This window comes from Deferrisoma sp. (assembly GCF_054681715.1).
The window spans coordinates 1-54,526 of record NZ_BAAHFQ010000010.1 but is presented as its reverse complement, the minus strand read 5'-3'; the positions used below and the strand labels follow the sequence as shown (position 1 = coordinate 54,526).

Genomic DNA, 54,526 nt, shown 5'->3' with positions numbered 1-54,526 from the left:
GTTTCGGGCGGCGATCGAAGGGCTGCTTTCGGTGCTGAAGCGGGCCTACGCGCTGCGTCGGTGCCTGTGGTCGGGGTGGGACGGGTTTGTGCGCTACGTGTGGAGCACGGTTGTGGGGTACAACCTGGTCACGCTGGCACGAATCCGCCTGGCCAAGACCTGAGGGAATCGCCTGGGGGGCCACCCGTCCTCTGGTAGGGGAGGAGTGTGCCGCGGGCGCGGGATTTCGTTCACTCGATGAAATAGACAGTCGCATTCGGACTCGTCACCGTCTCATCGGTCCACCGGAGTAAACCCTACCCCTCGGGCCGGTCGGACCTGTACGGCAAAATCTCGAATTTCCGGACGGACACTAGACTACCAACTTCCGAAAAGTGTCAAACCTGCGGGGCCGGTCCCACGCCGAGAACGGTAGGCTATAAATCCGGTTCGCCCCACTTTTCGTATAGGGCGTCGAAGTAGTCCACACACCGTTCCATTATGATCTTCGGATGGGTGCGATTTTCCAGTATGAAGTCCCGTACCTGTTTCATAACCTTGTGTGTCTCTTGGAAACGCTTCCGGTCCCAGGTATTGATTTCTATGTCATGAATGATCTGACGAATGCGCTCGGCGACGGGGTCGTCAACTCCATAGTGCTCCAAGAGGGTCGCATAGGTAGACCGCGTCGCATAGCGCTTGAATTTCGCAGCGGGAACATCAAAAGGAATCCCTCCAGCAAGAGCACCCCCGCGCGGTATGATCCGTATTTCGGCTTCTGGGGCGATGAACCGTTTGATGAGCCACACCGAGGCGCACTTGTCCGCCTCGAAGTTTTCCCAGGTCCAAAAAACACGAGGTTGAGCAAGCACCGAACCCGCCATTCCGCTGAACACGAGACAGCAGAGCGCCGCCAGGACCTTCCGCACCATATCCTACCCGACCCCCCTGCTGAACATCTGGTGGAGTTCGCCCGCGGTGAGCGCCGCGAGTGCCGCACCCCTGCCCTCCCACGCCACCCGACCTCGGTTGAGGATCCAAACCCGGTCCGCAAGGCGCCCCGCTTCCAGGACATCATGGGTCACGTAAACCACCCCGAGCCTTCGCTCCCGGACGAGATCCCGCGTCAAGCGGATCATGTCTTCCCGGAGGACGATGTCCAGCCCCGTGAACGGTTCGTCCATGAGGAGAAAATCGGGGTGACGCGCGATAGCCCGGCCGATGGCCAGTCGCTGGCGCTCCCCCCCGGAAAGCTGCTCCGGATAGGCCCTGGTCCGGTGGTCCATCCGCACGCGTGCCAGAACAGCTTCCACCCGCGCTTTCCTTTCCCTACGGGACAACCCCAGCCCCCCAAGAGCAAATTTGATGTGATCCTCGGCCCTCATGTGGGGCCAGAGGGCCAGATTCTGAAAGACGAACCCCAAGTTCCTGTCGGCAGGGGGAAGCCTGAACTTGGGCGTGCTCACCACACGGTCCCGGAGAACCACCTCGCCGGCATCCGGGAGTTCGAGCCCCGCGATGATGCGAAGCAATGTGGACTTGCCGCTGCCGGACGGTCCAAGGACGGCGGTAATCTCACCTTGCCGCACGCCGATGTCCACTCCGTCCAGCGCCAGCACCTCCCCAAACAGCTTTCTCACCCCGCGGACTCTCAGCACCGACGGGCCTCCCAGCCGGTTCCGAGCCGCTTCCACACAAGGAAAAACGCGCCCACCGCAACCCATTGCACGATCAGTAGCAGTCCGGCGAGGTTCGCAACGTCCTCCATTGAGCCGTAGTGCAAATAATTATAGACCTTGATCAGCAAGGTGCTCGCCCCCGGAGGAACCACGAGCAAGCTCACCCCGAGATCCCCGAACGCGAGAACGAAAGCGACAAAAAACGATGTCAGCAGGCCATGGGCATTCAGTGGGACCACAATGCGCGACAATGTGGTCCAGTACCCCTTTCTGGCCACGATCGCGGCCGCCTCCAGATCCCAGTGCACCTGGTGCAGGGACGAGGTGACCGTCCGAACGCAAAACGGCAGGATACGCGCCAGATATCCCACCACGAGGATCCCCCACCCCTCATAGAGCCAGGCCGTCGCGGGCCGGTTCCACAGCCGGATGACCGCGATCCCCACCAGCAGAGCCGGCACGGCAAACGGCACCTGAGTTAGAGCATCCCAGAGCAGCCTGCCTCGGGAAGGCCCCCGCACCAATCGCAACCCGATCGGCAGTGCCAAGCCGGTGGCCGCGGCCGCGGCCACCAGGGCCAAACCCGCGTTGAACCACAGGGTATGCCAAGACGAACGCAACACCGCCACCAGGCCGCCGGCTCCGGACGCGTTAGCCACGATGAAACCGAGCGGAACGCCGGCTGTTATGAGGAGCACCACTCCCGGCGCTAAAGAGAGCGCCCACCTCCAACCTCCGAGATCCTGGCCCAGCCTCCCCGTTCCACCCGCCGCAAAACCCACATAACGCCGCTCCCGCATCCAGTACGCCTGGATCCACACGAGCACTGCAGCAATTCCGAGGAACGGAACAGATAAAGCGACGGCGGCGCGTTCATTGTACAGACCGCTGAACTGGACAAAAACTTCAACGGGAAAAACGCGCAGCCGAAACAAATCTGGGATGCCGAAATCCATCAGCGAAAAAACGAAAACGAAAACCACGCCCGCCAGGACGTGCGGCGCCGCCAGCGGAAGCGTTACCTTCCAGAAGGTGGGCCCGACGCCCCGGACCACAACCCCCGCTTCCTCGTAACGGCGTTCCACCCCATCCAGTCCCCCGATCGTCAGGAGGGCAAGGAACGGGTAGTATGCCGCAGCCAAGGCAACAGCAGCTCCACAAAAACGCCACCATCCAGAATCTAACGCTGTACCCAAGGAAGGCCCGGCACCCCCTAGCAGTAGGGACTCCCACGCGATTCCTTGCAAGTAGGGAGGGACGAGCAAGGGCGACAGGTAGGCGACCCGAAAGAATCCTTTCCCTGCCAAATTCGTACAAGTGGTCACCACGGCATAGGGGATCGCAAACAATGCAGCCAGCATCGTGGCCAGGGTGGCCAACTGGAAACTCCGGGCCAACAGTCCCCACTGCCGATGGTCGAGCCACATCGCCCGCAAGAACGCGGTCGTTCCGTGTCCTCCCCCCCAAAACACGGCTTCCGCCAAGAGGAGCAAAGGAGGGGCCAACACAACCACGATGAAGGCGCCTCCCGCAACCCTGAAAAGAGACTTGGGAAAATAAGACATAACCTCTTCGGGAAACGTCGTGCCGGGGCGGGCAGCCTTCGCGACCGGGCCTTGGCCCGGCGTTTAGCGCACGAACAAAGCTTGGCAGAACCGCGTCGCCTTCTCGATCTGTTCCGCGACGGCCTCAAACGACACCGGCATGGAGCGGATGGGAGGGGTCTGGCTGGCTTCCTCCGGCCGAACGGGAACTTGCGCGGCGCCGCTACGGATCAAAGCCTGCTCGGTGGCTTCGCTTACGAGGTAGTCGATCAGCATTTTCCCGGTCTCCGGGTGGGGGGCCCCGCGGATCAGCGCCACCGTGTTCGGGATCAGGAGAGTTCCGAACCCCCCTTGGTCGGGGAACACCATCTGAATCGGTTTGCCCGCCTTCACGGCGGCCGTCACGTCGTCGGTATCGGTCAGTCCTATCGGGTATCGCCCCTCCACCACGAGGTCTCTGACCACCGAGTTCCCGTCCACCACGGCCACCCGGTTCTCTTTCAACCTCGTGAGGTACTCCCGGGCCCGGTCGTCCCCCAGGTGAGCAAAGAGGGCCGCCACGTGAGTAGCCGTCGTCCCGAAAAGGGGGTACGCGATAGCGACTCTGCCTCTCCATTTCGGATCGGCTAAATCAAGAATGGACTGGGGGACTTCCTGTTCGGAAAGCAGGTTCGTGTTGTACGCGATAACTCGCGCCCGCGCCGCAAATCCCGTCCAGTAGCCTTCCTCGTCCTTCAGGTGCTTCGGGATCCCCTCCGCGAGGGGCGAGCGGTAAGGGGCTAAGATGCCCTTCTTTTTCAAGATCAGCGTCCGCGCCACCTCCCCGTTCCAAAACACGTCACACTGAGGGTTGTCCTTTTCCGCGATCAGACGGTTCACCAGCCCGGTGGTTTTGCTCGCCTCCACATCAAACGCCGGCTTGACGCGAATCCCGGTCTTCCGCGCAAACTCCTCAAGAACCGGCTCTGAGTACACCTGATCTACCGAGGTGTAGACAACGACCTCTCCCGATTTCTGCGGTGTTCCCTCACAGCCGAGCGACAGGAGCGCCAGACCGGCGAGAAAGAGGGCGTCTCTCACGATTGCCCCTGCTCTTCTCCACCGCGCCCTGCCCGTCTTCTGTGGCCGGGGCCCCGCCGCGGCGCGTTCACAACGCTCCCCCGGTTCGACGGAGCCACACAGGAGTTGAAACCAATCGTGTCTTTGGGCTCCCACCACGCGCATGTTCTCCTCCGTTCTCACTCCCCCCTCCCACAGGACCTGGCAGTCTCCTGGCACCGGGCGTCACCCGTTGCAGGGACAACGTTTCCCCAGACCGGAATATCGATCCGCGGGCGGTCCGGCCGATCGGTGTGCACCGTGACCACCTCCAGAAACTCCCCGCGGGGGGCCTCGTGCCCCACCGAAATCCCGATCAACACTCCGGTCACCTTCCCCCGGCGCCACGGGGAGGCTTCCGCCCGCAGAAACGGAGCGGTTACCTCCACGCGTCTGACAACCAGTGGAGGCCCCGAAAGCCGCAGGACTCGCACCGTGCGTGCCGCAGGATGCCCCTGCCGGACACACCCAAAGTCGATCCCCTCGGGCTCCAACACCACCCCCCTTGCCACTCGCGCCGACAGGCCGAGCTCCGCCCTCCGTACCGCCTCCCCCTCCGCGTACGTAACGATCACCGAGGCACGCTCCCTGCGTTCCACTTCGCCGGCTCGGAACGAAACCAGGATCTCCCCCCGGCCGCCCGGCGGCACCTCCGCACCGACAACGTCGCCCACCGTGCACCAACACGGCGTCTCCGTCGCGAGAATGCGAATGGTTTGCTCTCCCCGGTTCTCAAACGGGAAGCGGTGGGTGACCTCGGCACCCGGACCGACGATCCCGCCATCGGCCTCTGCCTCCGGAAAAAAGAGGCTGCCTGCGGTCCGGGGCCCCGCTGGTCTCGTGGACCCCGTCCCGCACGTCCGATCCGGGAGACCGAGGAGGAAGACCTGTTGCCCCTTTGCGGATCCCTCCGACGCGAGCACCCCCCGCCCTCCTCCACACCCGCACAACACCACCGCGCAAAGGGCAGTCCAAGCTGCATAACCCACTGTGCGCACGCTACTTTCTCACCACAATACGATGACTTTTAACCCCGATTTGATCCGAAAAACTGGACAAATTCACGGTCAACACGTGCTCGCCCTCAGGCACATCATACAGGTCCCAAACCCAGTTAAACGGCGTGTACCCCACCTCGTCCTCAGCGTAAAACCTTCCGTCCAAAAAGAACACGATCTCAAACTGCTGATCCCTGAAAAGTTTGCGGCTCTCTTCATCAAGGTCCACATTAACGATCGTCCTGTCCCTCAAGACGATGGCGCCATCATCGACCCTCCCCTCCATAGGCGAAAACGATAACTTGACCCTTGGCGACCTGTCTGTAATACGGGACATACGGTAATGGGGAGAAACCTCTTCCAACGATCCGCGATCTGGTTTTTTGGGAAGGTCGCCCGCCATTCTCACGTATTCCACGTACCCCATATTTTTGTTTCCGTACAGAATAACGGAGTTCTCGGGCAACTGGTAACAAGTGATGATCATCTTAAACTTCTTCTCGTCCCACAAAGAGATCAGCCCATCCTCGTCTTTGCCGTCCCAATACTCCGTGACCATGCCGGCGGGACGGGGCTGCCAGTCCACCAGAGTCCTCAGAAGGGGCCCCCCTTCCAACCCCAAGCGGATCAGCACACGGGCCGGGAACGGCAGGCGGTATGAGATGGTCCGCTTGACAGAGTCGACCGTTGCCGAGGTGATGTCTCGCTCGTTGCCCCCGGAGAACGACGTGGGATCATAGACCGCGGTCTCCCCGTCTCGGCCCCGCGCCAGGAGGGTGAAAAAATACGCCTCGTCTGGCAGTATTCGGCCCGCATCGTCTTTTCCGTCCCATGAAAACGACCCCGGTCCGGGTTGCTGGCCGGGGCGGGTCATGGTCCGAACCCTGTGCCAGTCCGGATCGTAAACGTTTAGGGTCACGTCCGCCGGGAATCCCAGGCGGTACCCCACCTCCATTGTTTCGCCCCGCGCCGGGTTGAGGGTCTGCTTGGACACGCGGACACCGGAGAGCGCGGAGGCATGCCCGGTTTCCGGGGAACCGGCCTCGCGGCCCGCAGCATCCGGAGGCGCCCCCCCTCCGACCTCCACCACTCGCCCCTGCAGTGCACACCCCGCCCCGCTTAGGAGCACCATCCACGCCGCCAAAATCGACAAAATCCCCCCTGTCGGCCCTGTGGGAGTCTTACCAATCCACATCCATGATCTCCACATCTAAGGAAACGCTGAACCGCTGATCCGCTCCCGAATCCAGGTCCCGGACCCAGATCCGCCTCTCCCCCCCTTCGGTGGCCACAAACGCGATGCGTCTCCCGTCGGGAGACCACGCGGGACTTGTCTCCGCCCCCGGAAACTCGGTGAGTTTTTCCACGGTTCCATCCACGAGGGACAAGATGAAGAGATCGAAACTCCCGTCCCGATTCGAGGAGAAGACGATCCGACTCCCGTCCGGCGACCAATCCGGCCCCCGGCACAGAGCGTTGGACAGGGTCCTCTGGTGCGGTCTCTTGCCCGAACGGTTCACCGTCCACAGGTCTTGGACCACGGTCCCACACTCCAGGGTGCAGGAACAACTCGCATAGGCGATGCGGCCACCTTCTGGGGACCAAACGGGCCACATCTGCGCACCTGGTTGCCGGAGCAGCGTGCGGTGTTCCGACAAACGCAGGTTCAGCACCTGGAGATCCGTGTCTTCTGGATCGGTCCCGGAGGCGCGCACATACACCAGGCGCTCTCCGTCCGGGGCAAGGGCAGGCATCATCGCAGGTCGTCGAGCGTTGGCATCTACCAGCAGCGATACCTCCCCCGTCCCGACGTCCACCGACCGTACCGCCCCATCGCTCGTGGCATACACCACGAAACGGCGGTCGCCACTCCAGCTCGGCTGCCGCTCGTCATACGGGGTCCACGTCAGGCGCCTCACCTCCCCGCCCTCCGGGTCGCCCAGCAGCAACTCCCTGTTCCCCTCCACGACCCCGGAGAAAACCAGCAGCGATTCGCACGCCCCGTTCCGAGGGCAGAGCGCGAGGAGCACGGCAAGGGCAAATATCCACGCCGTCTCTACGCGGATCACGGCCTTCTTGTGCACGGTCTTTCCCTAGTGCCTCGCGGCCTCTCGTCCGGTGCTACCGCGCACCGGGCGGCGCTGTGGCCGTGGTTGCCGTTTTCAACTCCTCCACCCGGGCCAACTTCGCCTCGGCCTCGTCCACCAGGGCCTGGATTTGAGACCGAACATCGGGGTGTTCCGCCAGGTACGCATCGTAAGCCTTGCGGTTCGCAGCCACGTACCTCACGTACTCCCCCAGGGTCATGCCGAATCCCTGCAGGAGCTCGGTCTTCTCCCGATTCAGGGTTTCCCAGTGAGCCTGCTCCCATTCCGCGAGGCTCTCCGGGTCTCCTCCATAGCTTTCGAGGAGCTGAATCAGTTCGCCCAGGGCCTGCACGTCCTGCTGTAGGCTCGCGATAGCCGCCTGGCAGTATACGTCGGCCGGAGGCTCTGCCGCCCCCCCCAAGCTTGCTGAGCTTGCGAGCAAAGCACCGACCACGCCAAGCACCACCGTCCAGTTCCAACCACTCGCCCGTTTCATGCTCCCACGCTCCTTTCCGCCCCTCTGTTCCGCCACCTTCCCCCCTCCATCGCCCTGTCCGAGGTCCGGAGCAAATAGTGGCAAATGGGTTCCGTTCCGGCGAGCCCCATCTCGTGCAGCCGCTGCCGAACAACCTCGTACAGTTGCACCGCCTGTGGAAGCCTCATACCGTGCCTGCACGTGTAGCCTAGGTCTCCCCCGGGGGCCACCGTCGAGGTTCGCCAAGGAGCCAGAGAGACTCCAAACTCTGGCGCCCGCTTGTGGACGGGGGTAAAGTCTCGTAAATGGAACAGAGAAACCCCTGCATGCCCAATGCACCGCCTTTGCTGCTCCACCAGTTCCATCGTTTCAAACACGTCTCGCGGCCGTTCTCCTGGAAATCCCACCATCAACGTCAAATACACCCGCAGCCCGGCCTGGGCCGCGTTTCGGATCACCTGACGACACACCTCCAGCCGGTATCCCTTATGCATGCGGTCCTGCATCCGTTGGCTGCCGCTTTCCAGACCGAACACCACCGCGCGGCATCCCGCATCATGCATCAGGGAGCACAGTTCACGGGTGAAACTCCGGTCAAGCCGCAGCTCGCAGCTCCAGCGGTACGGACTCCCACGGTCCACCAGAAGACGGCTGAACTGACGCAAGAACCGGGGGGGAGACGCCTCATCCCAAATCTCAAAACAGGTTGCCCCGGACCGTCGCTCCAACGTTCGCATATCCTCCAACACCCGTTCAGGAGCCCGACTCCGGTACCTCGTCCCGTTATTGAGATACGAAGTATTGCAGAAAGCGCATCTCCCCCAGTAGCATCCGCGCGTCGGTTTCAGGATCGGAACAAGCCGGGGTGTCAAGTAACGGTCCAACGGCAGTCCGTCGTAACTCGGCGGGGGAAGCGCGTCCAAATTTTCCACGACTTCCATCGGGTTCACCCGGACTCTCGATCCATCCCGATACAGCACGTTTGGAATCCGATCCCGCGGCGTCCTCCCCGAGAGGTGCCCGATCAACCCTTCCAGAGCGGGTTCCCCCTCGTGCACGGCGACAAAATCACAGAAGTCAAACAATCTTCCGTCCTGGCAGATCTTCTCCTTCAAAACCGTGAGGGCCGGCCCCCCCAAAACAAGCGGAGTTCGGCGGGGAGACCTCCTCAGCACCGACGCAAACGCAAGCGCCGGAATTAACTGCTCCTCGAACACTACGGAGATCCCGATCAGATCTGGAGACCGTACGTCCAGCCACGGCCGGACCACCTGCGCGCAGAACCGGGCGTATCTCCGCTCCACGCGGACCTCCTGTAGCAGCTCGTCCCACGTGGGAGGTTCCGGCCCCCGGAGCCCTCCGTTCCGGATGAAACGATCCATCTCCGCGTAGTGATGGAGAAAATTCTGCGCCGCCTGCACGAGGTCGCGTGCCTGGTTGGCTTTTGCCGACGAACGTAGCGTCGCCTCCTCCCGAAGCATTCCCACCGCCTCCTCGATCCCTCGGGAAAAGCGGTGAGAGAGCGCGCCTCGAAGCACCCGATTTGCATGCGCTTTGAGAGCAGAGCGTTCGGCCGCGCCGACGTCCCCCGAGAACTCCCCCCTGATCCATGCTGCAGCCTCCTCTTCTAGCAGGCGCATGGATTCTGGCCGAAGGTTTACCGTCAGGAACTCCAGGTTCGCGTCCAGAAGTTCCGTTTGGCACCCCTTGGCGCGAAGGAACCCAGCCAGCGTGGGAACGCTGGAATATGGTTGATACGCCACCACGAAAGGTGGAAAGATCAGAGCCACCTTCACGTGCTTCCCCCTGCCAGTCTGCGGATCCGATCCAGAACGGCTTCCCGAAGCAAAACCTTGCGCTGTCCGTGAGCCTCCACCTCGACAGGCACTCCCACATAGAAGAACCACTGTCCACCCTGCCACGCCGTGATGTCGTACCGCGGCTCCCCACTATACATACCGGTAATAAACCGGGGCTCCCACAGGCTGTTGCGAAAAGACTTCTTACGCACGTAACTCACGGTACGGGCGTAAAAGTCCCCCCAGAACCTTCTCGCCCCCGTCGGGTCCGGCCAGAAAATCCCCGCCACAAGAGCGGGACGCCTCGCGCCCGGGAACCAAAAGAGCTTCCGTTTGGCCTCTTCCGCCCCTCGCAACGGCAGGCCCGCCCAGTCTCGGATATCTTCGACCGGGGCCGCCTCGGCCCCTTGGACCTCCACGTCCAACACCTCCTGAAGCGAAACGTACCGCGTGGGGACCGTAAGGCCCAGGGATCGAATCCCAAGGTACAACCCACCGAACAACAGACCCAGGAACACGCCCGCACTCCCCGCAACCAGCGCGACGATCCCCATGGTTCTACGCCTGCCCGGTCTGCGCGTCACGGTCGTCCCATTGTCCCGCACCGAACACTTCCCGCACCGCATCGTCCACGGTCCGGACGGGAACCAACGTGAGCCCCCTGGGCCCCGTTTTCCCGGTGATGACCTCCTCGTAGTTGTCCCGGGGCAAAAGCAGGGTTTCCACTCCCAGGCGCTGCGCGGCCAGAGCCTTTTCTCGGATCCCTGCCACCGGCAACACCGCCCCCCGCAGGCAGATTTCCCCCACCGCCGAGACACGGGGGGGCATCGGCGTGCTTCGTGCTGCGGAGAGCAGCGACAGGAACACGCCCAACCCCGCCGACACCCCCGTTTTCTGGGCATTCGCGGGCAAGATGTTCACATGGATCACGTTCTCATCCAGGGCGCTTCGATCTATCCCCCAGTGGTCGGCTCGGCTCCTCAGAACAGACAATGCGACCACCACCGACTCCTGAAACGCCTGGTCCATCATGCCGGTGAAAACCAGACGCGGATGGCTCGAGGGGTAAAGAAGCGACTCGATCTCCGAGACCACCCCCCGACCCTCACTGATCCCGACGAGGGGCACCACGCCTACATGTCCCTCCGGGGAGACGACGCGGTAGTGGAACAACGGGCGGCCCAGCGCCTGCCCCAGCACCCCCGTGTCCACCTGGAAGGCGCTCTGTTCCCTTTGGGGGTCTTGCAACACCAGGTATCGGCAAATCTTCCGAAGGGCCCTTTCCAGATCTCGGAGTCCTAACTCGTTTGTGTACCGCCGGATCAACTCGTACAACACGGCCTCTGGTGCGTGAACGCGCACACCCGTCTTCCTTGCCAGTCGCGGGAGCAGCCATCCCGCCGCGATCTCGACCTTCTCCTCGTCCGTGTACCCCTTCAGAGGAACAAACTCGAACTGAGCAAACGCTTCCTGGGTCATGGAAGCCAGATCGCTAGCCGTCGCGAAAAACAAGGCCCGTCCAAAATCCACAGGCCTCGAAATATGCTTGAGCCGGAGCGCATGCTCGTGAGTCAAGGCCAAGACTTCCCGAAAGGTGTAGCTCAACTTCTCCTGAAAACGAAAAGAAAGTTGTTCAGCCCCTACCAGGACGAACATCAACTCCCGGTCAGGGTTCGCAGCCAGCGAGTGCACGATCCGGCCGGCGATCTCCCCAATGCGCATCTTCCCGTAGGACTGCGCGTCCGCACGCGGGTCCGAAATCCCGATCTTCACGCACAGCGGTTCAATCCCCAATCCCTTGGCCAGCGACATCAGAAGAGTCTTTTTCCCCGTGCCATTGGGGCCCAGCAAACACAACATCCGTTCCGGCATTTGGCCCAATCGCCGACACGTCTCGACGTAGGAAAGCACGGCCTCCTTTTCCTCGTGGAGACCGTAGAGTTCCTTGTCCAAAAACGTGCGAACGTCGCCCACAGCTCCCTTCCGGGCCTTCCGAGAATTGTTCACACGCGGGGAGTCAGCAAGGAGGTTCATTCCTCTCCCTTGCAGAGAAACGGCGGCCACCGACGCGTCTACGATCGCGGGACGTCGGTGGCCGCGGGAAACGGAACCCACGTCGTTGGGGCCGAGGACCGGAGGGAATACCACCCCCCAGCACCGACTCCACTACTGCGCCACCATCCTCAGGCTCTCCACCGCCTGGTTCCGGAGCAGTTTTTCGCGCGTGACCACCTCGATCACAACGTTCCCCCGTTGGAGCACTGCGTCCGGGCCCGAAATCGATTTTATCGTTTGAAACACTCGGGCGGTGTCCTCGTCACTTTCACATTCCAGGTAGTTCACCTTCACGTACGCCGTTCCAGAGCCTTGAGGCACCGCGAAGACTTGGTTGACGATGAAAGCGATCTTCCCACCCAACTTTTCCTCAAAAAAAGAAATCTTTGCGTCAGCAGCCGTCAAAAACTGCGCCAGCATCCATCCCTGCGGCACGTCCTCGGCGTTCAGCGCAACGTCGAAAATAGCACTTCGTACGATAGACGCACACAGAACCTGCTTCATCCATGCGTCCTTCGACAGAATTTCGACGACGAGATTCGCGTCTCTATGCAGAACATTGACGTCCCCGATAAGAGCCAGGAGCTTCAACTCTGCTTTCTCGGCCTCCTCTTCCGAAGCAAACAGCATATAGTTCACCTGTGCCAGCGCGTCGCCTCTTCTCCAAATCTGATTCAGAATTTCCCGTGGGCGGACCCCGTAAATCTTCTCGAAACGAGCCAGTCCGTCCGCACTGGCTCGGAGTTCCTTTTCCAGCACCCATCCCGGCGGCAGAGCGTCCTCGGCAAGCTTGTACATATCCACGTCTCCATAAAGCGGCGCCGCCGCCAACGCCGCACCCGCCCCCAAACCGGGTTCCGCCATCAGGACGCACCCGAGGAAGAGTGCTCCGAATACTCCACAGATCCAACGTTCCGTTTTCCGTTTGCACATCATGAACCCTCGCCTCCGACGTCGTCCCCTGAGTTCTCCGGCCGGTCTTCGTAAGCATACCGAATGAGATCCAACCGCCCGATCTTCAAGACGAACCGAACAACCTCCCTGACCGCCTCAGCTTCATCCATGCCAAACTCCCGGCAAAGTTCCGCCGCGATCTCCCGGGTCGTTCTCTTTCCATCCATCAGTTCCCAGATCCGCCCCCCCTCCCCCGCCAGGTGGTACGCTTCCTTGCGCACCGCATCGTACAGAATCGCCACCGGGACCCCATCGAGGATCTCACGCCGAACCAGCACCTCGGGCATGGTCTTCTTGACGTAGACCATGTGGTGGATCACCGCGTTTCGGTCCCCCATGCTCACACCTCCTGATCCTCCAGCCACTCCTCCAAGGCGGCAAAAGTGTCCTGGAGTCGATCCCCAAACACGATCGCGTGCTCCTGCCCCGTATCAAAGCTGTATGGCACGGAGGAGGAACCAGGAACGGAGATGCCCGGAACGATAGGGATGAGATCAATCGCGCACGCGTCTGCCGCGCACGCATCAACGATCGGACAGTTGATACCGCACGCATCGGCCCCGCAGGCCCCGTTGCCCGCGTTGGCCCCACAGGCCGCCCCTCCGCACGCGGCCGCCCCGCACGCGTTCCCTCCACAGGCGGCCCCTCCGCAGGCGGCCGCCCCGCACACATCGCCTCCGCACGCGGCCCCTCCGCAAGCCGCCCCCCCGCATCCGGCCGCCCCGCATCCGGCCGCCCCGCATCCGGCCGCCCCACACGCAGCCCCTCCGCAGGCAGCCCCCCCGCACGCCGCCCCCCCGCAGGCCGCCCCCCCGCAGGCGTCCCCTCCACAGGCGGCCGCCCCGCAGGGTGCACACGGGCAACCCAAGAAATCGATCCGCTCGACCTCGGGGCGCTGAAATCGCAGTTCACTCATGCCAGTGCTCCTTCTTCCCATCCAAGGGAGACATTCCACGTCGAACCCTGCGTCTTCCCACCTTCCAGTCCTGTCACGCTCCGCTGCACACGGGTCTCTGCTCGTTCGGTTCGAAGGTGCAACCGATATCCGGACTGCCAAAAGACCCCGACCCCACATAGGACATGATCCGGCAACCGGTCTTGCACGCATGGAGATACCCGCACTGGGCGCATTTCCCTTCCGGAACCAGCGGTTCCCGAAACGCCGCCCACCGGGCCTCGTCTTCCCAAAGTTCTTTGAGCGACATCTCTCTCAGCGAACCCACTATGAACTCCGGGTAGTCGTAAAAATACGAGCAAGGGACCACGCTCCCGGAAGGGGAGACCGCCAATTTCGTGGTTCCCGCTGCACAAGAGTAACTCGCCGGTTCCTCTCCCGGCCTGTATTCTATTTGCGCCCTCAACGCTCCAACACTCATCGGAAACACGCACGCATTATCTGATGCGATCCCGATAACCCCAAGCAATTCTTCTCTTTTCCTTTCCAAAAAGCGGAAAACGATCTCCCCTTCTTCAGCGCTCAAAGCCAACTGGTCGTATCTATCACTCAATTGCCCCCTCCCAATCTTGTGCAACTTCAGACAGCGATACGTCATAGCGCCGTATTCAATGGCCAGATTCAATAGATTTGGCACATCCCTCCAGTTCAACCTCGTCAACACGGTGTTAATGATGGGGCGGATTTTGCCCGTCGCCGTAAGGTTCCGAATGCCCTGCGTTGTGAGCTCGAAGGCACCTCGGTGCCCCCGTTGACGGTCGTGAATCTCAGGGCAGGAACCATCCAAACTGATCTGGATGCGGTCGAACCTGGGATCGTAGAGTTTGGCATACTCGCGTGCCACCTCCGGTGTGATCAACGAACCGTTCGAAATAATGTACGTCCAAAGCCCGCGAGACTTCGTGTGGGACAGGATATCCAAGAAATCTTCACGAAGAAACGGTTCTCCTCCCCCATACAACACTAACCCGCCCCCCAATTCTGCAAACTGGTCAATGATGTCAAGCACGTCTTGGGTCGGCATTTCATCATCAGCTGGCAGTGTGCAGTCTTTTGCAGACGCGTAGCAAAAAATGCAACGGTGATTACAGCGAAACGTGATGTCGATGTTAATCTCAAACGGAGACACCAACCGCTTGCATCGGCCGCGAAAGACAAATCCCTCAAAAACGGATTTCGCATCCACCTGCGACAGCATCCGCCTGCGAATCCCTTCCCGAATGACTTGGTCCAAACGTACGCTGGTCAACGTTTCCTGGCCTGAGCACAGAAGATCCTCTACCTCCACCCCATACCGGCAGCGAATCTTCTGCGCCGCAACCCGGGTCTCGTCCTCGGACGCTAGGCGGCCATCCGGGTCCCCCCCGAGCAATACGTCCACCACGAACTGCTCAATGGTCGTTGTGCGCACGTTTCGCCATCCTTCCCCCCCGGGCCATTTCCGAATCGGTCCGCACGGTCATGTGAACCTTCGCCGTGCCCCGGTCCAGCACGAGAGCGATCTGGTCCCCGGGAGTCTTCGCCAACAGGGCTGTCGCCAGAACCCACGAGCCACCCTTGGGAACCGCCATTCCGTCCACCTCCAGTATCCGGTCCCCGGCGCGGAGTCCCTCCCGCATCGCGGGGCTTTCGGGCCACACCCTCACCACGCGGACACCTTTCAACGAGTCCTCCGCAACGTCCACACCCAGCCAGGCGAACTCTTCCGGCCCTCGCCGGGCGTCCCAGGCATCCGCCAGAAGCGTCCGATACCGAATCCACCCCATCTCGCGTTCCGCAGGCTCTATGCCCCGAAGGCGCTCCAGCCACCGGCCCTCTAAAACAGCTAACTGCTGTCCGTAGACCTCGAGGAAGTCCGGGTGGGAGTAGAGGCGCTTAAACGCTTCCAGCCCAAACCGTTCAATGAGGAAACGAACGAACGATCCCGCCAGTTCATAAGCCACCACGGGGTTCGCCCGCCGGAACGCCTGCGAATCCGCCAGGGTTGTCACCGCGACCCGCCGGCCCAGGAGGTCGACTCCCCGACTCCACACATCCACATCAATCCCCCACGGGGCCCCGACGACGTATTCGGCAAGCCCCTCCACGAGGAGGGCGGGCGGGGGGCCGTTCCCTCCAAACGTTGCCAGACTTCGGGTCAGCACGTGCGTCATTTCATGAAGGATGGGACCGTGATCCGACGGGCTGTCAAAATAGACGTGGACCTCGTCCGGCCTAAGCCGCCCCAAAAGGGGCAGCGCATTCCACAGAAGGGGTTCCATCCGCTTTGGGTATAGGAAGACCGACACGGAACTTTCGGACGACAGGTCCAGTCGGGCGCAGATCTTCCGATACGCGGATTCGCACCGGGTCAGCACCCATTCCCGGTCTTCCGGACCAACCTCACGAGGATCGTACCAGACTGTCGTCCGCGGCCCCTCCAACTTCCCAAGCAGCCGTTTCTCCGCGTACGCCAGGACCTGTCTATACGCCTGCCCCGTGTGCGCGCGGAGCAACTCGGGGACACCCCTCGATCTGTCCCCCAACGCCCGCAGGCGGCGGGCCCTCTCCCCACGAGTCCGTGCCACCGGTTCCTGGGCATGGCCGACCTCAGGTGCCAGGCTTCCCGCCCCGGCGAGGAGCAAAACCGCGCACCAAAAAATCGACCGAGCTCGCGACCTAGAAAACTTCATCCCGAACCACATCCCACAGGCTCTCTCCCCGGTAGGAAAGGGAGATCGGCCCCAGGCGATGGAGCCCTTCTCCACGGGAGCTCTCCGGGGCTTCCATGGCGACGGCTACCCGTTCCAGCCCCGTTCCCGTTGCGTCCGGTTCCACGGCCGCGATAACCCCTTCCATCCGGTCACAGACTCCGTCCCCTTCGCCCCCATCGCACCGCTCGATCCGGATCCAAGCGCCGGGCCGTAAAACCTCCCCCAGCTCCGTTCCTCCTGACCGGACGAGGATGACAGCGACCTGCCCCTCTTCAGCCCGCAGGATCAGGGACCCAACCACCTGCCTGGTTTTCAACACCCTTGTCCCCGACAACAGGCTGTACACCATGCCCGCGCTTACACCCACGACCCCTGCCAAAGTCAGCGCCGCCAGCAAACTGCTTCGCCCGAGTCGGGACATCCGTCGGTCCCATCTCTGGCTCAAACTCATCGTTCTCCTCCGACCGCCTGAGCCAGCGATGTGCCCGGCCCCAAAGCCCCTTCCCCTCCCATCACTTCACTCATCTTTCCCCCTGCCAACACGTACACGCGCTGCGCGAAACGGGCGATCCCCGGGCGGCAGGAAAGCAGCAGCACCGCGCACTCCGGGAACCGGCGGCGGATTTCCGAAAGGATCCTAGCTTCTTCCCCCTCTTCCAACTGATTCGTCCCCTCGTCGACGATAAGAAGCCGAGGCCGGCGAGCCAGGGCCCGCGCGATTCCGATCCTCTGACGCTCCCCGAGCGACAAAAGGGCCCCGCCTTCCCCAACTCCTTGACCTTCCGCACGGCCACGGCCGTCCGGCCCACGGCCGATTCTCCTTACTCCAGCCACGTCCATGGCCTCCTCCACGACCTCCGCGGGCACGGAGGGAGCACCAAAACGAACATTGCACTCGACGGTTCCGTTCAGCACCAGCGGGTCCTGAAGCACGATACCGACGTGCCTACGAAACACGGACGGGTCCAAGCGCTCCGCCGGCACGCCCCAAATCATGACCTCCCCCCGACCCGGTGTCTCCAACCCGAGCAACATCTTTACCAATGTGCTCTTCCCCTGGCCGCTCTCCCCCACGATGGCCACCCACTCTCCGGGCCCCACCCGGAACGTGGCGCCCCGCAGAACAGCTCGGCTCCGTGCGTACGCGTAATGAACGTCTCTCACCTCCAGGGGCGGTGCACCGGGCTTGGGCAGGAACCGTGCGTCCGCCGGCACGGTATCGCCCTCCCCCGCGGCGGTTGACACAACCTCAAAAAAGCGCTCCACGTATGCGAACTGGGACGCTACCCCTTCATAGGCCGAACCAAGGGACTGGAGAACCTTGGACAGGTGCAGCAAGTAGGCGGACAGGGCGGCGAAGCTCCCCAGGCTCAGATCCCCGTGCATCACCCGCCCCCCCAGATACGACGCAATCCCCAGCGCCAGGCCGTACTTGCCCGCCTGCCGTGTCGTGGAGCTCAAAAGACCAAGGCGGAAGCTCTCCACCAACACCCGGATCTGGCGCACGGCCTCCCCACAATACGCGCGTAGGCTTGCAGACTCCGTACGGGAGTATTTGTGGAGCCTCACGTTGGAAAGGTGATCCTGCACCGTGGCGGATAGGCGCTGGGAGGCCCGGGCCACCCGATCCCCCATCCGGTACTGCAGCTTTCCGAACCAAGCGTTGAGCAGGTAGAACGCGGGAACCACCCCCACCACCACGGCGGTGGCCCGCCACTCCCACCGGAAGCAGATGACGAGGAGGAACCCCACCTGGAGAAGCGTCAGCACCAACCCCTGGATCCCCCCCGACGCCAACCCAACCACCGAAGAGGGATCCGCGTTCAGCCGGAACAGCAACTCCCCCGTGCTCTTGCCGTCGAAAAAACCCAGGGGCTTCCGAACCAGCGTCCCGAAATAGTGGGACCGAACGTCGTAGCCGATCCGCACGCTGGTATAGAAGGACAGGTAACTTTGAAGCCCTCCCAGCAACATGGAGGCGAGGAACACGATGAGCCCGACCCAGAGGAGCCGGAAGAACACCACCGCATCGCCCTTGACGATCGCTTGGTCAATAACGAGCTTCGACAGATAAGGCGCAGCCACCTGGAGGAAAAGGAGACAAACAGAGCACACAAACACAATCAGATGTTTATCCCAATACGGAACAAGCCATCTGTACGTCTTGAGGAGTAGCCGCAGCCTTTCCGAAGCGTTCATGCGACCGTCGTCCTGTTATTGGATCGCCAATGTGGCATTCACCGTTCGGGCTACGGGATGGATCGACACCTTCCCTCCATACCCCACCTGGAACAGGATCCCCTCCTGGGTCACGGTCTCCACCACCCTGACCACCCTTCCGGTGTTCACGTCGAAATAGATGTTGCCGGTCACCGTGACGTCCAGGCGAGCCAGAGTGTGGGTCCTGGCGGACGGGATGTCGACCTGGGGGGTCATTGTGAACGCCGAGGACATCTCGATCACGGCCACGGTAGTGTACGTGCCGATCGTGGTGTTCAGCTGGGTGATGCGGTACGTGAAGGTCGCGGTGGCCCCGTCCTTTTCCGCGTCCTTGGTCCAGGTGCTGCCCACCGCCAAATCCCCAGCCGGAAAGCTCGAGACCCCGAGCGACGCAAACACGTCTCTGCGCAGATCCACGCCAAGGCCGGAAGCGGTCCCGGCGAAATTCCCCAGAGCTTCCACAGAAGTCAACGTTCCATGCCGATCCATTACGGTGCGGGCCACGTCGTCCAACCCGCTCGACACCACGGTCACAATGCCACCCCGGTCCACCCGTACGTTGCCCATGGCGGTGACCACCGTCACTGTGTCGGCGTCCGCTGCCGTCACCGTCCTGCGCAGGTCCGCCGTTGTCACCTGGATACCGTCATCCAGGGTGAGCTCGTACCCCAGAACCAGTCCGGCCGTGTGCCCATACGTCAACTCCACCGCCTGGGCGGCCCCGGCGCCCAGGAACCCCAAGGCGGCCCACACCGCCAGAACGGCTGTTGCGTATCTCACTTTCCACATGGCTTCCGGCCTCCACATTGATTGTTCCGGTTACCAGCCAAAACCGATCCGCTCGTACACCTTCAAGAAGTCCATGAGCGAACTGGACTGCGGCACCGAGAAGCTACTGGGCCACGGCAGTTCGTAAGGGGAAAAGCCCGTCAAGAGCTTCTCGTCCACCCCCCCTTGGAGCCTGAGAAACTGCAGGTCGAAGCTGACGTTACGTACGAGCCCGTCCGGCACGTAAGGGGCCACGTATGACAGCAGCCGGACCATCTGCCCGCTGTTGTGCAGCCCGATGACATCGTTCAACGTGATGCTGCTGGGAAGCGTTTGCACCGGCGGGGTCAACGTGCGGTTCGAGCCATCGGGGAGCAGCACCGAGGCAAGGCGGCCGACCGAGTCGTATGAATACCGCGTCTGGTTGCCCGCCCCATCCTGGGCAAGGTCCCGCTGGCCCGCGGCGTCGTATCCGAAGCTCCACGAGATCCCCGGTCCGGAGATCCCCGTGAGCCGCCCCGCCGCGTCGTAGGTCAGAGCATAGGATCCCGCCTTGCTATCTCTGACACCGGTGACGTTGCCCACCGGGTCGTAGCTGTACCCCACGGACCTCCCCCCGCCCAGTGCGACCGAGGTCAGACGCAGATCGTCGTCGTACGAGTAGGAACGGGAGGTCCCGTCCGGCAGGGTCTGGGACTGGAGACGCCCGAACGGATAAAAGGTGTACTGGAACGCACGGCCGTCCGGCAGCGTGATTCGGTTCAACCGGTTACTCTGGCTGTCGTAGCCGTAACCCAGCGTGCCACCTCCGGGGAACATCACGCTCGAGATCCTGCCCGCGCTGTCGTACGCAACCGTGGTACGGGTGCCGTCCGGCCAGGTGACGGCGGAGATCTGATTCCTGCCGTTGTACTCATACTCCGTGCGCATGCCCTGCTGGGTGATGGCGAGGACATTGCCCACCGTGTCGTACTCCAGGTCCACGGACTCCCCGGAGAGGGACTCCAGCCGGGTGAGGTTGCACGCCGAGTCGTGGGAGAAGTCCACCCACTGTCCTTCGCGGGAAATCCGCTGCACATAACCGTCGGCGGAGTAACTCACCTCCAGCAACGCCCCGTCCGGCCGGGTCGCCCTCACCAGTTGTGCGCCGGCGTACCCGAACATGGCCGCCCGCCCGTCCGGCGACGTGATCTGGACCACGTTTCCCTGACCGTCGTATGCCAGCTCATGCCGCTCGCCCAGCGCGTTGGTCACCGAGGTCAGGTTGCGGGCCCCGTCGTACCCAAAGCCGAGGCTGGTGTACTCAAACCCGCCGGACAACACGGCGAAACTCGCGTAGTTGTACGCAGCGTCGTACCCGTGCTCGAGCACGGTGCCGAGCGGTGTGGTCACACGCGTGATCAACCCGTTGTCCATGTACTCGAACACCCAGGTGCGACCCGCGCTGTCCGTCTTTTCCGTGCGGTTTCCGGTGACGTACCGGATCGTGTAGGTCTCCCCCGCCTCCCGGTACTGGGTCACCCGGTAGGGTTCGACGGATTCGTACGAGACCTGCAAAATCGTCTCCCCCTCGCCGTTCACGATCGAGGTGAGGTTGTGGTGTCCATCGTAGGTGTACGTGGTGATGCCGCCCTCCGGGTCCGTCACGCTCACCAGGTTGCCGTCGGTATCGTACTCGTAGGCCACCGTATTTCCGTTGGGATCCGTGATGCTCTGGATCTTGCCGTTTGGACCGTAGACGAACCGGAACGCCCGCCCCGTGCGGTCCTCGATCCGCTCGATGCACCCCGCAAAATTGCGATAGAAAAAGGAGACCTCGTTGCCGCTGCGGTCGGCCATCTTCGTCAGGTACCCCTCCGTGTCGAACGTATAGGTGAGTCGGATGTTGTCGTCCATGGCGTAGCCGGTGGCCGTTTTCCACAAGGTGAAAATGGTGCCCGGCGGACTGGTGTAGGTGCCGTCGCCGTTGGGCGTGAAGCGGTACCTCTGGCCGTTGGGCATGAGCACCAGGGCATGGGTGCTTCCGTCCGGGCTCTGCACGTCCAGGACCCGCATGGAGTAGGTGAGGGTCCACCCAAACCCGAGCAGACCGTCGCGTTTGTCGAAGCTGTTGTAAACGCGGGTGATCTTCATCGGCATGCCACACGCCTGCATGCTCAGGTCGATGAACCGTTTGATGAAGTTCCCCGACCGCACAAACAGGGGCGATCCCGTGCCCCCATGGGGGTTGTTGGGCGGGTCCGGAGGGTTCGGGGGATCGTCCGGATCCTCGGGATTCGTGCTGTCGTGCCCCTGGTCCCACGGCTTGTTGTAGGCCTGCGCCGCCCCCGGACCTGCGAGCGGGGCCAGCAGAAGCGCCCACACCAACAACCTGGCGATACGCCTGAAAAGCTCTTCGCGTTCCATCGGACGCCACCTCTGTGTTGCGGGTCAGTTGTACACACGAATGAGGTTCACGTACTTCAGCATCGATTCGTTGCCCTCTGCGTCGCGCGCGGTCACCAGTACCTGGTAGTCGCCGGCATCCACGTACTTCCCCTGGTTGTTCTTGCCGTCCCAGGCGATCACGTGGTCCCCGGCGTCCACGGCGCCCTGCACCACCGTGCGGACAAGGCTCTTCGTTGCGAGGTCGATGACTTGAAGGGTCACTTGAACCACCGGCTCCGACACGGTGTAGGCCACTTTCACCGCATCCCCGTGCTGGACACAGCTCTTACTTAAGGGGTTGTAGTAGTTGGGATCGCTGGAGAGGGCGAGGATCTGCGGTCTCCCACCCGTCATGTACATGGCGTTGTCGGGCAGCGTGTACCGCCACATTCCCAGAATCAGGCTGTCCCCCGGCGGCGGGTGGGCGATGTTGTTCTGGTCGTCGAGTCCGTCCCAGTACACCGTGTGCTCGCCCTTGGGGAAAGGCATGCGGTTGACGATGGTCCGGATCCGGGCCGCTGATCCCCCGCTCCACAGGGGCCCGACGAACACGGTGACCTCGCTGGCCTCGCAGAGGCGAAACGTGATGGGCAGGAGTTGGTCGTCGTAAGGGGAGAACGACCGCGCGATCGTGTCCCTGCGGTTACACCCGCCTCCGGTGGGGAAACTGGACCGCTGGCCCCCGGTGGTGTGGGTCAGATCGAGCTCCCGGGGTTGGCCGTCCACCACGTACCGGAGAATCGCGTAATACAGGCCGTCGTTCACGGGAACGCCCCCGTCGCCCCGGGTGTCCCAGTAGTCGCGGTAGGTCCCCTTTTGGCGAAACTCGTTGTCCACCAGGGTGCGGACCACGTTGCCCGCCGCATCCCGAATCAACACCGTCACGGTTGTGTCGGCGCTGATCGTGGTCACAATATCGGTGCCCACGGGCTCGTTCTCCTGGCCCGGCATGGGGCTGTTCTCCACCGAGATCTCCGTGATGGAGAGCCAGACAGATGCGTGGGCGATCGAGGTGAGCCGGATGCGTCTCACGTTCTGGACGGCGGGCAGAACCACCTGGTGGGTTTGCTGGTATGGGAACGTCACCTCCTCCTCGTAGAGCAGGTTCCCGTCCGGATCGAACAGCTCCAGGGTCGCCTGGGACATACGGTAGTTCGCTGAATTCCACTCGACCGTGTACGCGGTCACGACCCTCGGCACGGAAAGGGCGACCTCGATCCAGGTCCCGGTGGGGGGGTTATATGGAGCCCACCAGGCAGTGGAACTGTTCCCGTCCACGGCCTGCGAGGGGCCGTAGTAACTGCTGTAACTGCTGCTCGCGGTGGCGGTGAGGGCCACCTCGTCGAAAAAACCCACGGTGTTCTCCGCCACGGACAGGCTCGTCTGGATGTCCACCGTGATCAGCACCTGGTCGATCCCCGTGAGCCCTGTGGAGTCCGTGACCCGCAGGGTCGCCACGTGGGTTCCTGCCGCGGTGTAGGTGAACGTGGTGGACCCGGCCGACGACGATGACCAATCGTAGGTGCCGTCGCCATCGAAATCCCATTCGTAAAGGGTCACGTCCCCGTCCGGGTCGGTGGCAGAGGCGGTGAACGTCACGGTCAGGGGGGCGGTGCCCCGGGTGGGGCTGGCCGAGGCGGTGGCCGTGGGCGACCCGGGCGGCCCGGCGCGCACCACCGTGGCCGCGGCCACGGCGGTGGCGCTCTGGCCCGAGTTGTCCGTGACCCGGAACACGGCCTGGTACTCCCCCGGCGTGTCGTAGGTGTGAGACGTGTTGCCGCTGGTGGTGGACGAGTAGTCGAAGGTGCCGTCCCCCTCGTAGTCCCACTCGTACAGGACGATACTGCCGTCCGGGTCGCTCCCCGATCCGAGGAGCTGCACGGTCAGCGGCACCGCGCCGTTGGACGGCACCACGTCCGCCGTGGCCGTGGGCGGGTTGTTCTCCACCGTGATCGTCACCGTGGCCGTGGCGGTGTCTCCGGTGCTGCTCTCAACGCGCAGAACGGCCTGGTACGTCCCCGGCGTGCGGTACGTGTAGGTGACGTCCGCGGCCACCGTGTCGCTGCGATCGTACCGCCCGTCTCCGTCGAAGTCCCACCGGTACCACACGATCGTCCCGAAGGGGTCCTCCCCCCGGGACGTAAACCGCACCTGCAACGGAGCGGGCCCGGACGTGGGGTTGGCTGAAGGCAGGGCCCGTAGCACCCCGATCTGGAAGTTCGCGGTGGCCGTGGCCGTGTTCCCGGCGTGGTCCGACACGCTCACCGACAGTTCGTGGGCCCCAACGGCGAGATCCGAGGTCGGCTGGTACGACGCCCCCGTGGCGGTGACCGTGAACGCGGCGGTGATATCCGAGCCATCCAAGGTGATCTTGAGGCTCGACGGATCGATCCCGGAGTCCGCGTCCTGGAACTGCACGGAGAGCAAAGGCTTCGTCGTGGTAAGAAACGCCCCGTCCAGGGGCGACTGGATCGCGACGGTCGGGTCCACCGCGTCCACTGGCCAGGTGCCAGGAGCCGTCACGCTCACCAGGTAGGCGTGTCCTGGCTTCACCTGGAAGTTATTGAACGGGGTGCCCTTCGGGTGGCCCGAGAAGCCCTGGGTGGTCGCGTCCCATTTCCAGACCGCCTCGCAGTTGGGGATGTCGTTGCAAAGGGCCTCGGCATCGGTCAGGTGCAGCCTGCGGTTCACGGGCATGCCCACCGCGTTCACATCGGTACCGGCGGTCACCTCCAGCGCAAACGGCACATAGGCAGGCGCAGTGCCCGATACCGTCCACGAGGTGTCCTGGCTCACCTCCACGAAATACGGGTAGCCCGCCATCACGGGAAAGTTGTTGGAGCCCGATCCCCGGGCGTGACGCACAAACCCCTGGGCGGGCCCGTCCCACCGCCAGACGCTCACGCAGTCCGGGACGGCCTGGCAGAGCCCTTCCGCATCCGCGATGCCCGTGCCCTCGTACGGCAACGTGATCCCGTTCAGGCCGCGGACGAGGGGGAAGGTCATGTCCGCGGCCGAGGAAACGCCGGCTGCGAGCGCCAACAACCCCACCACCGCCAACCCGGCGGCCCTGCACAAGGTCTGGACGAGTTCGAGCACCTTTTTCCCGGACATCCCCTCATCTCCACGCCAAAAACGAGTCAATCCCGGCCGCCTACTCGGTGGCGCACTTCGGGCGAGAACACAGGCGCATCAAGATCCGCGCGTCGTACACCGTGATGAGCCCGTCCCCGTCGAGGTCCCGTTCGTCGTCCGGGCCCGTGGCGGGCTGGTTGCGCGCCAGCATGATGAAACGGAGGTCGTAACGATCCACGTCGCCGTCGTGGTCGATGTCTCCCTGGGCCCAGCCACCTCCCGCCGTGACCGTGACCACCACGGCATGAACGGTGCCCCAGTTGCCGGCCGCGTCCCGGCCGCGCACGTACACGGTGTGGTCTCCCGCGGCCCACGTCCCGCTGGCGACCGTGGCCACCACATCCTCCTGCACGGCGTCGAACGCGCCGTCCTTCGGGCCCATGGAAGTACCCAGCCCTTCACCCGGATCCGGGCCCACAAAATACTCGGCCCCCTGCAGGGGGCTTCCCCCCGCGATCGCGTCGGACACCGTAGCGGTCAACGTGAACGAGGCCGTCCCCTCGGTGAAGGTTCCGGGGGAGGCCCCGTCGGCCAGCACGTTGTACACCACGGGGCCCGCGTGGTCTCCCGGAGCCAGCGTCAGGGCGGCGAACTGCTGCGCCCCCCGTGTGTCCAGCGTCACGTCCACCGACGCGGCTCCGGGAAGGCTCGGGTCCACAACGACGATGCGAAGCCCATCGCCCGGGCTCCAGGGCGTCGGGTAGTTCCCGGCCTCCACCCAGAGCCACCCCTGTCCTCCCAGCACGTCATACCCGCTTCCCGGAGACGTGTGGTCCAGGAGCTCGGTGGGCAGGCCGGGCCGGTATCCGTACACCTCCAAAGCCCCCGGGGCCGGGCTGCCTCCGCCGCCGTAGGAAACCGTGCCGTAGACCAGATGGGGGACGCCCGCCCAGACCGGCGCCGCGCCCACGCACAGCCACAGGCCGAGGGCCCACCGCGCCAACCGAGGGATCGTCCGCTGCCGAAAACAGGAACCGTCCGGCTTCATGACCCTGCCTCCAGACCAAACGTGGTGTGTTTTTCCTCGGGGATCCGGAGCCGTGTTCGCACCAGAAACCGAGTGGGGAACCGGGGTGGGGGTTCAAGGAGAGAGGGGAATCGTGGGAACGGAGCGGGGCAAAACCAACGCGCCCCGGGCGGGGCCCCCCCTCGTGGGGGGGGACCGGTATGGGGGCTCTTTCGAAAAAGAGAATAGAGCGACGAGGAGGCGCGGTCGCGGCGGGTCACGGCCCGTCCTTTCCACGGGACCCGAGCGCCTCCGTGTGCTCGCCACGTGGTGGTCTTGGGTATGGTGGGCTTCGTTGTAGAGGACTGAACTTCGCGCCCCCCGGTCCACCCGCCCCCTCCCGTTCCAAACGACAAACGGTTCGCGGAAACGACACCTCGCTTTCGGTGGGCGGGGAAACCGGACTTTTTCTAAACTAGTCCTTAAGCAAAACCTATGCCGCCCCTCGACAGGGCATCTCTCAACCCGCTGGTATTATTGAACCAACGCGCGGTGCAACTCCTGCGACAGCCCGCCTGCCGGGGCCGTTCGGGGAAACGTGTGACATTTTCTATCCAAGAACGGAAACAAAATTCCCACTCGAGGTTCCCACCCGGGAGGTTCCGACCGCAGTGGGGGGCCGGCCTCCGTGTCTCCTGGCCCAACGAGAACTGGGGCGCCCCACGTGCGCCCCAGTTCTCAAGTTCGGACCGTCTCGTGCTCGGCGGCCGGGTTACCCCCGCGCCCTGCGCCGCCTCCACCCGGCGAGACCGGCCAGGCCGCTTCCCACCAGGAGCAGGGTGCCCGGCTCGGGCACCACCTGGAGACTGCTGGAGAAGTAGAGCGTCGTATTCGCAACTGGATCGTCCTGGACGAGATAGAACCCGCCCGCGGGCGGGGTATCGCTCACGTCGAACCGCACGATGGCTTACTGGTCCAACCCCAGGCCGAAGTCCCACGCCAGGGCCAGGGACACGTCGTCCACGATCGGATCCTCGTAATCGGACAGGGATTCCCCGGAGAACCCGTCGTAGAACGCCGAGTTGTCCAATGTTGCGGCGTAAATATTGAAATAATAGATGTCCCCAACGTACGATCCCATCCCCCCGTCCGAGCCGAACCCCGGCTCGTCGATCTCCCAGGACTGTCCCGCATCCGGGGTTCCGACCGCGGTTCCCGTCTCGTCGGAAAAATCAGTATCGATGTCATGGTCGAGATGGAGCCCCACGTGATGGGGGCCGGTTCCCGACACCGTGACCACCAGCGTCCCGAAACCCGTGGAGAAATCGAACGCGCCGGCATCCACCCCCGGGGGAAGCGGATCTCCAAACGCCCCTTCCGCCGTGGTTCCATCCACGTTCAGCACCCAGTTGTACAAGATGGTCGCCGCACCTGCCGATCCCGCCCCCAACCCCCAAAACGCCACCGCCACCGCGCCGATGATCCGAAGGCTCCTCCTCAGCATCCCCGTCCTCCTTGCCCCCTTCTGTTGTGGACCTCCGCCGTCTCGCACCCGGCCCCCCGCTGCCCCTGGGCCTCAGGCCATGCAAGTATGGTGCCACATTTCGAGCCCCGGCCTGCGGCCCCCAGCCTTTCGCCGACACAGGCCCCGCCGCCGCGAACCATGCCTGGCGCGTGCCCGGAGGCTCCTCCCCGGCGCGGAAGAAGTTTTCTGCCCCGTTGCGGAACTCCATGCCACACCCCGGGGCCGCCCGCTCCCTTACGCTCCCCCTTCCCCCAGCAGCGGCGCGATCTTCACCGGGGCCTTGCGGCCCCGCACCCGCACCCACCGGGGCTCGCCCCATCGGAACCCGTCGCCGGCGGCCCGGGCCGCGGGCCGGGTGACCAGGATCTCCCCGGGGCCGGCCATCTCCTGCACCCGGTGGGCCACGTTCACCGTGTCGCCCACCAGGGTGTACTCCATCCGCAGGTCCCCGCCCACGGTGCCGGCCACGGCCGGGCCCCAGTGCACCGCGTAGCCGAGCCCCAGGGTGGGGAGCCCCTTGGGGCCCCGCTCCCGGGTCACGGCCGCCACCCGGTCCCGCAGATCCAGGGCCGCCCGGAGGGCCTCGGCCACCTCGTCCCCCGCGCCCGCCTCCAGGCCGAACACGGCCATGAACCCGTCGCCCACGAACTTGTCGATCATGCCCCGCCGGGCGGCCACCACCTCCACCATGGGCCCCAGGTAGGCGTTCAGGGTGTCGAAGAGCTCCTGGGGGGTGAGGCCCTCGGCCGCGCCCGTGAACCCCCGCATGTCGGCCACCAGCACGGCCGCGTCCACCTCCCGGCCCTCGATGGGGCCTTCCCGGCCCCGGCCGAGCACCAGGTCCACGACCTCCCGGGAGAGGTACCGGGTGAGGGACCACCGCAGGAACTCCCGCTCGGTCACGTCCTGGACGCTCACGATCACGGCCGGCTCGCCGCCGGCGCCCCCCTCGAGCACGTCGCCCCGCAGGTGCCGGTACACCACCTCGCCCCCCGGCCGCTCCAGCCGCACCGCCCGGGCCTCAAACCCGCCGGTGGCCCGGATCTCGGCGTCCAGGGCCTCGAAATCGAGCCCCTTGAGGTGGCCGAACACCTCGGCCACGGGCCGTCCCACCGCCTCGGCCCGGGGGATGCCGGAGAGCTCCTCCATCCGGCGGTTGAAGGCGTGGATCACCCGGCTCCAACGGCCCACCACCAGAACGCCCCACCCCAGGCTGTCGAGGATGCGCTGTTCCGCCCCGGGTTCCGGCCCCATACCCGCCTCCCCGCGCCCCCCGGAGGCGAAGGGCAACCTACCCCCGCGATCGGGGTCCGTCAACGGGACCGGTCAAACCAGGTGAGATCCCAGCGGTCGGCCTCGAGGTCGAGGCGCAGGATGTAGGTGGCCCCGTCGTCGCCGCGCACCTTGAAGTACCGGTGATCCTCCCCGAGCCAGCGGTCGAGGATCTCGGTTACCTCGACACAACGGCGGCCGATCCGAAACCGGACCGGCCGCTCGTCCGCGCGGGTTCCCGCGTAGCACTCCACCTCGAGCCGCACCCCGCTACCCCTTGCGCGCCGCCCCCTCGGACTCCATCCGCTCCATCCGGAGCCGGTTTCGCTCCTCCACGCCCCGCACCAGCCAGCTCACGGCCTGGTTGTACGGCGTGGGGATCCCCAGCCGCTCCCCCTCCCGCACGATCACCTCGTTCAGGTTCCCGATCTCGGTGGGCCGGCCGGCCTCCACGTCCTGGAGCATGGAGACCTTGTTGTCCTTGGTGCTCTCGAAGGCCTTCAGGGCGAAGTCCCCGGGGTTTTCGAGCTCCGGGAAGTCGATGCCCTTGGCCCGGGCGACCTGGGCGAGCTCGTCGGCCAGGGCCCGGATCATCCGCACCGTGGGCTCGTGCTTCACCGCCTCGGCCCCCCGGAGCCCCGTGAGGGCGGCCACGCAGTTGGTGGCCACGTTGGCGATGAGCTTTTTCCAGATCACCGGGTTGATATCGTCGACGTCGTGGACGTCGAGCCCGGCCCGCTTGAGCTCGGCCACGAGGCGCTCGAACCCGGGCCGCCGCACCCCGTCGAAGGGCCCGATGACCAGAAGGGGCCCGAGCCCCCCCACGTAGCGCACCTCGTTCATGCCGACGGGCATGCCCGAATGGGCCGTGATGCCCCCGATCACCCGCTCGGGTCCCACGGCCTCGGCCAGGACCTCCAGGTTCCCCAGGCCGTTCTGGACGGAAAGGACCAGGGTGTCGGGGCCCACCATGGGCATGGCCCCCCGGATGGCCGAGGCGGTGTGATAGCCCTTCACGCACACCATCACGACGTCCTGCACCCCGGCCTCGGCCGGGTTCGAGGTGATCCGCACCCGGGTGTGGACCCGGCTGCCGTCGGGCATCTGGATCCACAGGCCCTCCTTCTGGATCAGGCGCACCCGTTCCTCGAGCACCTCGACCAGGGTGACGTCGAACCCCTTCTGGCTCAGGAGGCTCCCGAAAATCGACCCGAGAACCCCCGCGCCGACGATCCCGATCTTCATGCGACCTCTACCTCCCTCCAACGAAACCGAACGCGCACCTACTCCCGGGGCAAAAGCCCCAGGAACAGCTGGCCCACCACCTCGTCCGCCAACTGGCCGATCGTGAGCGGCCCGCCGGGCTTGTACCAGTGGTAGAGCCAGTTGATCTGACCCAGGATCCCGAACGCCGCCGTGGTGATGTGGACCGGCCGCACCTTTCCGGCCCGCACACACCGCTCCAGCACCTCCTTGTAGAGCCTCAGGATCTCGGCCTCGGTGCGGCGCACGTGTTTGTACAGGTCGGGCCGGAGGCTCTTTTTCTCCTCCACCAGGACCTTGATCTCCTCGACGTGGTTTTCCATATGCCCGATCTGAAACCGGATCATCCGTTCCAGGACCTCCAGCGGGGGCCCCCCTTCCTGGAAGGCCTCGCGCACGCCTTCGAGGAGCTCCCCCCCCACCCGGTCCACGATGTGGTAGAGGATGTCCTCTTTGCTCTCGAAGTAGTGGTACACGGTGGCCTTGTTGATGCCCACGCGGTCGGCGAGGTCGCGCAGGCTGGCCGCCTCGTACCCCTGCTCGTAGAAGATCCGGACCGCCGCCTCGAGGATCTGCTGCCGCCGGAGATCCGGCTTGAGCCGCCTGCGTCCCGCCATGGTGACCCCTTTCTCTACCGACCGGCCGTTCGACCGAACGCTATCGGACCACAAACAGCGTGTCAAGAAGAACTTGACCCTCGCGGCCTTGCCGGATCCCCACGGCGCGTTACACTCGCGTGAAACTTCCACACCGACGGGAGGGAAGCCGAAATGGCCGTGCTGATCCTGGCGGAAAACGGGTTTGAGGACTTGGAGCTCCTGGTTCCCCTGTACCGGCTCCGGGAGGAGGGCTACGCGCCGGTCGTGGCCTCGGGCCGGCCCGGCCGGATCCGGGGGAAGATGGGCTACGAGGTGGAGGCCGAGCGGGCCTACGGGGGCTGCCGCAGCGAGGAGTTCCGGGGGCTCGTGATCCCCGGCGGCAAGAGCCCCGAACGGGTCCGGCTGGCCGAGGAGGCGCTGGAGCTCGTGCGGGCCTTCGTGCGGGAGGGGAAACCCGTGGCCGCCATCTGCCACGGGCCCCAGGTTCTCCTGTCGGCCGGGGTGGTCAAGGGCCGGCGGATGACCTGCTACGTGGGGATCCGCGACGACCTCAAGGCCGCCGGCGCCCTCTACGAAGACGCCCCCTGCGTGGTGGACCGGCCGTTCGTGACCTCCCGGGTCCCGGACGACCTGCCGCGGTTCTGCGAGGCCCTCATGCGGGAGCTTCGCCGGACCCGCTGACCGGCGCCGGGTCGTCCCAACCCGGCACCCGGTCCTCGAACACCGGGATCCGGGAGCGGGCCTCCCCGTTCCGGCGGGGGTCCACCTCCACCACCGCCACGCCCTCGTCGCCCCCGAGGTGAACTGCCACCTCGCCCCAGGGATCCACCGCCTGGCTCGCGCCCTCGAACACGACCCCCCGGCCCGGGCCCACCCGGTTCACGCCCAGCACCCACCAGGCGTTCTCCACGGCCCGGGCCCGCAGCAGGAGCTCCCAGTGGGGGGTGCGGGGGTGGGGCCACTCGGCCGGCACCACCAGGGCCTGGGCCCCGGCCAGGGCGAGCCGCCGGCAGAACACGGGGAACCGCAGGTCGTAGCACACCGCCACCGCGATGCGGCCCAGGGAGGTGTCCCACACCCGGGGCCCGCTCCCGGCCGCAAGGTGGCGGTGCTCGTCCATCAACCGGAACCGGTGGACCTTGGGGTAGAGGGCGTGGATTTGGCCGTCGGGCTCCACGAAGAAGGCGGCGTTCGCCACCCCGCCCTGCCAGGGATGAAGGAGGCTCCCGGCCCACCCCACGCCGCGCCCCCGGGCGGCCCGGGCCAGGGCCTCGAGGGTCCTGGGCCCGGCGGCGGCCAACTCCCGGGCCCGCTCCAGGGCGTACCCGGTGGAGAAGAGCTCCGGCAGCACGAAAAGCTCGGCCTCGGCCCCGGCGGTCAGGTCCAGGGCCCTCTGGAGGTTCCGGTCCGGTTCGGCCTCGGCGATCGCCATCTGCACGAGGCCCGCCCGCCATCCCGCGCGACCTGAAAGCACCGCGGCGGTCTCCCTCACTCCAGCATCGCCCGGATCCCCGAAAAGAAGTTCCGGGCCATCTCCTTTTCTTCGGCCTCGTCGGGCGGGGGGCCCCGGTCCTCGGTGAGCACCGCCGGGATCTCGGCCAGGAACCGGCTGGGCCGGCTCGGCCGGAGCACCCCCTGGCGCCGCCGGGCTCGGGCGTGGCACAGGTAGAGCTCCTCCCGGGCCCGGGTCATGCCCACGTAGCACAACCGCCGCTCCTCGTCGAGCTCGGCGAGCGGCGCCTCGGGGTCCCGCCGGTGGGGCAGGAGCCCCTCCTCCATCCCGGCCAGGAACACCACCGGGAACTCGAGCCCCTTGGCGCCGTGGAGCGTCATGAGGGTCACCTCGTCGCCCCCCTCGTCCTCGTCCGAGGGGGGGTCGAGGCTGAGCCGCTCGATGAACGCCAGCGGGTCCACCCGGCCCCCGGTCTTGGGGGCGTCCTCCACCGAGGCTGCGAGTTCGTCCAGGATCTCCATGCGCCGGGCCACCACTTTGGGCGACCGGTACGTGGCCTCCACCTCGGCCCGGAGCCCGGCCTCGTCGATCAGGTCCCGGAGCCCGGACGCCGTGAGGCCCTCCTCCCGGAACCGCCGGCCGAACCGGTCGAGGATCTCGGTGAGGGCCCGGGCCCCGGCTCGGGCGTGCCCGGTGAGCCCCTCGCCCTCCCGGAGCACCTGGCGAAGGGTGCGGCCCGTCTGGCGCGCCCGCTCCTGAAGAAGGAGGAGGGTGCGGGGCCCCAGGCCCCGTTTGGGCACGTTGGCGATCCGGACCAGGCTCGCCTCGTCCCGGGGGTTCACCACGGCCTTGAGGTAGGCGAGGAGGTCCCGGACCTCCTTGCGGTCGTAGAACCGGGTGCCCCCCACCACCCGGTGGGGGATGCCGTGGGACCGGAACACCTCCTCGAAGGGCCGGGACTGGGCGTTGGTGCGGTAGAGCACGGCGAAGTCCGACCACGGCCGGCGCCGGCGGAACCGCTCGGCCAGGATGACCGAGGCCACCTGCTCGGCCTCGTCGGCGCCGTCGGCCGCCTCGATCCAGCCCAGGGGCCGGCCCGGCCCGGCGCGGGTCCAGAGCTTCTTGGGCCGGCGGCCGGGGATCCGGGCCACCACGGCGTGGGCCGCGTCGAGCACGGTGGCGGTGCTGCGGTAGTTCTCCTCCAGGAGCACCACCCGGGCCCCCGGGAAATGCTCCTCGAACCGCAGGATGAGCTCCACCTTGGCCCCCCGCCAGCCGTAGATCGCCTGGTCGTCGTCCCCCACCACCGTGAGGTTCGGCCGGCGGGCCGCCAGCACCCGCAGGAGCTCGAACTGCACCGGGTTCGTGTCCTGGTACTCGTCCACCAGGATGTAGTGGAACCGCTCCTGCCAGTAGAGCCGCGCGTCGTCGTGGCCGCGGAAGATCTCGAGCGGCAGGAGCAGAAGGTCGTCGAAGTCCACGGCCCGCTGGGCCCGCAGGAGGTCCTGGTACGTCCGGTAGGCCCGCCGCAGGGCCTGGCTCTCGGCCCCGCCCACCGGCACCCCGTCGGGGCCGATCCCCTGGTTCTTCCAGTAGCTGATGAAGGCCTGCACCTCTCCGGGATCGATCTTGAGCCCCTGGTCCCGCACCACCTGGCGCACGAGGGCCCGCTGGTCCGACTCGGTGTGGAGGCTCAGGGTCCCGCCCCACCCGAGCCGTTTCACCTCGGCCCGCAGGATCTGGAGCCCCAGGGCGTGGAAGGTGCTCACCGTGAGCCCCTCGGCGCGGGTCCGGCCCACGAGCCCCCGCACCCGCTCGGCCACCTCCCGCGCGGCCTTATTGGTGAACGAAAGGGCGAGAATCCGCTCGGGAGCCACCCCGCGCTCGATGAGGTGGCCGATCCGGTAGGTGATGACCCGGGTCTTGCCCGACCCGGCCCCGGCCAGCACGAGGAGCGGCCCCTCCCCGTGGAGCACCGCCTCGCGCTGGCGGTCGTTGAGGCCCGAAAGGTCCATGCCCTACCCCCGGTCCGGGAACACCGGCCCGGCGGTCGCCTCCTCGGGCAACCGGCCCTGGACCACCCAGCCCAGGTCGAAGGAGGCCCCGCAGCTCGGGCAGATGAGCCCAACGCGCATCGAGCCCTCCCCCTCGGGTCGCAGGTACACGTGAAACCCGCGGCCGTAGCCGCAGGACGGGCAGACGCGAAACTCGGTCATGTTCGTCTCCATGGAATCTCCGCTGGGACGCTGGGAGGCGCGGACGCTGGGACGCGAAAATCTTTGGGGATCCTGGCGCCGGCGCCCGTATCGGGAATCAGGATTCGGCGGACAGGTGTCAGAAACCCCCTGTCCTCTGTCCTCTGATCCCTGGCACCTGGCACGGGCGCCCACGCCCGAACCCCGAAGGTTCTTGGCCGCCCAGCCGCCCAGCCGACCTAATACCCCACCTGTGTTTCCAGGAACTCCTCGATCCAGGCCGGGTCCAGGGCCAGGGGCGTGGCGGCGGCCGGCAGGCCCCACGGGGAGAACCCGTAGGGGGTGGGCGGCGTCGCCCCCCCGCCGGTCCGGTAGGTCACGAGCCGGGCCCGTTCCAGCCCCGCCCGGGCCAGGGCCGCCTGGAAGGCGTCCTCCAGGTATCCCACCCGGTCCACAAGCCGGAGCTCCAGGGCCTTCGACGCGGTAAACGGCGCGGCCGAGGCCACCCGGTCCCAGTCCTCTTCGGCCACCTGGGGCCGGGCGGTGCGGAGCACCTCGTGGAACCGGCCGGAGAGGTCCGCCACGATCTCGTCCAGCGTCTTCCGCTCCGCGGGCGTCAGCGGCCGGAGCGGGCTCAGGATGTCCTTCTGGGCCCCCGATTTCCGAAGCTCGCTTCGCACCCCGAGCTTCCCCAGGAGCCCCGAGGCGTCGAACTTGGCCACGAACACCCCCACGCTCCCCACCAGCGCCGTCGGGAAGGCCACGATCTCGTCGGCGGCGAGCGCCGCGTAGTACCCCCCCGAGAGCCCCTTCTCCACGATCGCGGCCACCACCGGAACCCGGCGCTCCTCCCGAAACGCCCGGATCTCGTGGTGGATCACGTCGCTCGCGGTCACCGTGCCGCCGGGGGAGTCGATCCGCACCACCACGGCCCGGATCGCCGGATCCCTACGGGCGCGGTCGAGGTCCGCCCTCACCCGGGCCGGCAGCGCCGGGGGCCGGGGAAACCCCGGCGGGGCCCAGGGCCGGCGAAACGACAGAACCCCGGACACGTCCAGGAGGAGAACCTTGTCGGCCCCTTCCCCCATCACGGTGACCTCCTCCACCCGGGGTTCGGGCGCCACCGGCACCCGGATCACGGCGCAGCCGGCCGTGAGAAAGAAGAGCGCCGCAACCCACCCGCTCCGGAACCCGGCCATGGTCCTCTCCTACTTGGCGGTGCTGTGCTGGAAAGCCGAGAACTCCCGTAGGCCGCGCGCGGGGCGGCCTGTTCGCAAAAACAATACCTTCCGCCTCGGCCGCACAGTGAGCCGCCGCCGTCTGGACCACGGGACGGAAGACCGCGAGACCGGCGACCACGGACCGAAGTTCCTCGGAAAGCGAGACGGCCAAGCCCCGTTAGGAATCCCGGATTCGTATGCCCCCGGCCGAATCGGGGTTGGGGGCCCGGGGCCTCCCCGGCCGCCCGCCCACGGGCGGCATGATAGCCCGGCCGGCCGGCGTGCGGAAGGGCGGGCCCCGAAACGACAAAAGGGACCCCGGCCGTTGGGGTCCCTTTTGGGGGTGGGCTGCGAAGCGGACTTATCGCTTGGAGTACTGCGGGCTCTTCCGCGCCTTGTGGTGGCCGTACTTCTTGCGCTCCACGATCCGGGCGTCCCGGGTCAGCAACCCCGCTCGCTTCAGCAGCGGCCGCAGGTCCGGATCCTCCTCCACCAGGGCCCGCGCGATGCCGTGGCGCACCGCCTCGGCCTGGCCCGTGGGCCCGCCGCCCCGCACGGTCACCTTCACGTTGTACTTGCCCAGGCGCTCGGTGAGCGCCAACGGGGCCAACACGGCCCGCCGGTGGGCCTCCCGGGGGAAGTAGTCCTCCAGGGTGCGCTTGCGGTTGATGATCACCTGCCCCTCCCCGGGAGTCAGGTACACCCGGGCGATGGCCGTTTTCCGCTTTCCGGTGGCGTGGGTCATCTGCTGTGCCATGGGTTGTCTCCTAAAGCTCCAACGGCCTGGGCTGCTGCGCCTGGTGGGGGTGCTCCGGGCCGGCGTAGATCTTGAGCTTGCGAAGCATGTCCCGCCCTAGGATGTTTTTGGGAAGCATCCCCTTCACCGCGTGCCGGAGCACCTCCTCCGGCTTGCGCTCCAACATCTGGCGGGCCGTGCGGCCCTTGATCCCGCCCGGGTACCCCGAGTGGCGCCAGTACATCTTCTGGTCGAGCTTGTTGCCCGTAAGGCGCACCTTCTCGGCGTTCACCACGATCACGAAATCCCCCGTGTCCACGTGGGGCGTGTAGGTGGGCTTGTGCTTGCCCCGCAGCACGGTGGCGATGCGGCTCGCGAGCCGCCCCAGGGTCTGGCCCTCGGCGTCCACCACGAACCACTCGCGCTCGGCGGTCTGGGGGGTTGCCATGTAGCTCTTCATTGGGATGGCCTCCCGAAAACGATTCCTGCTCCGGACGAAAGCCGGAAGACTATGCGAACGTGGGTCTTGTGTCAAGAGCCTTCCCCGCCCCGGGGCCTAGGGTCCGGGGCGAGCGGGGCCCGGTCTTATACCCGAGGCGTTGACCCGACGCAAGGGAAAAGCGTATAGGGGGCGGCGCTCGCCCCCCAACGCCGGAGGCCACGACCCCCCACCCGGGTCCGCGGCGCCCGATTCGAGGCCGCCCCGCTGCCCGGCCGGAGCCACCATGACCGATCGACTTCGCCCGATCCTGTTCCCCCTCGTCATCGCCCTGCTGACCCTGGTCCTCGGGTCGGCGGCCGTGGTGGCGGGGTACACCGACCGCAGGCGGCGGTGGTGCCGCCACCTCGCCCCCCTGTGGTGCCGGCTCCTGCTTCGCGTCGCCGGCGTGGAGGTCCGGGTGATCCACCCCGAGCGGCTCCCCCCGGCCGGGGCGGTGTTCGTGGCCAACCACCAGTCGAACCTCGACATCCTGGCCCTGGGGGACGTGCTCCCCCACAACGTGCTCTGGCTCGCCAAGCGGGAGCTCTTCCGGATCCCGGTGTTCGGCCGGGCCATGGCGGCCCTGGGGTACATCCCGGTGGACCGGGGCGATTCCGAGAAGGCCCGGGCCAGCGTGGACGAGGCGGCCCGCCGCGTCCGGGAAGGGGAGCCCGTGATCCTGTTCCCCGAGGGTACCCGGAGCCGCGATGGGCGGCTCCTGCCCTTCAAGCTGGGGTTCGTGCACCTGGCAGCCGCGAGCGGGGCCCCGGTGGTGCCCCTGGTGCTTCGGAACACGGCCGATCTGTGCCCGAAGGGTTCGTGGACGGTCCGGCCGGGCACCGTGGAGATCGAGGTCCTGGAACCTTACCGGATCGGGCGGATCGACACCCCCGAGGCGCGCCGGGCCGAGGCCGGCCGGCTGCGGGAGGCCATGGCCGCCCGGCTGGAGGCCGCGTGACCGCCGTGCGGCTCGTGCCCCTCGGGGGCCTCGGGGAGATCGGGCTCAACTGCCTGGTGGTGGAGGCGGGAGGGGAACGGCTCCTCGTGGACTGCGGCCTCCTGTTCGCCCAGGACCACCATCCCGGGGTGGACTACCTGGTTCCGGACCTCTCCTACCTCGACACCCCGGGGCGGCTCCGGGCCGTGGTGGTGACCCACGGTCACGAGGACCACATCGGCGGGCTGCCCCACCTCCTGGCCCGGCACCGGGTGCCGGTGTACGGCACGGCCATGACCCTGGGGCTCCTGCGGGAGCGCCTGGCCGAGCGCACCCCCACGGCCACGAGCCTTCTACAGTCGGTGGCCCCCGGCGCCGTGGTGGAGGCCGGGCCGTTTCGGGTGGAGTTCATCCGGATCACCCACTCCACGGCCGGGGCCTGCGCCCTGGGCATCGAGGTGGCGGGCCGGCGCATCGTGCACACCGGGGATTTCAAGTTCGACCCCACCCCGGTGGACGGCCTGCCCACCGACGAAGCCGCCCTCGCCCGCTGGGGCGAGGCCGGGGTGGACCTTCTGTGTTGCGACAGCACCAACGCCCACCGCCCCGGCCCGACCCCCTCCGAGCGACTCGTGGGCCAGGCGTTCCGGGACCTCCTTCCGCGCGTCGAGGGAAGGGCCTGGGTGGCCACGTTCGCCAGCAACGTCCACCGGGTGCAGCAGGTGATCGAGGCGAGCCGGGCCGCCGGGCGGCGGGTCACCCTCCTCGGCCGGGCCATGGTCCGCACGGCCCGCATCGCCCGGAGCCTCGGCCACCTCAAGCCCGCCCCGGGGGACCTGGTGCCCGAGCCCCGGGCCCGGGGGTTCCCCCGGGACGCCCTGACCGTGATCCTCACCGGGAGCCAGGCCGAGCCCGGAAGCGCCCTGTGGCGGGTGACCCGGGGGCTCGAACCCCACCACCGGATCGTGCCCGGGGACCACGTGTTCCTGTCGTCGCGCCTGATCCCGGGGAACGAGCGCGAGATCTACCGCCTGATCGACCGGTGCATCCGGCTCGGGGCCCGGGTGCACTACGAGGAGGTCTCCGAGATCCACGTGTCGGGCCACGCCTCGGCGGCCGACGCCCGGCGCATGGTGGAGCTCACCCGGCCCCGGTGCGTGCTGCCGGTCCACGGCGAACTGCGGCACCTCCAGGCGCTGACCGACGTGATGCGCGAGATGGGCTACGGCCCCGACCGGGCCTTCCGCGCCGAGAACGGGCAGGTGATCGTGCTGGACGACGGGGGGATCCGGCCCGAGGGCACGGTGCCCACGGGCCGGTGCTACGTGGAGGCCGGGGCCGAGGCCGGGGAGGGCGACGCAGCCCTCGCCGACCGCCGGCGCCTGGGCCGCGCCGGCCTCGCCCTCGTGGTGGCCGCGGTGGACCCGGCCGGCGCCATCGTGTGGGGCCCCCTGGTGGAACTCCGGGGCGTGGTGCCCCAGGAACGCTCCGGCGAAGAGGCCCGGGAGGCCGAGGCCGCCCTCGAGGCCCTGGTGCGAACGGAAGCCCCCAACGCCCCCTCGGCCTCCGACTGGGAGGCCCTCTTCACCCTGGCCCTCCGGCGCCACTTCCGCCGCCGGGGCAACCGCCGCCCCGTGGTCGTGGCCACCGTGGCCGAGGTCTGAGGCCTCGCCGCCCCCGTTCCGTTAGGGCCCCCCGTCCTGCCGGCCCTGCCACAGCACCCGGTACAGGTCTTTTCGCCGGCTCTCGAGGTTTCGCACGCTCCCCATGCGCCGCAGTTCCTTGAGGAGGTCGAGGTCCAGGTCGGCCACCAGGGTCATCTCAGTGTTCGGCGTGGCCTCGGCCGCCACGGCGTCGTGGGGAAAGGCGAAATCCGAAGGCGTGAAGATCGCGGCCTGGGAGTACTGGATGTCCATGTTCTCCACCTTCGGGATGTTGCCCACGCTGCCCGAGATGGCCACGTAGCACTCGTTCTCGATCGCCCGGGCCTGGGCGCACCGGCGCACCCTGAGGTAGGCGTTCTTGGTGTCCGTCCAGAACGGCACGAGGAGGATCTGCATCCCCTGGTCCACCAGGTGCCGGGAGAGTTCCGGGAACTCGACGTCGTAGCAGATCAGGATTCCCACCTTGCCCACGTCCGTGTCGAACACCTTGAGCCGGTTCCCCCCCTTGAGGCCCCAGTAGTGGGATTCGTCCGGGGTGATATGGAGCTTGTACTGGGCGTCCCAGGTGCCGTCCCGCCGGCAAAGGAACGACACGTTGTAGAGGTTGCTGCCGTCGTACTCGGGGAGGCTCCCCGTCACGATGTTGATGTTGTAGGAGACCGCCATCGAGAGGAGCTCGTTTCGGATCCGCTCCGTGTAGCCCGCGAGCGATCTCATGGCGGCCGCGGTGTCCTCCTGGTTGAACCGGGCCATGAGGGGCGCGTTGAAAAACTCCGGGAACAGGACGAGGTCGGCGTTGTAGCCCGACACCGTGTCCACGAAGAACTCGGCCTGCTGCATGAAGTCCTCGAACGACCCGAAGACCCGCATCTGCCACTGCACCACCCCGAGCCGCACATAGGATTTGCGGCCCCAGTCGATCTTCCTCCGGGGCTGGTAGTAGATGTTGCTCCACTCCAGGAGCACCGCGTAGCTGCGGGACGCGCTGTCCTCCGGGATGTAGTTGGACATCGCCCGCTTCGGGTAGAAGTCGTTGGCGAGCTGGAACGTGAGCACCGGGTCCGCGATCTCCTTCCCCTTCACCTTCTCGATGTACTGCTTCGGGGTGAGCTCGTGGGCGTACTTCGCGTACCCGGGGATCCTACCGCCGACGAGAATCCCCTTCAGATTGAGCGTCTCGCACAGCTCCTTTCGGGCGTCGTAGAGCCGGCGGCCCAGCCGAAGGCCCCGGTAGTCCGGGTCGACGAAGAGATCGATCCCGTAGAGGTAGTCCCCCTCGGGATCGTGGGCGGGGAACTTCCCGCCGCCCACCACGTCGTCGTACGAATGCTGCTCCCCCAGGCTCCGGAAATCGACGATCAAGGTCAGGGCGGCGGCCACCACCCTCCCCTTGTCCTCCACGCAGATCTGCCCCTCGGGAAAGAGCCCGAGGAGTCGCTCGAACTGCTCCGGCCTCCAGGCCCCTCCCATGCCGGCGTACACGCGGTCCATGATCCGCCGCACGTCGTCGTAGTCGTCGGGGCGGAGGTTTCGGATTTCCAGTTTGTGCTTCGTGTGTCCCATTCAGGTTCTCCATCTCCTGGCGGTTCGGCGGCGCCCCGGGGAAGCCGGGGGCAGGCTCCCCCTAGTCCCCTCCCCCCATCGCGGAGGGGCCCGAGGCTGGCGCCGCGACCCCGGCGCCGGACTCGGGCCGAAGACGAGCGGGCGAGCGTTCGACGACTGGGGTGCGCCCGGGGCGGGCCTGAGGGCGATCCGTTCGGGGGGACGGGGCGGGAGGGCTCCTCTACGCGTCGAGTGTAGGGGCAAACGGCGCCCGCCGCAAACCCGGGCCCCTGCCGGAGCTCCCAGACGGCCCGGGCGCCCGCCTCTCCCCCGCATTGACCCGACCGAGCGCCCTCCCCTAGAGTTAGGTATTTCCGTTTGCGCTCCGGGGCGGGAGGCCCCGGTGGGAGGCCAGATGACGATTTGGGACGGCCTGGTCCTGGGGCTCGTGCAGGGGCTGACCGAGTTTCTGCCCGTGAGCTCCTCGGGCCACCTGGTGATCGTGCAAAGCCTCGTGCCCGGGTTCGCCCAGCCGGGCATCCTGTTCGACGTGCTCCTGCACGCCGCGACCCTGGGCGCGGTGCTCCTCTATTTCTGGAGGGACGTGGCCGGCATGGCGGCCTCGCTCCTCCCCGGGGGCGACCCGGTCCACCGCCGGCTCGTGGGCTGGATCGTGGCCGGCACGGTGCCCACGGGGGTCATCGGGGTCGCGTTCAAGGACCCGCTCGAGGCCCTGTTCCACGCCCCCCGGGCCGCGGCCGCGATGCTCCTGGTGACGGGGGCGCTCCTCTGGGTTTCGGAGGTCCTGGCCCGGGGCCGCGACCCCATGGACCGGATCGGGGTGGGTCGGGCCCTGGCGGTGGGCACCGTGCAGGGGCTCGCCATCGTGCCGGGGATCAGCCGGTCGGGCTCCACCATCGCGGCCGGCTCGCTCCTGGGCATCCGGCCGGCCGACGCCGCGCGGTTTAGCTTCCTGCTGTCGATCCCGGCCATCGTCGGGGCCGTGGTGCTCGAGGTCCGGCACCTGGCCCACCCCGACATCGCGTGGGGCCCGTATCTCGCCGGGGTCGTGGCCGCCTTCGCCTCGGGGCTCGCCGCGATCCACTGGCTCCTCGGGGTGATCCGGCGGGGCCGGTTCCGGTGGTTCGCCGTGTACTGCTGGCTCGTGGGCGCCGGCTACCTCCTCCTCGGGCCCTAAACGAGATCCCATGGCGCGTTCCCGCAAGGACCCCGATCCCCCCCGGCTCGGCGAGGCGCTCAACGGGTGGCGCGACCACCTGGGGCCCCGGGTGCGGGCCGAGCTCGTCGGCCTCGGGGTGGGGCTCGTGTGCGTGTTTCTCGCGATCTCGCTGGCCTCGTACCGCACGGCCGACCCCTCGTTCAACACGGCCGGCGGCGGCCCGCCCCACAACCTGGGGGGGCTCGTGGGCTCCCACGTGGCCGACCTCCTCATCCAGACCCTGGGCTACGCCGCCTGGCTCGTGCCCCTGGCCCTGGGGGTCTGCGCGGGCCGGTACATCCTCCTGCGGCCCTTTGCCCACCCCGGCTGGGTGGCCGTGGGGTACACGGCCCTCACCGTGACGACCGCCGGGCTCCTGAGCCTGGGGCTCGGCACGGTGCGGTTCGACCAGCTCGACCTCTCGGCCGGCGGGGCCCTGGGCCAGCTTCTGTCCCGGGGGCTCGTCCACTACCTGAACGGCCCGGGAACGGCGCTCGTGTTGGGGGTGGGGTGGATCTCGTCCCTCATGTTCACCGTGAACCTGAGCCTCTACGGGTTCTGGGAGGGGCTGCGGCTGCGGCTCGTGGCGGCGGCCCAGCGGGTGAGGGAGGGGTGGATCCTGCGGCGGGAGCAGCGGGCCCGCCGCAAGGAGCGCAAGCAGGCGGCCAAGCCCCGCGAGGCCCCGCGGCCCGGGCCGGCCCAGGCCCGCAAACCCGAACGCCCCGCCGAGGAGAAGGGCCCCAAGCTCGAGATCCCGGCCCCGGCCCGGACTCCGGTGCAGGAGGCGTTCCCCTTCGCCCGGGAGATCGACGGGTATCGGCTCCCGTCCCTCGACCTCCTCGACCCCGGCACGCCGCCCGGGTCGGGCCCGGACGAGGAGGCCCTTCGCATGGCCTCCAAGGTGCTGGAGAAGAAGCTCCAGGACTTCGGGGTCGAGGGCGAGGTGGAACGGGTGCGGCCCGGCCCGGTCATCACGCTCTACGAGTTCAAACCGGCCCCCGGGGTCAAGATCAACCGCATCGTGAACCTCTCCGACGACTTGGCCCTGGCCATGCAGGCGCTCTCGGTCCGGATCATCGCGCCGATCCCCGGGAAGGCCGCCGTGGGGATCGAGATCCCCAACCACCAGCGGGAGATCGTGTACCTCAGGGACATCCTGGCCTCGTCCGCCTACCAGGAATCGAAATCCAAGCTCACCCTGGCGCTCGGCAAGGACACGGCCGGGAACCCCTACGTGGCGGATCTGGCGAAGATGCCCCACCTCCTGGTGGCCGGAGCCACCGGGTCGGGGAAGAGCGTGGCCGTGCACGCCATGCTGGCGAGCCTCCTGTTCCGGGCCACCCCCAAGGACGTGCGGCTCCTCATCGTGGACCCCAAGATGCTGGAGCTCTCGGTCTACAACGACATCCCCCACCTCCTGTTGCCCGTGGTCACCGAGGCCAAGAAGGCGGCCCTGGCCCTGCGGTGGGCCGTGCAGGAGATGGAGCGGCGCTACCGGCTCATGGCCGAGGAGCAGGTGCGAAACATCGTCACCTACAACAAGAAGATCGAAAAGCGCCTGAAGGACCTCGGGAGCCGCCGGCCGGAAGAGGATCTCAACACCGAGATCCTCCCCTACATCGTGGTGGTGATCGACGAACTCGCGGACCTCATGATGGTGGCCTCGAAGGACGTGGAGGAGTCGATCGCCCGGCTCGCCCAGATGGCCCGGGCCGCCGGGATCCACCTGATCGTGGCCACCCAGCGCCCGTCGGTGGACGTTCTCACCGGCATGATCAAGGCGAACTTCCCGGCCCGGATCGCGTTCCAGGTGGCCTCCCGGGTGGACTCGCGCACCATCCTCGACACCCAGGGCGCCGAGACCCTGCTCGGGGGCGGCGACATGCTGTTCCTGCCGCCGGGCACCGCCCGGCTCGAGCGGGTGCACGGGTCGTTCGTGTCGGAGGAGGAGATCGCCCGGCTCACGGCGTTCTTGCGGGAGCAGGGCGAGCCCGAGTACCAGGAGGAGATCCTCCACGAGCCCGACCCCCTGCCGGGGCTGGACGACCCCGAGTTCGACGAGCTCTACGACAAAGCCGTGGCCCTGGTGGCCGAGACCCGGCAGGCCTCGATCTCGATGATCCAGCGGCGGCTCCAGATCGGCTACAACCGGGCCGCCCGGATGATCGAGCGCATGGAGCAGGAGGGGGTGGTGGGCCCGTCGCGCGGCGCGAAACCCCGCGAGGTGTTGATCAACAAGCTGTAGACGGCTGGACGGCGAGGCGGCCCGGCCGCCCAGCCGCCCAGCTGCCTAGCCGCCCAGCCTTTCGGAGACCCCATATGCGCTTGATCCGATTTCTGTTTCTCGCCCTCCTCTCGGCCCCGTGGGCCGCGACGGCCGGCGCCGCCGACGTGGACGCCCTCGTCGGGGAGGTGCTCCGCACCGTCGAGGCCACCCGGGCCCTGGAGGGCCGGTTCGTGCAGACGGCCCGCATGGCGGCCACCGGGTTCGACCAGGTGGCCGGGGGCCGGGTGTGGTTCGCCAAGGGCGGCCGCATGCGCTGGGAGTACGAGGGCGACGACCCCCAGGTGCTCGTGAGCGACGGCGAAACCCTGTGGATCCACCAGGTGCGCGACCGCACCGTGCTCCGCCAGCGCCTGACGGACCTGCCGCCCACCGGGCGCCTCGCCCTCGACCTCCTGAACGGGCTCGGCCGGGCCCGGGACCACTTCCACATCGAGGCCTGCGGCGACCGGTGCCTCGTGTTGCGGCCCAAGGAGCCCCAGCCCGACCTCGACCGGGTCGAGATCCGGCTCCTGCCGGACCGGGGCCTACCCGCGTCGGTGACCACCTACGACCCCCTGGGGAACCGCACCGTGGTGGAGTTCTCGGGGCTCCGGGAGGTGGCCGACACGCCGGCGGACCTCTTCCGGTTCCAGGTGCCCGAGGGGGTCCAGGTGGTGGGGGCCGGGGAGGCCGGCCGGTGAAAACCGTGGGGCTCGTGAGCCTGGGCTGCGCCAAGAACCGGGTGGACGCCGAGCACCTCCTGGGGGGGCTGGCGGCCCGGGGGTTTACGATCGTCGAGGACCCGGCCCAGGCCGAGATCGTCATCGTGAACACCTGCGGGTTCATCCGGGAGGCCGTGGAGGAGAGCATCGAGGAGATCCTGGAGGCCGCCCGGCTCAAGGAAACCGGGAACTGCCGGGAGCTCGTGGTGGCCGGATGCCTCGTGAAGCGCTACCCGGGGCTGCCCGGGGAACTCCCCGAGGTGGACCGGTTCTTCACCCCGGAGGACATCCCCCGGATCCCGGCCCTTCTGGCCGGCGCCGACCCGGCCGAGCCCCTGGGCGGCCCCCTGCCCCGCATGCTCACCCAACTGCCCCACTCCACCTACCTCAAGATCGCCGAGGGCTGCTCGAACCGGTGCACCTATTGCACCATCCCCTCGATCCGGGGCCCGTTCCGGAGCCTGCCCGAGGAGGAGCTCCTGGACGAGGCCCGCCGGCTCGTCGCCGCCGGGGTGCGGGAGCTCAACCTGGTGGCCCAGGACGTGACCTCCTACGGTCTCGACCGGGACGACCCGGGGGCCCTGGCCCGGCTCCTGGACCGGCTCTCCGACCTCGAGGGCCTGCGGTGGATCCGGCTCCTCTACGCCTACCCCCGGCCGTTCCCCCCCGGGGTGGTGGAGCGGCTCGGGGCCGGCGGCAAGGTGGTCCCGTACCTCGACATGCCGATCCAGCACATCCACCCCCGGATCCTCCGGGCCATGGGCCGCCGGGCCACGGCCGACGAGGTGCGGGCCGTGATCGACGATCTGCGGGCCCGGGTGCCGGGGCTCGTGCTGCGCACCACCGCGATCGTGGGGTTCCCGGGGGAGACCGACGAGGAGTTCGATTCCCTGGTGCGGTTCGTCGAGGACGTGGGGTTCCACCACCTGGGGGCCTTCGCCTACTCCCCGGAGGAGGGCACCCCGGCCGAGCGGTTCCGGCCCCGGGTGAAACGGGCCGTGGTGGAGGCCCGGCTGGAGCGGCTCCTCGAGGTCCAGGCGGGCGTGAGCCGGGCCCGGAACCGGGAGTTCCTGGGCCGGGAGCTCGAGGTGCTCGTGGAGGGGTTCGACGAGGAGGGCCGGGTGGTGGGCCGAACCTACGGCCAGGCCCCGGAGGTGGACGGGTTCACGGTGCTCGAGGGCTACCCCGACGAGGTCGTGGAGATCGGGGGGTTCGTGCGGGCCCGGATCACCTCGGCAGGGGACTACGACCTCGCGGCCCGGGTGGTGGAAGCGTGAGGCGGATCCTCGCCTGGTGCCTGCCGGTCTTGGCCGTGGGCCTCGTGATGGCCTACGCCTACGGCCGCAAGCCCGCCGCCCAACCCACGGCCGAGACCCGGTTCCTCATGGACACCCTGGTCACCATCACGGTGGCCGGGCTGCCCGAACCCGAGGCCCGGGAGGCTGTGGGGGCGGCATTCGACCGGCTCGAGGCCGTGGACCACGAGATGGCCCGGGTCGAAGGCACCCCCCTGTGGGAGCTCAACCGGGCCGGGGGGGGCGAGGTGTCGCCGGCCCTGGCCGCGGTGCTCGCCGAGTCCCTCCGCTGGGCCCGGCGCACGGCCGGCGCCTTCGACCCCACGGTGGCGCCGCTCCTCGACCTCTGGGACGTGCTCCAGGGGCCCCACCCGCCCCCGGAACCCCTGGCCGTCGAGGCCGCCCGGTCCCGGGTGGGGTGGGAGCGGCTCGCCCTCGACCCCGAGGCCCGCACCGTGGACCTGGGGCGCACCGAAGTGGACTTCGGGGGCATCGCCAAGGGCTGGGCCATCGACCGGGCCGCCGAGGCCCTCCGGGCGGCCGGGGCCAAGGGCTTCATCGTGAACGCCGGGGGCGACCTCTACGTGGCCGGCACCCGGGGCGACCGGCCCTGGCGGGTGGGCATCCAGCACCCCCGGGACCCGGGGCGGTTCCTGCGGGTGGTGGCCCCGGCCGAGGGGGCGCTCGTGACCTCCGGGGACTACGAGCGGTTCTACGAGTGGGAGGGCCGGCGGATCCACCACATCCTCGACCCCCGCACGGGCTACCCGGCCCCGGGCTGCCAGAGCGTCACGGTGTGGGCGCCCACGGCCACCGACGCCGACGCCCTGAGCACCGCGGTGTTCGTGCTGGGGCCCGAGGAGGGGCTCGCCCTCCTGGAGCGGGAACCCGGGGTCGAGGGGCTCGTGGTGGCGGCCGACGGGTCGGTGCGGGAGACCCCGGGGTTCGGCCGCGTGGCGCCCGCGGTGGAGCCGTGAGGCGCCGTACCTTCGCCCCGCTCGACGCCCTGGTGCTCGCGGGGCTCCTGTCGCTGAACCTCGTGGCCTGGCTGCCCCGGGCCGGGGGCCGGCCCGCCCGGTTCCGGATCACGTCGCCGGCCGGGGCCCGGGTGGTCGACCCCGGGGCCGGGCGGATCGAGGTGGAGGGGCCCCTGGGGGTCACGGTGATCGACGTGGGAGCACGCGCCGCCCGGGTGGTGGAGAGCCCCTGCCCGCTCAAACTCTGCATCCGGGCCGGGGCCGTGGACCGGCCGGGCCGGGTGGCCGCGTGTCTGCCCAACCGGGTGGCCGTGGAGGCCGTGGGCCCCGGAGGCGACGTGGATGCGGTGGGACGTTGAGCCCGAGGCCCGCTCGGCCCTGCTCGGGCTCCTCGTGGCCCTGGCCGGGGCGCTCCAGACCCTGGAGTTCCTCCTGCCCTCCCCCGTGCCCTGGGCCCGCCTCGGCCTCGCCAACGCCCCGGTGCTCGCGGCGCTGGCCCTCTGGGGCCCGGGCCCAGGCCTGTGGGTGGGGGTGGGCAAGGTGCTCGTGGGCGCCCTCTTCGCCGGCCGGCTCCTCACCCCGGGGTTTTTCCTGTCGGCCGGGGGCACCCTCGCCGCCGTGACCGTCATGGCCTTGGCGCTCCGCGTCCCGGGCCTCGGGCTCGTGGGCGTGAGCGCCCTGGGGGCCGAGGCCCACATGGCCGTCCAACTCGCCCTCGCCTCCCTGCTTTTACGAACGCCGGCCGTCTGGGCCCTTCTCCCCCTCGCCGGGACCCTCGCCGTGGCGTCGGGCGCCGCGGTGGGCTGGGTGGCCGCGGGCATCGCCCGGGTGGTAGACGAGGAACTCGGGGCGGGCGGGTAGGCCGGGCCGAACGGCTAACGGGGGCCTCCCAGAACCGGAACCGCAAAGCGGGGGGAGCAAGGTTTCCTTAACTTACCAATACCTTCAAAAGTATTGCCTGAGGCGGGTGGGGGACTGGTTCCGGCCGGGTGCGAGTGCGGCACCCAATCGCCCTGCCCTCGCATGCCGTTGCAAGGTCGGCAGGTCGGAGCGTCGGCAACGGAAGTTCCGGAACTTCCAAAGCGATCCAAGCCTGGTGAGGCGCGGCGAGGTTAGGGGCCGCACCCGGCTCTCCACCAGCCCCCCACCCGCGGGTTTCCGTAGCAACGACGGGGACCTGACAATACTTCCGTTGGGGTTAGTATTCACTTTGTAGCGTTATCTCCCCAGTCCTCGGCATCGCCGCCCCCTCTCCCCCAGCGTCCCAAACTCGCAGGCAAGCCCACCAAAACCAAGTAACCTGTCAACGACTCGACCTCGCGACCTGTCACTTTACAACCTGTCAACTTCCTCCTCCGCCCCTTGCTCCCCGGGGAGTGGGCGGACGGGACGGGGCTTTCAGAAGTACTTCTCGAGTCCCAGGTGTTCGTGGAGTTGGAGAAAAGCGCGTTTCCCTAGGGTGCAGTACAAGCGCAGGTAGTGCCAACCTTCAAAGGGCAGGGCGTAGCGTTCCAGGCCGGGTTCGGTGCAGGTGGGGCAGGGGGGGGAACCGGCCGACTTTCTTGCGAAACGCCCTCGCCGGCGCAGACCGCATGAGCGCCCCGAACGGCGTGCGGTGCAGGTTGCCCAGGCAAACCGGGATCAGCGGGCATGGAAGTACATCCCCGGTGCTGCGGATGAAGTAGTAGTTCAACCCGGCGGAACACGGCTTTTCCATCCGCCCCGTGTTCAGAAACCGGACCAGTTCGTCTCGGTAGGCACGCCACGGCAACGGAGTATTTTCGTAGAACCGCCGAAGCACGGCACGGTCCCCGGGGGACAGGGCAAGATCTTCGGCCCGGTCGAGGTTGTCGTAGCGGGCGGGGGTGAGAAGAAAGGGGGAGATGATCGTGAAAAGGCCGTGTTCTCTGGCGTAGGCGACGACCTGATCGAGTTCACCCACATTGAAGCGGGTGACGGTGGTCTTGATGCCGAGAACCAGCAGAGGATGGCGAACCCTGAGTTTGGCAACCCCTTCAAGGGTTTCGTGGAGCCTAGACCAACCGTGTGGGTAGTTGCGAATTCGATCGTGCAGTTCGCCGACGGCATCCATCCCGAAAACCAGGACCAACTCCAGTCCGGCCCGTTCGAACGACCCAAGCACCCGGCCGACTCCGTCCAGTACCGATCGGGTCAAAAATCCGTTGGTCGTGACCGCCACGGAGCGAAGGTGGGGAAGGTGGGTTTCCCTGAGGGCGCAGATCCCCTCGAGTAGCCGGGGGAGATCACCCCGGAGAAACGGCTCCCCCCCGGTCACATCGAGTTCCTTCAGTCGTCGAAACTCCGGCGAGGCAAGAAGGGCGAGCCACTCCTCGGCGGCGAGTTCCGGTGCGTCCCGCGGGCTTTTCCACAGATTGCACATGACGCACCGCGCCACGCACCGGCGCGTCACCTCGAGGCTCACCGCCTCCGGGGGCCCCCCCTTGCCCGTGAGTCGAAACCAGTGGTACCGGAACCCCCGGGCGGCCAGGGAAAGCAGCAGCTTTCCGACAGGCCTGTGGCGTGGCCGGTGGTGAGTCTCCCTCGTATCGGCCATGGATCTCCTCCGGGCTTTGGGCCACCACGAGCCTCAAGGATGCCTCGCCCCGCCCTCACCACGCCTGGATCGCTTTGGAAGTTCCGGAACGCCCGCTACCGCCGTCCCGGCCTGTCGACCCGATAACGGCATGGAAAGGCGCGGCGATCGGGTGCCGCACTCGCGCCCGGCCGGAACCAGTCCCCCCCCACCCGCCCCCGGCAATACTTTTGTAAGGTACCAGTAAGTTTATAGGTTGTCGTCCGCGGACCGGCACGTCGGGCCCCGTCCTTGTGCCAAGCGGCAGGCTGTGGCCTGTCCGACCGGGGGGCGGCTCTGCCGGCGCCGGGTGGGGTTGCTCGTGGGCCCGACGACGAAACCCGCGCCGGGCGCGCACCACCCCGCCCGGCAGGTGCAGGCAGAGGATCGCCTTCGGGTGAAACCAGTGCGCTTTGGTGCAGGGGGAAACACGCAAAACGGCCCCGGGCGCCTCGGCGGGCGCTGGGGCCGTGGGTCATTGCGGTAGGGTGTCGGAACATCGCCTTCCCCGGCCGATTTTCCCGAGGTTGCGGAACTGGCTTCGTGTCTCCGCGCCTGCCCGGGTGTGTCAAAGCGCACGGGGCTGGGGCTTCGCGCTCGCGGGGAGGGCTGTCAGGACAGAAGGGCGGCCGCCTGCTCGGCCGCGGTGCCCTCGCCGCCGGCTATGATCGCCCCGGCGTGGCCCATGCGCTGCCCTAGGGCGCAGTCTGGCCCGCTCTAGGGGTTGGGTCCCAATCCCGTGGGCGAGCGACCCCGTCACCGGCAGTGCGGGAAGGGCACGCCGAAATCTCTTGGAACCTATCGCCCCGGTCCCCCGAGACAGGCAGGTCGCGCGGGTTTCCCCGGCAAAGTGCGCTACGGCTCTGTCGAGCCCGCGCGGACCGCCTCGCGAAGCTCCCGGATGATGCCTAGGCTCACCTCGAGCGGGAACCCGTCCTCGGTGTGGTCGGGCCTGCACGTGACGCCGTCGACGCACCCGTTGGCGAAGAGGTGGCTTGCGATCTCCATCGGATCCACGAGGCCGAGCAGGTCGCGCCCCAACGCCCGGCCGAGGAGCGCCAGGACCCCGTAGACGCCCCAGTTCGACACGCTCGCGATCACGAGCACGTCGCAGCGCGTCACCGACGGCGTGATGTCGAGTTCGGCGAGCGCCGGGGCGACATTCCCCATGCCGATCTCGTTGCCCCCGTCCCCGAAGGCGAGGGTCGGCACCTTCCCCTCGGTGAAGAAGAGGTCGAATTTCGCCGTGTGGTCGGTGATGTCGACCCCGCGCATGTTGTAGTACCGGCCGTCCCCTGCGAGCCCCGGCCGTTCCACGGACACGAGGAGCGAAGGGGAGAGTTCATCGAGCGCTCGCGCCACGGCGCGGCGGCTCTCGTCCCAACCCGCGATCGGGATTTCGTACGTCTCGAACTCGGGCGCCAGGACCCGGGAGAGCGGCGGGGCACAGGCGAACACCGGACGACGCCCGAGGCGCTCCAGCACCCGGTAGAGCGCGATGGCACCGATCGGCCCGTCGCTCTCGAAACTCCCCGCGACCGGGAACCCCGTACCGATCACGACGGTGCCGGACGCGTGCGCGAGGAGTTCCGCCGCTCTCGCGCAATAGCCGGGCCGCAGATGTCTCCGGAGCCGCGCCATCCCCCGGCGGTCGTGGCTCAGGATGATCTCCTCGACTCGTTCGGTCGGCTCGGGCATCGTTTCACCGTCACGCGGCGGGCTGTGGCCGGTCCGACCGGGGGGCGGCTCTGCCGGCGCCGGGTGGGGTTGCTCGTGGGCCCGACGACAAGGCCCGCGCCTGCCGCCCGCCACCCCGCCTGGCCGGCACAGGCGAAGGATCGCCGTCGGCTGAAACGGGTGTGATCTGGCGCGGAGGGAGATACGCAAAACGGCCCCAGGCGCCTCGGCGGGCGCTGGGGCCGCGGGTCGTTGCGGTAGGATGTCGGAACATCGCCTTCCCCGGCCGATTCTCCCCGAGATCGCGGAAGTGGCTTCGGATATCCGCGCTTATCCGGGCGTGTCAACGCGCACGGGGAAGCGGCTTCGCCCTCACACGGAGGGCCGTCAGGATAGAAGGTCGGCCATGGTCTTGCCGATGTCGGCCGGGCTCTGGACCACGTGGACGCCGCAGGCCTTCAAGGCGGCCATCTTCTCGGCCGCGGTGCCCTTGCCGCCGGCGATGATGGCGCCGGCGTGGCCCATGCGCTTGCCCTTGGGGGCGGTCTGGCCCGCGATGAAGCTCACCACCGGCACCCGGATGTTCTCCCGGATGTACTCGGCGGCCTCCTCCTCGGCCGTGCCGCCGATCTCGCCGATGAGCACGATGCCCTTCGTTTCGGGGTCGTCTTTGAAGAGCTTCAGGGCGTCGATGAAGGTGGTGCCGATGATCGGGTCGCCGCCGATCCCGATGCAGGTGGTCTGGCCGATGCCGAGCTTGGTGAGCTGGTCCACGGCCTCGTAGGTCAGGGTGCCGGACCGGCTGATCACCCCCACCGGGCCCTTTTTGTGGATGTGGCCCGGCATGATCCCGATCTTGCACTCCTCGGGGGTGATGATGCCCGGGCAGTTGGGGCCGATGAGCCGGGTGTTGGAGCCCTCGAGGGCCCGCTTCACCTTGAGCATGTCCATGACCGGGATGCCCTCGGTGATGCACACCACCACCTCGATGCCGGCGTCGGCCGCCTCGAGGATGGCGTCGGCCGCGAACGGCGCCGGCACGAAGATCATGGAGGCGTTGGCGCCGGTTTCGGCCACGGCCTGGGCCACGGTGTCGAACACCGGCACGCCCAGGACCTCCTGGCCGCCCTTGCCGGGGGTCACCCCGCCGACCAGTTTGGTACCGTACTTGAGGCACTGCTCCGAGTGAAACTTGCCGTTGGAACCCGTGATGCCCTGGCAGATGACCCGGGTTTCCTTGTTGACGAGAATGCTCATGGGCTACTCCCTTCGGGAGGCTGGAAAGCTGGGAGGCTGGGAAGCGAAAAGCCCAACCCCGTGGCCTCTTTTCTTTTCCTGCCCTGCCGGTGCGTCCAGCCTGTTCGTTCGTGGATCGAGTCCCCTTCGTCCCGCGGGCGGCGGTGAGGCCGACCGGTCACTCGTCACGCGTCACCGGTCACCGGCTTCTGGCCGCTTCCACCACCTTCTCGGCGGCCTCGCTCATGGTTTCGGCCGTGATGATGGGAAGGCCGCTCTCGGCGAGCATCTTCCGGCCCAGGTCCACGTTGGTGCCCTGGAGCCGCACCACCAAGGGCACCTTGAGGTCCACGGTCTTGGCGGCCGTGAGGATGCCCTCGGCGATGGTGTCGCAGCGCATGATGCCGCCGAAGATGTTCACCAGCACCGCCTCGACCTTGGGGTCGGACAGGATGAGCTGGAACGCCCGGGTGACCTGCTCGGCGCTCGCGCCGCCGCCCACGTCGAGGAAGTTCGCCGGCTCGGCGCCGTAGTGCTTGATGATGTCCATGGTGGCCATGGCGAGCCCGGCGCCGTTCACCATGCACCCGATGTTGCCGTCGAGGCTGATGTAGGACAGGCCGTACTTCGACGCCTCGAGCTCCCGGGGGTCCTCCTCGGTCTCGTCCCGCAGGGCCTCGATGTCCTTGTGCCGATAGAGGGCGTTGTTGTCGAAGTTCATCTTGGCGTCGAGCGCCAGCACCTGGCCGTCGCCCGTGACCACCAGGGGGTTGATCTCGGCGAGGCTCGCGTCGGTCTCGACGAAGGCCCGGTACAGCCCGGCGATGAACTTCTGGGCGTTCTTCGCCGCCTCGCCCTCGAGGCCCAGGCCGTAGGCGAGCTTCCGGCCGTGGAACGGGAAGAACCCGGTGGCCGGGTCCACGGTCTGCTTGAGGATCTTCTCGGGGGTCTTGGCCGCCACCTCCTCGATCTCCGTGCCGCCCTCGGTGGAGGCCATGATGGTGACCCGGCTGGTGGCCCGGTCGATCACCACCCCGAGGTAGAGCTCCCGGGCGATGTCGCACCCCTCCTCCACGTAGACCTTGAGGACCTCCTTGCCCTGGGGTCCGGTCTGGTGGGTGACGAGCTTGGAGCCGAGCATCTTCTCGGCCGCGGCCCGGGCCTCGACCGGGCCCTTGCACACCTTGACCCCGCCGGCCTTGCCCCGGCCGCCGGCGTGGATCTGGGCCTTGACCACCACCACGGGGGTGCCGAGTTCCCGGGCCGCAGCCTCGGCCTCGTCGGGCGTGGTGGCCACGATGCCCCGGGGCACGGCCACCCCGTAGCGCTTCAGGATCTCCTTGGCTTGGTACTCGTGGATGTTCATGGATCCTCCGGATCGGCTTGGCGGCCGGGCAGCGAGGCGGCCCGGCGGCCGAAATCATTTCGGATGCAACCGAAACCCCGTACCAGGACTCAGGCGTCGGAAGACGGAAAACAGAAGACAGAAGTCCCGCATCCGCCGTTTTCCGCCTGTCGAGGCCTCACACGGGCGCCGCGCCGACACGCGGCCGGTTTGCTGCTTGCTCCGGGAGCTTCGCGAGAGCTTCCCAACCTCCCCGCTTCCCCGCCTCTTACCGGATGGTCCCGTGATAGTGGGCCGTGAGCTGGCGCATCTTGACGTCGGGCGTCGTGTAGTCGGGCAGGAGCATCGGGGAGATCCGGCTCCGATCGACCCCGGCCTCCTCGAGCTCCCGCACGAACTCGCGCACGTGGTCGAGCGTGGGCTCCCCGGGCTCCCCGGCGAGGCTTTTCACGTACTCGGCCGCGTTGCGACCGGCCCGCCGGCCGAACACGGTGATG

At 67.2% G+C, this 54,526-nt stretch carries 47 protein-coding genes and 2 pseudogenes; 10 read left to right on the top strand and 39 right to left on the bottom strand.

Annotated elements, in window-relative coordinates; translation table 11 throughout:
* Positions 1–416: 416 nt before the first annotated feature.
* From ACY0I8_RS03080 to ACY0I8_RS02955, 26 genes are all read right to left on the bottom strand, one after another.
* Positions 417–908: a chromate resistance protein ChrB domain-containing protein gene (locus ACY0I8_RS03080; RefSeq protein ID WP_461393535.1), complete on the bottom strand. Its 492-nt coding sequence runs from the start codon at positions 906–908 to the stop codon at positions 417–419.
* Positions 909–914: 6 nt separating this feature from the next.
* Positions 915–1,637 carry an ABC transporter ATP-binding protein gene (locus tag ACY0I8_RS03075; RefSeq protein WP_461393534.1) on the bottom strand — a complete coding sequence of 241 codons (723 nt, stop codon included), beginning with the start codon at positions 1,635–1,637 and terminating at the stop codon, positions 915–917.
* The gene (locus tag ACY0I8_RS03070) at positions 1,631–3,037 is read right to left on the bottom strand and encodes an ABC transporter permease (protein ID WP_461393533.1); all 1,407 of its coding nucleotides are present in this window, start codon (positions 3,035–3,037) and stop codon (positions 1,631–1,633) included. The genes ACY0I8_RS03075 and ACY0I8_RS03070 overlap by 7 nt, the downstream gene beginning before the upstream one ends.
* A 249-nt stretch (positions 3,038–3,286) precedes the next feature.
* The gene (locus tag ACY0I8_RS03065) at positions 3,287–4,282 is read right to left on the bottom strand and encodes an extracellular solute-binding protein (RefSeq protein WP_461393532.1); all 996 of its coding nucleotides are present in this window, start codon (positions 4,280–4,282) and stop codon (positions 3,287–3,289) included.
* Positions 4,283–4,440: 158 nt separating this feature from the next.
* Positions 4,441–5,223 carry a DUF1573 domain-containing protein gene (locus ACY0I8_RS03060; protein ID WP_461393531.1) on the bottom strand — a complete coding sequence of 261 codons (783 nt, stop codon included), beginning with the start codon at positions 5,221–5,223 and terminating at the stop codon, positions 4,441–4,443.
* A gap of 76 nt (positions 5,224–5,299) precedes the next feature.
* Complete coding sequence (locus ACY0I8_RS03055) at positions 5,300–6,292, bottom strand: FlgD immunoglobulin-like domain containing protein (protein ID WP_461393530.1); 993 nt, start codon at positions 6,290–6,292, stop codon at positions 5,300–5,302.
* Between the two features lie 187 nt (positions 6,293–6,479).
* Positions 6,480–7,382: a hypothetical protein gene (locus tag ACY0I8_RS03050; RefSeq protein ID WP_461393529.1), complete on the bottom strand. Its 903-nt coding sequence runs from the start codon at positions 7,380–7,382 to the stop codon at positions 6,480–6,482.
* 37 nt (positions 7,383–7,419) lie between these two features.
* Positions 7,420–7,881 carry a hypothetical protein gene (locus tag ACY0I8_RS03045; RefSeq protein WP_461393528.1) on the bottom strand — a complete coding sequence of 154 codons (462 nt, stop codon included), beginning with the start codon at positions 7,879–7,881 and terminating at the stop codon, positions 7,420–7,422.
* Positions 7,878–9,656 (bottom strand): B12-binding domain-containing radical SAM protein, encoded by a 1,779-nt coding sequence (locus ACY0I8_RS03040; protein ID WP_461393527.1) that lies wholly within the window; start codon positions 9,654–9,656, stop codon positions 7,878–7,880. The genes ACY0I8_RS03045 and ACY0I8_RS03040 overlap by 4 nt, the downstream gene beginning before the upstream one ends.
* Complete coding sequence (locus tag ACY0I8_RS03035) at positions 9,653–10,213, bottom strand: hypothetical protein (protein ID WP_461393526.1); 561 nt, start codon at positions 10,211–10,213, stop codon at positions 9,653–9,655. Before ACY0I8_RS03035 ends, ACY0I8_RS03040 begins: the two co-directional genes overlap by 4 nt.
* A 4-nt stretch (positions 10,214–10,217) precedes the next feature.
* Positions 10,218–11,693, bottom strand: a complete 1,476-nt coding sequence (locus ACY0I8_RS03030) for a S16 family serine protease (RefSeq protein ID WP_461393525.1) — start codon at positions 11,691–11,693, stop codon at positions 10,218–10,220.
* 132 nt (positions 11,694–11,825) lie between these two features.
* Positions 11,826–12,578, bottom strand: a complete 753-nt coding sequence (locus tag ACY0I8_RS03025; RefSeq protein WP_461393524.1) for a hypothetical protein — start codon at positions 12,576–12,578, stop codon at positions 11,826–11,828.
* 68 nt (positions 12,579–12,646) lie between these two features.
* Entirely contained in the window at positions 12,647–13,006 is a 360-nt protein-coding gene (locus ACY0I8_RS03020; protein WP_461393523.1) for a PqqD family protein, read from the bottom strand.
* 651 nt (positions 13,007–13,657) lie between these two features.
* A complete protein-coding gene (locus tag ACY0I8_RS03015) occupies positions 13,658–15,034 on the bottom strand; it encodes a radical SAM protein (RefSeq protein ID WP_461393522.1) in 1,377 nt (458 codons plus the stop codon).
* A complete protein-coding gene (locus tag ACY0I8_RS03010; protein ID WP_461393521.1) occupies positions 15,015–16,118 on the bottom strand; it encodes a PDZ domain-containing protein in 1,104 nt (367 codons plus the stop codon). The genes ACY0I8_RS03015 and ACY0I8_RS03010 overlap by 20 nt, the downstream gene beginning before the upstream one ends.
* Before the next feature lie 645 nt (positions 16,119–16,763).
* Entirely contained in the window at positions 16,764–18,515 is a 1,752-nt protein-coding gene (locus ACY0I8_RS03005) for an ABC transporter ATP-binding protein (RefSeq protein WP_461393520.1), read from the bottom strand.
* A 15-nt stretch (positions 18,516–18,530) separates the two neighbouring features.
* Positions 18,531–19,316, bottom strand: a complete 786-nt coding sequence (locus ACY0I8_RS03000; RefSeq protein WP_461393519.1) for a hypothetical protein — start codon at positions 19,314–19,316, stop codon at positions 18,531–18,533.
* A 39-nt stretch (positions 19,317–19,355) separates the two neighbouring features.
* Entirely contained in the window at positions 19,356–21,710 is a 2,355-nt protein-coding gene (locus ACY0I8_RS02995; protein ID WP_461393518.1) for a DUF6531 domain-containing protein, read from the bottom strand.
* A 24-nt stretch (positions 21,711–21,734) separates the two neighbouring features.
* Complete coding sequence (locus tag ACY0I8_RS02990) at positions 21,735–24,845, bottom strand: PKD domain-containing protein (protein WP_461393517.1); 3,111 nt, start codon at positions 24,843–24,845, stop codon at positions 21,735–21,737.
* 40 nt (positions 24,846–24,885) lie between these two features.
* Complete coding sequence (locus ACY0I8_RS02985) at positions 24,886–25,809, bottom strand: hypothetical protein (RefSeq protein ID WP_461393516.1); 924 nt, start codon at positions 25,807–25,809, stop codon at positions 24,886–24,888.
* Positions 25,810–26,584: 775 nt separating this feature from the next.
* Positions 26,585–26,773, bottom strand: coding sequence for a PEP-CTERM sorting domain-containing protein (locus ACY0I8_RS02980; protein ID WP_461393515.1), 189 nt, complete (start codon positions 26,771–26,773; stop codon positions 26,585–26,587).
* A 6-nt stretch (positions 26,774–26,779) separates the two neighbouring features.
* The gene (locus tag ACY0I8_RS02975; protein WP_461393514.1) at positions 26,780–27,316 is read right to left on the bottom strand and encodes a hypothetical protein; all 537 of its coding nucleotides are present in this window, start codon (positions 27,314–27,316) and stop codon (positions 26,780–26,782) included.
* A gap of 255 nt (positions 27,317–27,571) precedes the next feature.
* Positions 27,572–28,591, bottom strand: a complete 1,020-nt coding sequence (locus ACY0I8_RS02970) for an adenylate/guanylate cyclase domain-containing protein (protein ID WP_461393513.1) — start codon at positions 28,589–28,591, stop codon at positions 27,572–27,574.
* 59 nt (positions 28,592–28,650) lie between these two features.
* Positions 28,651–28,875 (bottom strand): hypothetical protein, encoded by a 225-nt coding sequence (locus tag ACY0I8_RS02965; RefSeq protein WP_461393512.1) that lies wholly within the window; start codon positions 28,873–28,875, stop codon positions 28,651–28,653.
* A gap of 4 nt (positions 28,876–28,879) precedes the next feature.
* Positions 28,880–29,854, bottom strand: coding sequence for a ketopantoate reductase family protein (locus ACY0I8_RS02960; protein WP_459941106.1), 975 nt, complete (start codon positions 29,852–29,854; stop codon positions 28,880–28,882).
* A 38-nt stretch (positions 29,855–29,892) separates the two neighbouring features.
* Complete coding sequence (locus tag ACY0I8_RS02955; protein ID WP_459941105.1) at positions 29,893–30,489, bottom strand: TetR/AcrR family transcriptional regulator; 597 nt, start codon at positions 30,487–30,489, stop codon at positions 29,893–29,895.
* Positions 30,490–30,642: 153 nt separating this feature from the next.
* Here ACY0I8_RS02955 and ACY0I8_RS02950 point away from each other — a divergent pair, with 153 nt between their 5' ends.
* Complete coding sequence (locus ACY0I8_RS02950) at positions 30,643–31,152, top strand: type 1 glutamine amidotransferase domain-containing protein (RefSeq protein WP_461393511.1); 510 nt, start codon at positions 30,643–30,645, stop codon at positions 31,150–31,152.
* Here the strand turns inward: ACY0I8_RS02950 and ACY0I8_RS02945 are convergent.
* The 6 genes from ACY0I8_RS02945 to rplM form a co-directional block, all read right to left on the bottom strand.
* Entirely contained in the window at positions 31,124–31,945 is an 822-nt protein-coding gene (locus ACY0I8_RS02945; protein ID WP_461393510.1) for a nitrilase-related carbon-nitrogen hydrolase, read from the bottom strand. The genes ACY0I8_RS02950 and ACY0I8_RS02945 overlap by 29 nt on opposite strands.
* 14 nt (positions 31,946–31,959) lie before the next feature.
* Positions 31,960–33,939, bottom strand: a complete 1,980-nt coding sequence (locus ACY0I8_RS02940) for an ATP-dependent helicase (RefSeq protein WP_461393509.1) — start codon at positions 33,937–33,939, stop codon at positions 31,960–31,962.
* Positions 33,940–33,942: 3 nt separating this feature from the next.
* Positions 33,943–34,140, bottom strand: a complete 198-nt coding sequence (locus ACY0I8_RS02935; RefSeq protein ID WP_459941101.1) for a hypothetical protein — start codon at positions 34,138–34,140, stop codon at positions 33,943–33,945.
* A 218-nt stretch (positions 34,141–34,358) separates the two neighbouring features.
* Positions 34,359–35,318, bottom strand: coding sequence for a signal peptide peptidase SppA (sppA, locus tag ACY0I8_RS02930; RefSeq protein ID WP_461393508.1), 960 nt, complete (start codon positions 35,316–35,318; stop codon positions 34,359–34,361).
* Positions 35,319–35,700: 382 nt separating this feature from the next.
* Positions 35,701–36,096, bottom strand: a complete 396-nt coding sequence (gene rpsI, locus ACY0I8_RS02925) for a 30S ribosomal protein S9 (protein WP_461393507.1) — start codon at positions 36,094–36,096, stop codon at positions 35,701–35,703.
* Positions 36,097–36,106: 10 nt separating this feature from the next.
* Positions 36,107–36,535, bottom strand: a complete 429-nt coding sequence (gene rplM / locus ACY0I8_RS02920; protein ID WP_461393506.1) for a 50S ribosomal protein L13 — start codon at positions 36,533–36,535, stop codon at positions 36,107–36,109.
* Positions 36,536–36,800: 265 nt separating this feature from the next.
* Between rplM and ACY0I8_RS02915 the strand changes: the two genes are divergently transcribed.
* Positions 36,801–37,514, top strand: a complete 714-nt coding sequence (locus tag ACY0I8_RS02915) for a lysophospholipid acyltransferase family protein (RefSeq protein ID WP_461393505.1) — start codon at positions 36,801–36,803, stop codon at positions 37,512–37,514.
* Positions 37,511–39,157 (top strand): ribonuclease J, encoded by a 1,647-nt coding sequence (locus ACY0I8_RS02910; RefSeq protein ID WP_461393504.1) that lies wholly within the window; start codon positions 37,511–37,513, stop codon positions 39,155–39,157. Before ACY0I8_RS02915 ends, ACY0I8_RS02910 begins: the two co-directional genes overlap by 4 nt.
* A 21-nt stretch (positions 39,158–39,178) precedes the next feature.
* Here the strand turns inward: ACY0I8_RS02910 and ACY0I8_RS02905 are convergent, their stop codons facing one another.
* A complete protein-coding gene (locus ACY0I8_RS02905) occupies positions 39,179–40,720 on the bottom strand; it encodes a GNAT family N-acetyltransferase (RefSeq protein ID WP_459941095.1) in 1,542 nt (513 codons plus the stop codon).
* A gap of 394 nt (positions 40,721–41,114) precedes the next feature.
* Here ACY0I8_RS02905 and ACY0I8_RS02900 point away from each other — a divergent pair, with 394 nt between their 5' ends.
* The 7 genes from ACY0I8_RS02900 to ACY0I8_RS02870 all read left to right on the top strand — a co-directional run bounded on the left by ACY0I8_RS02900 (position 41,115) and on the right by ACY0I8_RS02870 (position 48,039).
* Positions 41,115–41,897 carry an undecaprenyl-diphosphate phosphatase gene (locus tag ACY0I8_RS02900; RefSeq protein ID WP_461393503.1) on the top strand — a complete coding sequence of 261 codons (783 nt, stop codon included), beginning with the start codon at positions 41,115–41,117 and terminating at the stop codon, positions 41,895–41,897.
* Positions 41,898–41,907: 10 nt separating this feature from the next.
* Positions 41,908–44,163 (top strand): DNA translocase FtsK, encoded by a 2,256-nt coding sequence (locus tag ACY0I8_RS02895; protein ID WP_461393502.1) that lies wholly within the window; start codon positions 41,908–41,910, stop codon positions 44,161–44,163.
* Positions 44,164–44,237: 74 nt separating this feature from the next.
* Entirely contained in the window at positions 44,238–44,885 is a 648-nt protein-coding gene (locus ACY0I8_RS02890) for a LolA family protein (protein ID WP_461393501.1), read from the top strand.
* Positions 44,882–46,183 (top strand): 30S ribosomal protein S12 methylthiotransferase RimO, encoded by a 1,302-nt coding sequence (gene rimO / locus ACY0I8_RS02885; protein ID WP_461393500.1) that lies wholly within the window; start codon positions 44,882–44,884, stop codon positions 46,181–46,183. The genes ACY0I8_RS02890 and rimO overlap by 4 nt, the downstream gene beginning before the upstream one ends.
* On the top strand, positions 46,180–47,178 hold the full coding sequence (locus ACY0I8_RS02880) for an FAD:protein FMN transferase (RefSeq protein ID WP_461393499.1): 999 nt from the start codon (positions 46,180–46,182) through the stop codon (positions 47,176–47,178). The genes rimO and ACY0I8_RS02880 overlap by 4 nt, the downstream gene beginning before the upstream one ends.
* On the top strand, positions 47,175–47,537 hold the full coding sequence (locus tag ACY0I8_RS02875) for a NusG domain II-containing protein (RefSeq protein WP_459941088.1): 363 nt from the start codon (positions 47,175–47,177) through the stop codon (positions 47,535–47,537). The genes ACY0I8_RS02880 and ACY0I8_RS02875 overlap by 4 nt, the downstream gene beginning before the upstream one ends.
* Positions 47,521–48,039, top strand: a complete 519-nt coding sequence (locus tag ACY0I8_RS02870; protein ID WP_461393498.1) for a Gx transporter family protein — start codon at positions 47,521–47,523, stop codon at positions 48,037–48,039. Before ACY0I8_RS02875 ends, ACY0I8_RS02870 begins: the two co-directional genes overlap by 17 nt.
* A 628-nt stretch (positions 48,040–48,667) precedes the next feature.
* Here the strand turns inward: ACY0I8_RS02870 and ACY0I8_RS02865 are convergent.
* The 6 genes and pseudogenes from ACY0I8_RS02865 to ACY0I8_RS02840 all read right to left on the bottom strand — a co-directional run.
* Positions 48,668–49,753 carry a radical SAM protein gene (locus ACY0I8_RS02865; protein WP_461393497.1) on the bottom strand — a complete coding sequence of 362 codons (1,086 nt, stop codon included), beginning with the start codon at positions 49,751–49,753 and terminating at the stop codon, positions 48,668–48,670.
* Positions 49,754–50,392: 639 nt separating this feature from the next.
* Positions 50,393–50,487: pseudogene (locus tag ACY0I8_RS02860) on the bottom strand (succinate--CoA ligase subunit alpha); the annotation flags it as partial.
* Positions 50,488–50,626: 139 nt separating this feature from the next.
* Positions 50,627–51,469 (bottom strand): DUF4392 domain-containing protein, encoded by an 843-nt coding sequence (locus ACY0I8_RS02855; RefSeq protein ID WP_461393496.1) that lies wholly within the window; start codon positions 51,467–51,469, stop codon positions 50,627–50,629.
* A gap of 366 nt (positions 51,470–51,835) precedes the next feature.
* On the bottom strand, positions 51,836–52,705 hold the full coding sequence (sucD, locus tag ACY0I8_RS02850; protein WP_459940864.1) for a succinate--CoA ligase subunit alpha: 870 nt from the start codon (positions 52,703–52,705) through the stop codon (positions 51,836–51,838).
* A 178-nt stretch (positions 52,706–52,883) separates the two neighbouring features.
* Positions 52,884–54,050, bottom strand: a complete 1,167-nt coding sequence (gene sucC, locus ACY0I8_RS02845) for an ADP-forming succinate--CoA ligase subunit beta (protein WP_461393495.1) — start codon at positions 54,048–54,050, stop codon at positions 52,884–52,886.
* A gap of 247 nt (positions 54,051–54,297) precedes the next feature.
* Positions 54,298–54,526: pseudogene (locus ACY0I8_RS02840) on the bottom strand (succinate dehydrogenase/fumarate reductase flavoprotein subunit); the annotation flags it as partial.

Bases quoted from the DNA above. Each gene is read 5' to 3' on its own strand.
- rplM (WP_461393506.1), bottom strand. From the start codon at position 36,535: ATGAAGAGCTACATGGCAACCCCCCAGACCGCCGAGCGCGAGTGGTTC.
- ACY0I8_RS03035 (WP_461393526.1), bottom strand. From the start codon at position 10,213: ATGGGGATCGTCGCGCTGGTTGCGGGGAGTGCGGGCGTGTTCCTGGGT.
- ACY0I8_RS02915 (WP_461393505.1), top strand. From the start codon at position 36,801: ATGACCGATCGACTTCGCCCGATCCTGTTCCCCCTCGTCATCGCCCTG.
- ACY0I8_RS03030 (WP_461393525.1), bottom strand. From the start codon at position 11,693: ATGAACCTCCTTGCTGACTCCCCGCGTGTGAACAATTCTCGGAAGGCC.
- ACY0I8_RS02870 (WP_461393498.1), top strand. From the start codon at position 47,521: ATGCGGTGGGACGTTGAGCCCGAGGCCCGCTCGGCCCTGCTCGGGCTC.
- ACY0I8_RS03045 (WP_461393528.1), bottom strand. From the start codon at position 7,881: ATGAAACGGGCGAGTGGTTGGAACTGGACGGTGGTGCTTGGCGTGGTC.
- ACY0I8_RS02975 (WP_461393514.1), bottom strand. From the start codon at position 27,316: ATGCTGAGGAGGAGCCTTCGGATCATCGGCGCGGTGGCGGTGGCGTTT.
- ACY0I8_RS02900 (WP_461393503.1), top strand. From the start codon at position 41,115: ATGACGATTTGGGACGGCCTGGTCCTGGGGCTCGTGCAGGGGCTGACC.
- ACY0I8_RS02855 (WP_461393496.1), bottom strand. From the start codon at position 51,469: ATGCCCGAGCCGACCGAACGAGTCGAGGAGATCATCCTGAGCCACGAC.
- ACY0I8_RS02895 (WP_461393502.1), top strand. From the start codon at position 41,908: ATGGCGCGTTCCCGCAAGGACCCCGATCCCCCCCGGCTCGGCGAGGCG.
- ACY0I8_RS02950 (WP_461393511.1), top strand. From the start codon at position 30,643: ATGGCCGTGCTGATCCTGGCGGAAAACGGGTTTGAGGACTTGGAGCTC.
- ACY0I8_RS02865 (WP_461393497.1), bottom strand. From the start codon at position 49,753: ATGGCCGATACGAGGGAGACTCACCACCGGCCACGCCACAGGCCTGTC.
- ACY0I8_RS02940 (WP_461393509.1), bottom strand. From the start codon at position 33,939: ATGGACCTTTCGGGCCTCAACGACCGCCAGCGCGAGGCGGTGCTCCAC.
- sppA (WP_461393508.1), bottom strand. From the start codon at position 35,318: ATGGCCGGGTTCCGGAGCGGGTGGGTTGCGGCGCTCTTCTTTCTCACG.
- ACY0I8_RS02960 (WP_459941106.1), bottom strand. From the start codon at position 29,854: ATGAAGATCGGGATCGTCGGCGCGGGGGTTCTCGGGTCGATTTTCGGG.
- ACY0I8_RS02955 (WP_459941105.1), bottom strand. From the start codon at position 30,489: ATGGCGGGACGCAGGCGGCTCAAGCCGGATCTCCGGCGGCAGCAGATC.
- ACY0I8_RS03020 (WP_461393523.1), bottom strand. From the start codon at position 13,006: ATGGGGGACCGAAACGCGGTGATCCACCACATGGTCTACGTCAAGAAG.
- ACY0I8_RS02990 (WP_461393517.1), bottom strand. From the start codon at position 24,845: ATGTCCGGGAAAAAGGTGCTCGAACTCGTCCAGACCTTGTGCAGGGCC.
- rpsI (WP_461393507.1), bottom strand. From the start codon at position 36,096: ATGGCACAGCAGATGACCCACGCCACCGGAAAGCGGAAAACGGCCATC.
- ACY0I8_RS02905 (WP_459941095.1), bottom strand. From the start codon at position 40,720: ATGGGACACACGAAGCACAAACTGGAAATCCGAAACCTCCGCCCCGAC.
- ACY0I8_RS02935 (WP_459941101.1), bottom strand. From the start codon at position 34,140: ATGACCGAGTTTCGCGTCTGCCCGTCCTGCGGCTACGGCCGCGGGTTT.
- ACY0I8_RS02890 (WP_461393501.1), top strand. From the start codon at position 44,238: ATGCGCTTGATCCGATTTCTGTTTCTCGCCCTCCTCTCGGCCCCGTGG.
- sucC (WP_461393495.1), bottom strand. From the start codon at position 54,050: ATGAACATCCACGAGTACCAAGCCAAGGAGATCCTGAAGCGCTACGGG.
- sucD (WP_459940864.1), bottom strand. From the start codon at position 52,705: ATGAGCATTCTCGTCAACAAGGAAACCCGGGTCATCTGCCAGGGCATC.
- ACY0I8_RS03025 (WP_461393524.1), bottom strand. From the start codon at position 12,578: ATGGCGGAACCCGGTTTGGGGGCGGGTGCGGCGTTGGCGGCGGCGCCG.
- ACY0I8_RS03005 (WP_461393520.1), bottom strand. From the start codon at position 18,515: ATGAACGCTTCGGAAAGGCTGCGGCTACTCCTCAAGACGTACAGATGG.
- ACY0I8_RS02970 (WP_461393513.1), bottom strand. From the start codon at position 28,591: ATGGGGCCGGAACCCGGGGCGGAACAGCGCATCCTCGACAGCCTGGGG.
- ACY0I8_RS02995 (WP_461393518.1), bottom strand. From the start codon at position 21,710: ATGGAACGCGAAGAGCTTTTCAGGCGTATCGCCAGGTTGTTGGTGTGG.